This is a genomic window from Sulfurihydrogenibium subterraneum DSM 15120, assembly GCF_000619805.1.
In the GTDB taxonomy this organism is placed as follows: Bacteria; Aquificota; Aquificia; order Aquificales; family Hydrogenothermaceae; genus Sulfurihydrogenibium; species Sulfurihydrogenibium subterraneum.
Window position 1 is genome coordinate 172,048 of record NZ_JHUV01000009.1, and the last position, 57,671, is coordinate 229,718.

Consider the following 57,671-nt stretch of genomic DNA (forward strand, 5'->3'; position numbering starts at 1 on the left):
ATGACCTTGAAGACTTTGATTTAGACTTTAACCAAGAAAAACTCTATCAAATAGAACAGCGGTTAAACTTAATCAACAATCTTGAAAGAAAGTATGCTACAGACGAAAAAGGGTTAATTAATCTTCTTAAAACATTACAACAAGAATTAGATACACTTTTACACCTTGAAGATAAAGCTCCTCAGCTGGAAAATCAGTTAAAAAAGCTACAAAACCTTGTATTTGAAAAAGCCAAGGAGTTGTCTGAAATAAGAAAAAGTAAGGTCAAAGATTTTGAAGAGGAAGTGTTAAGCCATTTAAAAGATCTTGCCTTTAAATCAGCTGACTTTAAAGTAGCTATACAGGAAAAAGAGTTAGACAGATACGGAATAGATAAAATCCAGTTTTTATTCTCTGCTAATAAAGGATTTGAGCCAAAACCTTTAGATGAGATAGCTTCAGGAGGAGAAATATCAAGACTATCTTTAGTTTTAAAACTTGTGTCTAAAAAATCTGTAAATACTATGATATTTGATGAGATAGACACAGGAATAGGCGGTATAACAGCTGTATCTATGGCAAAAAGGCTAAAACAGCTCTCTAAAGATTTTCAAGTTATTTTAATAACCCACCTTCCACAGATAGCAGTTATAGGAGATAAACATTTTTACGTGGATAAACAAGAAGAAAACGGCAAGACAAAAGCAGTTATAAAACAGCTAACCCAAGATGAAAGAATTAAAGAAATTGCAAGAATGTTAAGTGGAATAGTAAATGATGAATCTATAAACCTTGCAAAAGAACTTTTAAGACAAGGAGAAGTATGGACAAGATAGTTATTCACGGAGCAAGACAACACAACCTTAAAAACATAGATTTAGAATTACCAAAAAATAAGCTTATTGTAATAACAGGACCTTCAGGTTCAGGAAAGTCTTCCCTTGCTTTTGACACAATTTACGCAGAAGGACAAAGAAGATACGTAGAAAGTCTGTCAGCATACGCAAGGCAGTTTTTAGGGATAATGGAAAAACCTGATGTAGACAGTATAGAAGGTTTATCTCCTGCCATTGCAATAGACCAAAAAACAACATCTAAAAATCCAAGGTCTACAGTCGGAACGATAACAGAGATTTATGATTATTTAAGACTACTGTTTGCCAGAGTTGGAAAGGCTCACTGCCCAGAGTGTGGAACAGAGATATCTTCCCAATCTCCTCAGGAAATATCAGAAAGTATACTTAATCTCCCAGAAGGAACAAAAATCCAAATTCTTGCACCTATCGTAAGAGGACAGAAAGGAGAGCATAAAGAAGTCTTAGAAAGGATAAAAAGACTTGGCTATCCAAGAGTGAGAATAGATGGAGAAATCTACCTTACAGAAGAGATACCAAAACTTGAAAAGAATAAAAAACACACAATAGAAGTAGTTGTAGACAGAATAACTATAAAAGAAGGTATAAGAACAAGAGTAAATGACTCTGTAGAACAAGCTTTAAAACTTTCTGATGGACTTGTGGTAATAAACATAGTAGACCGTCAAGAAGATATAATCTACAGTGAAAAGTTTGCCTGTCCAGTACATAACTTTTCTATTCCAGAAATCTCCCCAAGACTTTTTTCATTTAACAGCCCTTACGGAGCTTGTCCTGTTTGTAAAGGTCTTGGTGTTATACACAAAATAGACGAAACTGCTTTAATAGATGAAAACAGGTCAGCAATAGAGGCTTTTAGAATTTCAGACAGTATTTCTTTTAAATACATCAAAGCGATGATGGGAGAGATTTTAGATTTTCACAGAATAAACAGATATAAAAAATTTAAGGATATTCCTCCCCACGTAAAACAGGAGATACTTTATGGAGATGAGTACTTTGAAGGTATCATACCCCACCTTGAAAAAAAATTTTTAGAAACAGATGTAGAAAAGTACAGAGAAGAAATCGGAAAGTACATTAAAGAAATAAAATGTCCAGAGTGTAAAGGTTCAAGGTTAAGAAAAGAAGCTCTTACAGTTTTAGTAGGAGGAAAGAACATATACCAAGTTGTCCAGATGGATATAAGTCAAGCTTACAGATTTTTTGAAGAGTTTGAAAAATCTCCTATGTCAGAAAAAGACAGAATTGTAGCAGAAAAAGTTATAAAAGAGATTAAAGAAAGGCTAAAGTTTTTAATAGACGTTGGGCTTGATTATCTAACTTTAGAAAGGTCTGCTACTACTTTAAGCGGTGGAGAAGCACAGAGGATAAGACTTGCAACTCAGATAGGCTCTAAGTTATCAGGGGTTTTATACGTTTTAGATGAGCCTTCGATAGGACTTCATCCAAGAGATACAGAAAAACTTATAAATACATTAAAACAGCTTAGAGACCTTGGAAATACTGTTATAGTGGTAGAACACGACCCTGAAACGATAGAAGAAGCAGATTACATAGTGGATATAGGTCCTGGTAGTGGCGTTTATGGAGGGCAGATTACAGCTGTAGGAACTGTTGAGGAAATAAAACAAAATCCTAACTCATTAACAGGAAAGTACCTAAGTGGAAAACTTAAAATACCTCTGCCAAAAGAAAGAAGAAGAATAAAAGATAAATATTTAACAATATACGGATCAAAACATCACAACCTTAAAAATATAGACGTTAAAATCCCTTTAGGGGTTTTTGTTGCAATAACAGGCGTATCAGGAAGTGGAAAATCAACACTTATATACGATATTCTGTGGCAGGCAGCAAAAAATAGATTCTATGAAACAAACGAAGAGGTAGGGCTTCACGATAAAATAGAAGGATGGGAATATATAGATAAAGTTATAAACGTTGACCAATCTCCAATAGGAAGAACGCCAAGGTCAAACCCAGCTACCTACACGAAGGTATTTGACTATATAAGGGAGCTGTTTGCATCAACGATAGAAGCAAAAGCAAGAGGATACACTGCAGGCAGGTTTTCCTTTAACGTTAAAGGGGGTAGGTGTGAAGCGTGTCAGGGAGAAGGTGTAGTAAAAATTGAGATGCACTTTTTACCAGATATATACGTAACTTGTGAAGTATGTGGAGGAAAAAGATATAACAAAGAAACATTATCTATACTGTACAAAGGGAAGAACATAGCTGATGTTTTAGATATGACAGTAGCAGAAGCTCTGGAATTTTTTGAAAACGTACCTACCATAAGAAATAAGTTGAAAGTCCTTCACGATGTAGGATTAGATTACATAAAGTTAGGTCAACCTGCTACCACTTTAAGTGGTGGAGAAGCTCAAAGAATAAAACTCTCAAGAGAGTTATCAAAAAGGGATACAGGAAGGACTTTATATCTTTTAGACGAGCCTACTACTGGACTTCATTCTCATGATGTTGCAAAACTAATTCAGGTGTTAAATAAATTAGTCGAAAAAGGAAACACTGTAGTTGTTATAGAGCATAACTTAGATGTTATAAAGTGTGCAGACTGGATAATAGACCTTGGTCCAGAAGGTGGAGAAAAAGGAGGACAGATAGTAGCTCAAGGAACACCTGAAATGGTAGTAAACAACGAAAACTCTTACACAGGAAGATTCTTGAAAAAGTATTTGTCTATTTAAACCTTCCTCTGTCCTCTTCCTGTTTTCTATATAGATAAAATCTTTTACAGCTTCACTACCATACAGGTTGTGGCTTTTTTAACTCCCGGAATAGAGTTAATGTCCCTTATTACAACCTTACCTATCTCGTTTTGGTCTTGTCCCACCAAGTATACGATAATGTCGTATATTCCTGTTACCACATCTGCAGATTTTACGTTAGGAATACTTGCTAAAGCTTTTAAGATAGAAGGAATCTCAGAAGGGTTTGCTTCTATCAGTACATAAGCGGAAGCTGCTATGGTTTTTTCAACATCTTTTAACAACTCTTCAAAAGTGATAGGAAGCTCCTCTAATTTTTCCATCTCTTCTCCTTTATTTATAAGATATATCTACTTAAATCTTCGTTTGATATTATGTCTCCAAGTTTTTCTCTTACAATGTTTACATCTATAACTACTTTCTGACCTTTTAAATCAGGGGCGTTAAATGAGTAATCTTCCATTATTTTTTCTAAAATTGTATGTAGTCTTCTTGCACCTATATTTTCTGTCTTTTCGTTTACTTCCTGAGCAAGTCTTGCTATCTCTTCTATAGCATCTTCAGTAAACTCAAGCTCAACTCCTTCTGTTGACATAAGGGCTTTATACTGTTTTATAAGCGCGTTTTTAGGCTCTGTAAGTATTCTTATAAAGTCTTCCTTAGTTAAAGGCTTTAGCTCAACTCTTATTGGAAATCTACCTTGGAGCTCTGGAATTAGGTCTGAAGGTTTTGCCAAATGAAAAGCTCCTGCTGCTATAAAAAGTATGTGGTCTGTTTTTACAGGTCCATACTTTGTAGATACAACAGTTCCTTCAACGATAGGTAGTAGGTCTCTTTGGACGCCTTCCCTTGAAACATCGGGTCCTGATTTACCACTTGATTTTGAGGCTACTTTGTCTATCTCGTCTATAAAAACTATTCCAAAGTTCTCTACTCTCTTTATAGCTAAAGACTGGACTTCATCCATATCTATCAGTTTTTCAGCTTCTTCGTTTTCTATTACTTTTAACGCTTCTTTTACTGTTAACTTTCTTTTTTTACTCCTTGATGGACCTAAAGATGAGAATATCTCTTTTAACTGACTTTCTATATCTTCCAATCCGGGAATGACAACCCCGCCGATTACAGCTTGGGCTTTTTCTGCAACATCTATTTCAACAACTTTATCATCTAAAAGACCTTCTTTTAACATCTGTCTAAACTTTTCCCTTGCAGGAGACTCTTCCTCTTCTTCCATTAAACTGCCGTATCTTTTGGGTCTTTTAGGTACTAAGTAGTCTAATATCTTTTCTTCCGCTATCTTTCTTGCTTTTTCTCTAACTTCTTCCATCTTTTCGGCTTTAACCATTTTAAAAGCAACATCTGTTAACTCTCTTATTATAGACTCTACGTCTCTTCCTACATATCCAACTTCTGTAAACTTGGTTGCTTCAACTTTTATAAAAGGTGCTTTTACTAAGGCTGCAAGTCTTCTGGCTATCTCTGTTTTACCTACACCTGTTGGACCTATCATCAATATGTTTTTTGGTATTACTTCGTCTCTTAGGTCTTCTGGAAGGTTCTGTCTTCTCCATCTATTTCTAAGGGCTATAGCTACAGCTTTTTTAGCTTCATACTGACCAACTATGTATTTATCTAACTCTTCTACTATTTGTTTAGGTGTTAACTCTTCCCTAACTTCCACTTACTCCTCCTTTAATCTTCTAAAGTAGAGATATCTCCAAGGTCTTGTCCTAACTCTCTAGCTCTCAAAACTCTTCTCATTATTTTACCGCTTCTTGTTTTTGGTAGTTTATCCACAAACTCTACTTCGTCAGGAACAGCTATAGCTCCTAAGATTTCTTTTACAGTTTCTTTTATCTCTTCTATAAGCTCAATAGAAGGTGAATATCCTTCTTTTAAAACAACAAACGCTTTTATAGATTCTCCTTTTATCTCGTTTGGTTTACCTATTACTGCAGCTTCTGCTACTGCAGGATGTTCTATTATTGCAGATTCAACTTCTGCATTACCTATTCTGTGTCCTGCAACACTTAAAACGTCGTCAGCTCTTCCAAGTATCATTATATAACCATCTTCGTCTATTGTGGCAAGGTCTCCTGCAGAATAAACGTTTCCGGGAATTTCTTTCCAGTATTTTTCGTACCTCTCTGGTTCTCCCCAGCAAGTTCTAAGCATAGAAGGCCAAGGTTGTTTTATAACAAGGTGTCCTATAGTGTTAGGCGGTAATGAGTTTCCTTCTTTATCTACAACGTCTGGAATTACGCCAAATAAAGGTTTTCCTGCTTTACCCGGTTTTGCAGGATAGCAAGGTAAAGTAGTTATCATGTGAGCCCCTGTTTCCGTTTGCCACCAAGTATCTACAACTACAGCTCTTCCTCTTCCTATGTTTTTGTAGTACCAAAGCCAAGCTTCAGGGTTTATTGGCTCTCCTACAGACCCTAAAACTTTCAGTGAAGATAAGTCGTATTTAGCTGGTATTTCATCTCCAAATCTCATAAGCATTCTTATTGCTGTAGGGGCTGTGTAAAATACGTTTACTCTGTACTTATCTACATACTCCCACCATATTCCTGGATGAGGATATACAGGCACTCCTTCCATCATTACGATAGTTGTCCCGTTTAAAAGTGGTCCATAAACGATGTAACTGTGTCCTGTTATCCAACCTATATCAGCTGTACACCAATAAACTGTGTCCTCTTTTATGTTAAACACTACTTTTGTAGTTAGATAAGTGTTTACCATATATCCGCCAACTGTGTGTAATACACCTTTTGGTTTTCCTGTTGTCCCTGAGGTGTAGAGGATAAATAGCGGGTCTTCTGCGTCCATCACTTCTGGATTGCAATTTGGAGAAGATGATTTTATCAATTCCTCAAGACTTACAAACTTTTTACTAAACTCAGACTCTTCTAACTCTTTATCTCTATCCCAAACTATAACATGTTTAACAAAATCTAAATCTTTTATGGCTTCTTTTACAATTGGAAGTAGAGGTATCTTTTTACCTCTTCTTTTTGTGTAAGTAGCAGTTATAACTACCTTTGCCTTTGCATCGTTTATTCTTAATTTTAAAGCTCCTTCACTAAATCCGGCAAAAACTACACTGTGAATAGCTCCAATCCTTGCACAGGCAAGCATTGCAATTACAGCTTCTACAGTGTTTGGCATATATATGGAAACTCTGTCTCCTTTTGATACTCCAAGGGATTTTAATCCGTTGGCAAATCTATTTACCTGCTCAAGAAGTTCTCCATAGGTTATTTTTTTCTCATTTCCTTCTTCGTCAACTGATATGTAAGCTACTTTATTTCTTCTACCTTTTTCAATGTTAGCATCTAAACAGTTATAAGTTATGTTTGTTTTCCCATTTACAAACCACTTTGCATAGGGGAAGTTCCACTCTAAAACTTTGTCCCACTTTTGAAACCAGTGAAGCTGTGAGGCTATCTCTGACCAAAACTCCTCTGGATTTTCTATAGACTTTTTATACATACTTTCGTAGTCTTGAACTATACACTCTTTTTTTATTTCTTCTGGTGGATAAAAAATCTCTTTTACTTGAAGGTGAACTTGCTCTAAATTTTCCATCTTTTACCCCTCTGTAAGATTTATATAAAACTATGTTTGATTTTTAATTTTATCAAGCCTGTTTTTGTAAGAAGCCTCTACAAAACTTACAAATAAGGGATGGGGGTCAAACGGTTTACTTTTAAACTCTGGATGAAACTGACAAGCTATAAACCATATATGATTAGGAAGCTCTATTATCTCTGGTAGATTTCTTGTTTTGTAAACTCCAGAGACTACTAAGCCTTTTTCTTCTAAAATCGGAACGTATTTAGGGTTAAATTCGTATCTATGTCTGTGTCTTTCTGATATTTCGGGCTGTCCGTATATCTGATATGCTTTTGTTCCTGGTTTTAAAGTGCATTTATAAGCCCCAAGTCTCATAGTCCCGCCTTTTTTGTCTACATTTTTCTGGTCTGGCATTATATCTATAACTGGGTGAGGGGTAAATGGATTAAACTCTGTTGAGTTTGCCCCTTCAAGTCCTGCTACAGACCTTGCAAACTCTATAACAGCTATCTGCATACCAAGACATATTCCAAAATATGGAATGTTGTTTTCCCTTGCATACTTTGCAGTTAGTATTTTTCCTTCTACTCCTCTGTCTCCAAAACCTCCCGGGACAAGAATTCCGTCAAGACCTTTTAGCACTTCTTGATAGTTTTCCTGATTTATCTTTTCTGAGTTTATCCAATGGATATTAACTTTTACTTTGTTTGGAATTTGGGCGTGTATTAACGCTTCATTTATACTTTTATAAGCATCTTTTAATTCTACATATTTCCCAACAATACCTATGTCAACTTCTTTTTCTAACTTTGACAGTGCAGAAACTATTTTTTTCCACTTTGATAATTCAGGTTCTTTATACTCAAGGTTTAGGTGTTTTGCTATTGCTTTATCAAGACCTTCTTTTTTAAAATAAAGCGGTATTTCATAGATTATGTCTAAATCTGGAGCTGAGAATACAGAGTCTTCGTCAACGTTGGTAAACAAAGATAATTTTTTCTTGATATCTTTGGGAAGTGGAAACTCTGACCTTCCTATTAAAATATCAGGTTGAATACCTATAGCCCTTAACTCTTTTACAGAATGCTGACTTGGTTTTGTTTTTAGCTCTCCTGCAACCTTAATATAAGGAACGTAGGTAAGGTGTATATACATTACATCTTCTTTTTTATTTTCTATACCCATCTGCCTTATGGCTTCTAAAAATGGCAGACTCTCTATGTCTCCTACCGTTCCACCTATCTCAACTAATGTTATATCGTGGTTTTCTGCAACTTTTTCTATGGATTTTTTAATCTCGTTTGTAAAGTGAGGTATAACCTGAACTGTAGCTCCTAAAAATGCTCCTCTCCTTTCTTTTTCAAGAAGGTTAAAGTAAAGTTTTCCAGAAGTAGTGTTATTGTGCTTTGTCATAACTGCATTTGTAAATCTCTCGTAATGACCAAGGTCAAGGTCAGTTTCAGCTCCATCTTCCGTAACGAAAACTTCTCCGTGTTGATAAGGGTTCATAGTACCAGGGTCTATATTTAAGTAAGGGTCAAGTTTCATAAGAGTTATTTTGTATCCCATACTCTCTAAAATAGACCCAATTGCAGCTGATGTAACACCTTTTCCTAAAGAAGATAAAACACCACCCGTTATGAATATATACTTTTTCAATCCTACACCTCAGGTTATAATTTTAGTTTTCCTTTAAACTGTTTTTCAATTTCTCTTCTTGTTTCTTTTTCTTTTATATCTTCTCTTTTTTCGTATTTAACTTTACCTTTTGCAAGGGCTATCTCTACTTTTGCCTTTCCGTTTTTAAAGTAAACTTGTAAAGGGACAATTGTAAGACCTTTTTCTTTTACTTTTCCCATTAATCTAAGAATTTCTCTTTTGTGAAGTAAAAGTTTTCTTTTTCTGTAAGGGTCGTGTCCTAATTTGTGAGCAGGTTTGTATGGTGCAATGTAGCAGTTATAAAGCCATGCTTCCCCATCTTCAATCATAACAAAACTATCCTTTAAATTACAAGACCCTTCTCTTAAAGACTTTACCTCTGAACCTGTCAGTACGATTCCTGCCTCGTACTTTTCAAGTATATTGTAATCGTGAAAGGCTTTTTTGTTTGTCGCAACAACTTTAACAGACATTAAAATCAACTCCGGTTTTAAGTATTCCTTATCTTAAAAGATAACTCTTTTACTGTATCAACCAAGTACTTTACATTTTCAACACTCATATCAGGATTGAGTCCGTGTCCAAGGTTAAATATATGTCCTGAATCTTTTCCCCAGCTTTCTAATACGTACTCAGCCTCTTTTTTAATAGCATTTTTTTCTGCGTATAAAACTGTAGGGTCTAAATTTCCTTGGACAGATGCTTTTGGATAGATTTTTTTCTTTACATCTTTTATGTCTATCATCCAGTCCATACTGTAAACGTCAGCTCCAGACTCAGTTATAAAGTCTATAACTCCTGCCACTCCTTTTGAAAAGTGAATAACAGGTTGATAGTCTCTTTTAAGATTCTTGATTATTTTCTTTACTGGTAGTAAGGCAAACTCTTTGTAATCTTTCGGTGAGAGATGTCCTGCCCAGCTGTCAAATATCTGAACAGCATCAGCTCCAGACTCTATTTGGAAGTTTAAGTAATCAATAATAACGTTAGCTATTATGTCTAAAAGTTTTTTAAAACCTTCTGGATTGTCGTACATAAACTTTTTTGCCTTTTTAAAATCTCTGCTACCTCTTCCTTCTATCATATATGCGGCTAAAGTAAAAGGAGCTCCTGCAAAGCCTATAACGGGTAGTTCTCTGTTTAAGATTTGATTTACTCCCTTTATGATCTCTCCTACGTACTTTACATCTTCTGTGTTAAAAGGTTTTAGATTTTCTATATCTTGCAAGGATTTAATAGGATTTTCAAATACAGGTCCTTCTCCTTCTTTAAAGTCAAACCTCATACCTATTGATTCTAAAGGCGTAAGTATGTCTGAAAAAATTATTATTGCGTCAACGTCAAGTAATTTTTTAGGTAGGATTGAAGCTTCTACTGCAAGGTCTACGCTTTTATAAAAGTTTTTAAAGCTTCCAGCTTTTTCTCTTAACTCTCTGTACTCTTTCATATACCTACCTGCCTGTCTCATAAGCCAGATAGGCGTTCTTTCTATCTTTTTGTTTTTACAAGCTCTTAAAAATAAGTCATTTTTTAAGTTCATTATTTAAGCTCCGTATTTTTGTAAGCTCTTTTAAGTATTTTTCCCGGTTTAAAGTGGACTGTTTTAGAGTAGCTTACTCTTTTTTTGCCTTTTAAAGGTTTTTTCCTTTTTAGCACTTTAAATGTTCCAAGTTTTCTTATCTCTATCTTTTCTCCTGATGCAAGTCCTTCTATCATCTTATCAAATATAGCGTCAACTACTTTTTTTATATCTTTACCATCTATATGGTTGTACTTTTCTTTTAATATCTTTACAATGTCAGACTTTTTCATACAAGCTCCTCCATATTAATATTCATTTTTATCAGTTGTTCTTTACATCTATCACAAACTTTTTGTCCGTTTCTTCCAACAGACTCATCGTATATCCAGCATCTTGGACATTTTTCTCCTTTTGCCTTACTAACTGCAACGGCAGAACCTTTTACAGATTCTCCTTCTATTACTACGTCCGCCTGTGGATTTTCTGATAACTCTACCTGACTTACAGTAAAGAAAAACTTAATCCAGTCTAACCTTTCTTCAATAAGTTGTCTGTATTCTTGTGGGAGCTTTAAGATAACCCTTGCTTCATAAGGGTGTCTGACTAAATCTTTTTTTCGTGCCTCTTCAACTGCCTTTAACACATCATCTCTAACTTGCAAGAGTTTTTCGTAAACATTCTCTAAATCTTTGTCTATATACTCTAACTTTACAGAAGGTAGTAGTTCAAGGTGTACACTTTCTTTTAAAGAAGAGTCTATCTTCCTTGTATACTTCCATACTTCTTCAGCTGTAAATGATATTATAGGTGCAAGTAGTTTGTTTAGTGCTAAAAGAAGCTCCCATAAAGCAGTCTGTGCAGACCTTCTTTCTAAGGATTTTGGTGCGTATATGTAAAGTCTATCTTTTAATATGTCTAAGTAAATGGCAGACAAGTCTACGATAAAGAAGTTTTTAACACTGTGGTATATCTTGTGGAACTTTCCTTCTTCGTAGGCTTTGTCAGAAAGTTGAATTAATCCTTGTAATTTAGATAATATCCATCTATCAAGTTCAAGCATATCTTTGTATTCTACTTTATCTTGTGAAGGGTTAAAGTCGTAAAGGTTTCCTAAGAAAAACCTAAAAGTGTTTCTTATTTTTCTGTAGTCTTCTGCTATCCTTTTTATAAGGTTAAATCCTATTTTTATATCTTCTGTGTAATCTTCCGTAACAACCCACAGTCTTAAAATGTCAGCTCCGTACTCGTTTATAACCTTCTCTGGAGCTACAACGTTTCCAGCTGATTTAGACATCTTTCTACCCTTTTCATCAAGGGTAAATCCGTGGGTTAAAACACTGTCGTAAGGAGCTCTGTTATAAGAAGCTACAGACTCTAAAAGGGAAGATTGGAACCATCCTCTGTGCTGGTCTGACCCTTCTAAGTACATATCAGCAGGCCATCTTAACTCTTCCCATTCTCCGTACTTTAAAACCGCAGCGTGAGACACGCCAGAATCAAACCAAACGTCAAGTATATCTTCTTCCTTTTTAAAGTTTTGACTGCTACATTTTTTACATCTATATCCTTCTGGTAATAACTCTTTTACATCTTTTTCAAACCAGATGTCAGCTCCGTACTCGTTGTTTCTGACTAAGTTTGCAACGTGCTGGAAAACCTCCATATCTTTAACTATCTCACCACAGTCTTGACAGTAAAATACAGTGATAGGGACGCCCCAGCTTCTTTGTCTTGAGATACACCAGTCAGGTCTGTTTTCTACCATACTTTTTATTCTGTTTTGACCGTAAGAAGGTATCCATTTAACTCTTTCAATCTCTTTTAATGCTTCTCCTCTAAGGGTGTTTCCTCCTTCTAATATGGCATCCATTGATATAAACCACTGGGGAGTAGCTCTGAATATAACAGGATTTTTACATCTCCAGCAGTGTGGATACGAGTGGCTTATAACTTCTTTATGCATTAAAGATCCTACTTCTTCAAGTTTGTTTATTATAATCTCGTTTGCATCAAACACCCTTATCCCTTCAAGCCAAGAAGGAGCTTCCTTTGTAAATCTTCCTTCATCATCAACAGGAGCAAAAGGTTCTACTTTATATCTTTGACCTATTATGTAGTCTTCTTGACCATGTCCTGGAGCCATATGAACAAGTCCGGTACCAGCTGATAACTCTACAAACTCTGAAAGGTATATTTTTGAAACTCTGTCAATAAATGGATGGTAGTACTCTTTAAACTCAAGGTCTTTTCCTTTAACTTCTTTTATAACTTCACCTTCTAACTTAGTCTTTTCCTTAAAACTTTCTAATAACTCTTTTGCAACGATTAAAGTACCTTTTTCAGTTTTGTAATAAACATAATCATACTCAGGATGAACCATTATTCCAAGGTTTGCTGGAAGTGTCCAAGGAGTAGTAGTCCAGATAACAGGGTAAACCTCCTCATCTACAAGTTTAAACTTTACATAAACAGAAGGGTCTTTCTTTTCTTGATATTCTACTTCTGCCTCAGCTTCTGCAGTTTTATCGTATATACACCAGTAAACAGGTTTTTTTCCTCTGTATGCTACACCTTTTTCAAATATTCTTCCAAGCTCTAAAATCTCTTGAGCCTGATAAGAAGGTTTCATAGTAAGGTAAGGATTTTCCCAGTTTCCTATAATACCAAGTCTTTTAAACTCTTGCTTTTGTATTTCTACAAATGTTTTTGCGTATTCTCTACAAAGTTTTCTAAACTCTGACTTTGGAATGTCTTCCTTTTTTATCTTCTTCTCTTTAAGCTGTTTTTCTACCTGCTGTTCTATAGGTAGTCCGTGACAGTCCCAACCCGGAACAAATGGAGCATCTTTACCTTTCATAGATTGATATTTAACTAAAATGTCTTTCAAAATCTTATTTAAGGCATGTCCTATGTGGATATGACCGTTTGCGTAAGGCGGACCATCGTGGAGGATATACTTTTCTTCTCCTTTTCGTTCTTCTCTTAATTTTCCGTATAAGTTTATTCTATCCCAGAAAGAAAGTATTTCTGGCTCTTTACTTGGTAAGTTTGCTTTCATAGGAAAGTCTGTTTGAGGCAAGTTTAAAGTATCTTTAATTTCCAACTATTTAAACCTCCTTAAAGTTTGGAAAGTATTATTATACCACTTTTAAAAATAAAAAACCTCTTGACAAATCAATAAATTAGGAGTTAAACTTAGATATCACTTTATTTAGGAGGGTTTTTCATGACAAAGTCAGAGTTAATCGCAAAGGTAGCTGAAAAGGCAGGTCTTAAAAAGGCTGAAGCGGAAAGAGCTGTAAACGCAGCTATTGAAGCTGTTGTAGAAGCTCTTTCTAAGGGGGAAAGAACAGCTATTCCTGGTCTTGGCGTTTTCAACGTTAGAGAAAGAAAAGCAAGAAAAGGTAGAAACCCAAGAACAGGAAAAGAAATTAAAATCCCTGCAAGAAAAGTTGTAGCATTCACAGCTGCTAAATCTTTAAAAGAATCTTTAAACGCTAAGAAAAAGTAATTTCTTAGATATTACGGGGCTTTTAAGCCCCGTTTTTATATTATTTGTAAACTTCTGTTCCAATACCTTCTTCAGTAAAAATCTCTAATAGTATACAGTGTGGTATTCTACCATCTAATATATGTGCTTTATTTACACCGTTTTCAACAGCGTAAGTGCAAGCTTTTACTTTTGGAATCATTCCACCTTTTATTACTCCAGACTTTATCATCTCTTCTATTTCTTGAGTTGACACAGAAGATAAAGTTTTTCCTTCTGCATCTTTTAAACCTTCTATATCTGTTAAAAAAATAACTTTTTCAGCTTTTAAAGATACCGCTATCGCAGATGCTACTAAATCTGCGTTTATATTATACGCGTTGCCTTCATCATCATAACCGATAGGAGCTATAACTGGAATGTAATTATCTTCATCAAGATTTATCAGAAGTGAAGGATCAACCTCTTCAACCTCTCCTACATGTCCTAAGTCAAGTAATTCTGTAGGTCTAAAATCTCCCATTGATTTAAAATACTCCTCTGCATCTAACTTTCTTGCTTTTATAAGACCTCCATCTTTTCCTGTAATACCAACAGCCTTTACGTGTCCTCCTGAGTAGCTGTTTATAAGTTGAACAATACTTTTATTTACAAGCCCACCTAAAACCATCTCAACTATATCCATAGTCTCTTTATCTGTTACTCTTAAACCACCTACAAACTTAGACTCTAATCCCATCTTTTTTAAATATTGACCTATTTGAGGTCCCCCCCCGTGAACAATTACAGGATTAATACCGATATACTTAAGCATGATAACATCTTTAGCAAAAGCAGACCTAAGGTCAGCTTTATCCATTGCATTTCCACCGTACTTAATAACAAATGTTTTACCTCTAAAGTTTTTAATATAAGGTAGTGCTTCAAGTAAAATATTTGCTTTTTCGACAGCTTTTTCCAATATGAAACCTCCGTAATTTTTTTAAAAAAATTATAATACAATGGTTTTAAAGAGAAGAGTTTTTTTAGTGAGACTTTATTTTAAAATGAATAAAGATTTGAAAAAAAGAATGACCCCAACGGGATTCGAACCCGTGTCGCCGGCGTGAAAGGCCGGTGTCCTAGGCCAGGCTAGACGATGGGGCCATATTTGTTTTGAAGTGAGTCGCCTGGGAATCGAACCCAGGACCACCGGTTTAAAAGACCGGTGCTCTACCGACTGAGCTAGCGACTCACAACTACAGGCTAATAATATATCACATTTGATTTTAAAAAGCAATACCTGTTATAATAAAGTCAAAAAACTGGAGGTAAAGATGCCGAAACTTGTTTTAGTAAGACACGGACAATCTTTTTGGAATCTTCAAAATAGATTTACCGGATGGGTTGATGTTCCTCTTACAGAAAAAGGTAAAGAAGAGGCATTTAAAGCTGGAGAGCTTTTAAAAGACATAAGATTCAATGTAGCTTACACGTCAGCTTTAACAAGGGCTCAAGAAACACTTAGGATAATCCTTGAAGTGATAGGACTTCAAATTCCTGTAATCAAAGACCAAGCTTTAAACGAAAGACATTACGGTGCTTTACAAGGTTTAAATAAAGACAGAGCAAGACAAAAGTATGGAGCTGATATAGTCCACCTTTGGAGAAGAAGTTATGATATAGCTCCACCTGAAGGAGAGTCTTTAAAAGATACTGCTGCAAGGACTATACCATTTTTAGAAAGGGCTATTTTAGGAGATATTTACGAAGGAAATGATGTTTTAGTAGTAGCTCACGGAAACTCTTTAAGGTCTATTATTATGTATTTAGAAAAATTAACTCCTGAAGAAATAATAAAGGTTGAGCTTGATACAGGAGTACCAATAGTGTACGAAATGGATAAAGAAGGTAATGTTTTAAATAAAGAGATAAGAAAACATTAAAAGAGGGTCATTTATGAGATATTTAGTAGCAGCAAACTGGAAGATGAACAAAACTGTAGCAGAATCTATTGAGTATATAGAAGTTTTTAAAGAACTTGTCAAGTATGTAGAAGGAGTAGACATTATGATAGCTCCTTCTTTTACATCTTTATCTTCTGTATCGGTTTTAATTGAAAAAACAAACATTAGTTTGGGTGCTCAAAATATGTTTTACGCAGAAAGAGGTGCTTACACTGGTGAAATATCACCTATTATGCTTGATGAACTTAACGTTAAGTATGTAATACTTGGACACTCTGAGAGAAGACATATCTTTGGCGAAAAAGATGAGATGATTAATAAAAAAGTTTTAACTGCAGTAGAATTTGGTTTGAGACCTATCTTATGTGTAGGAGAAACTTTAGAAGAAAGAGAACTTGGAAAGACTATGAACGTAGTTGAAAGACAGATAAGAGCCGGTGTTGCAGGTTTAGAAAGAGAAATAAGCCTTATAGATATTGCTTACGAACCAGTATGGGCAATAGGAACAGGGGTAAATGCAACTGTAGAACAGGCTCAAGAGGTACATCATTTTATTAGAAATCTTATAAATGATATAAGTAAAGGAAATGATAAAGATACGAGAATACTTTACGGTGGAAGTGTAAATGAAAAAAATGCTTCTGAATTAATTAAAGCTCCTGATGTTGAAGGATTTTTAGTTGGAACTGCAAGTCTTGATCCACAAAAGTTTTATAAAATAATTTTATCTTCTTTGGAGGTTTAAAGGTTGGAATTTTTATTTGGTTTGTTATCCGTTGTACTTGTTATAGTATCTGTACTACTTATTATTTTAGTGCTTATGCAGAAAACAAAAGGAGCAGAGATAGGTGCTGTTTTTGGGTCAGGAGCTGCAAAGGCTGTATTAGGAGCATCTGCTGCAACAATACTTACCAAAATAACTTACTGGCTTGCGGGAATATTTTTGTTTTTAGTGCTTACTCTATCATACCTGAGTATAAAAATTGCAAAGTCTAACACGGTAATAGAGAACATTCCTTCTCAGCAACAGACAGAAAATAAAAAATAATGCAAGAGTACGAAACTCTATATGAGATACTTCTTTCTTTAGGTTTAGGTTTCTTTGTAGGATTAGAAAGGGAGTACAAGGCAAAAGGTGAAGTTTTTGCCGGAGTAAGAACCTATCCTTTAATATCTCTTTTAGGATACTTTTCTGCTTTGGTTTCTGACAAACATTTTGATTATTTTATTTATATATCTTTTCTGGCTATTCTTGGTTTTACACTTTTTAATTTTTTTCTAGAGTATCAAAAAGATAAAGGAATAACAACAGAAGTATCTGTTTTACTCATTTTTTTAATCGGTGTTTTAGTTTATTTTGACTATTACTATCTATCCGTTTTTCTTGGGTTTTTAACGACATTAATTTTAGCTATAAAGCAACCTTTAGAAAATTTTGCAAAAAGTTTGTACTTTGAAGATGTTATATCTTTGGTTAAATTTTTATTACTTACAGCGATAGTCTATCCTATTTTACCGGATAAAAGTTTTGGACCTTACGAAGCTATAAATTTAAAAGAGATATGGAAAGTCGTTATTATTGTAGCTGTGATAGATTTTATAGGTTATATACTTGTAAGATGGAAAGGAGGAAAGTCTCTTTTATGGGTGGCTTTATTTGGAGGACTTATTTCAAGTACGGCAATTACTTATAACTTTTCTATACTTTCAAAGAAAAATCCTGATTTAAAAAACATCCTTTTTAGCGGAATTACACTATCTTGGATTGTTATGAATTTAAGGGTACTGGTTATATCCGGATTTTTAAACTTAGAACTTTTAAAAGTTCTTACATTTCCTTTGTTAGTATCTTCAGCAGTTTTGATTTTAATCGTGTATAGGTATATTAAATTAGATAGCATAACCGATTTTAAAGATAGTGAATTTAAAAATCCTTTTAGAATATTAGAGATTCTCCAATTTGCTATCTTTTATACTTTTATTTTATTGCTTATTAAGTATATACAAAATAAAATAGGCATTACCGGCGTTTACTTGGTTAGTTTTGTATCCGGAGTTATAGATGTTGATGCTATAACCTTTTCTGCTGCATCTTTATCAAAAAGTGGTGTTATATTTATAATTGATGCAAGTATTGTTGTTATTCTTGCAGTAATATCCAACTCTATTTTTAAATATATTTATGTTTTAATGTTTGCCCATCAAAGTTTAAAAAGAGAGATGTTGAAAGTATTAATCTTTAACCTTGTTATTTTCCTACTTTTTATCTTTTTTCAAGCAGTTCTTTAAATTCTAAAGCGTTTTTTGGAGCGAATCCTTCAAAATCATTGTTAAAGTAAACATAACATTCTTTAGCATCTGTCTTAGAAATTTTATCTATCCATAAATAAAGTTCTTCTTTTGAATAATTATATCTATACCAAACTTTCCCATGAAACCTTATATAAACAAAATTTGCGGTTTTAATTAATTCCTCAGGTAGTTTAGGAGCTGAAATGCTACAAAATCCTATTTTATATTTTGAGAGGATTTCATAAGTTTTATCATTCCACCAACTTTTATCTCTAAATTCTAATGCATTCTTATATTTTGTATCTATTTGAGCAACAATATCCTCTAATAGATTTAAGGAAAACTTTAAAGATGGTGGCAATTGAAACAGATAAACACCAATCTTTTCTTTTAATACATCTTCAAAATTGTTGTAAAAATCCTTTATCAATTTTTCTGTGTCTTTAAATTTTTTCAGGTGAGTTATAACTTTGTTTACTTTTATTGAGACTTTATAATTTTCAGGAGTTTTTGTAAAATATCGTTTTATAGAAGTTTTCTTTGGAATTCTATAAAAAGATGAGTTTAACTCTAAAGAGTTAAAAAATTTTATGTAATAATCAAACCATTCGTTCGGTTTTAAATCTGGAGGATAAAAAATACCTTTCCAGTGATAGTAAAAGTAGCCGGAACAACCTACAAAATGTTTCATAACAATCTTCCTAAAAGTTTACTATAACACTCTTCTACTGGCTGCTTAGACTTTTTACATTTTGCCAAAACTTTAATGCCTGTCATCTCTTGAATTATCTGTGGATTGGTTTCTTCCAATATATCTTCTCCAGAAAAGCCGTTCATAACAATACCGATTATTTGTTTTCCTTCTAACGCTTTAACAGTTAAAGCTGTGTGATTTATTGTTCCCAAAGATGCCCTTGATACAATTAAAACAGGGATGTTTAAATCTTCGATAAGATTTAAGTAAGTGTAATTTTTTTTTATCGGAACTAAAAGCCCTCCTGCCCCTTCTACCACTACAAAATCGTATTTTGACTTTAAATAGTTGTAGTGGTTTATTATTTTTTGCAAGTCTATCTCTTTACTTTCAAGTAGTGTAGCTGTGTATGGAGCTACTGGGTTTTCAAATGTGTACAGGACAACCTCTTCTAAAGGCTGCCCTGTTATTTTAGATAGAGTGTAGGCATCTTGAGGGATAGGTTCACATCCTGTTTCTACTGGTTTGAAGTAGGCTACTTTTACTCCTTTTTCTTTCAGTAGTTTACAAATGGCGGCTGATACGGTTGTTTTACCTACTCCTGTATCTGTTGCAGTTATAAATAGGCTATTAAGCATTTTCTATATCTTGCAGACTTTCAATGTTTTTAAGGTTTAAATCTTTGTTAATTCTCTTTATAAGTCCTGTTAGGACTTTTTTAGGTCCTATTTCGTAAATCTCTTTTACTCCTGCATCTGTCATATACTCTACTGTTTGAACCCATCTTACAGGGCTGTAAAAGTGTACTTTTAGCTCCTGCTTTATATCCTCAGATTTTGTTATAGGTTTTGCTGATACGTTTGATATAACAGGAATGTTTGCGTCTTTTATCTGTATTTTTTCTAAATACTCTCCAAATTCCTGTGCTTTTTCTTTTAGCATTGATGAGTGTGCAGGAACAGAAACTGCCAACGGAACGACTTTTTTAGCCCCCTGAGATTTGAGTATTTCCATTGCTTTTTCTACAGCTTGCTTTTCTCCAGATATAACTGTCTGCTCGTAAGAGTTATAGTTTGCTATTTCAACTATACCGTCTATCTGTTTTAAAACTTCTTCAATTTTTGGAGCTTCTAAACCTATAATAGCAGCCATTAGCCCAACACCTTCTGGAACTGCGGATTGCATAAGCTTCCCTCTTATGTGTGTGATGTAAACTGCATCTTCTAAGGATAAACTATCTGCCACTGCCAGAGCTGTAAACTCTCCAAGTGAGTGTCCAGCTACAAAATCAGGATTGATATTCTTTTTTTCTTTAAAGATTTTATAAGTTATGTAGGAAGTCAAAACCAAGGCTGGCTGTGTAAATTCTGTAAGGTTTAGTTTTTCTTCGTCGTTAAAAATAATATCTGTAAGGTTAAAACTAAGTCTTTCGTTGACTTTTTCGTGGAGCTGTCTTACTTCTTCAAAATTTTCATAAAAATCTTTACCCATTCCTAAATACTGAGAACCTTGACCTGGAAAAACAAAAGCTTTCATCGAAACCTCCTTAAAGTTTTAGGTAATGTATGAAAAATGTAGCTACTATAAGATATATAGATATACCGATTATATCTGTTAATGTTAAGGATAAAGGTCCTGTTGCTAATGTTGGGTCTTTTTCAAGCTTATACATTATAAAGGGAACTAAACTACCTATCAATCCAGCAAAAACGATGCTAAAAAACAGGGCTATGGCTACTATTATTCCAAGTATATGATTACTTATCCATAAAGATGCAACAACTCCAACTAAAATACCAATTATCATTCCTATAAAAACTGCAACCTTTAACTCTCTAAAGACTGTAAAAATGTAATCTACAGTGTTTTCTGTTAATCTTCCTTCTTTTAATCCTCTTGCTGCTATTATTGCCGCTTGGGAGCTTATATTTCCACTTAGAGCTGCTACCATAGGAAGAAAAAATACTACTTGTATAAACTCTGTTATTGTGTAATCAAATAAACTAATAATAACCGCTGTAATAAACTCTCCTGCGGTTGCTATTAAAAGCCAAGGAAGTCTTAACTTTGCTATTTTAAAGGTTTTATCCGCATAAAACAGCTCTTCTTCTTTTGCTCCTGCCATTTTAAAGAAATCTTCCGTTGTTTTTTCTGACATAACATCTAAAATGTCTTCTATGTAAACAACACCAAGCAAAGTCCCTTCATCATCAACAACAGGAAGAACGTATAAATCGTATCTTTTAAAAGTTTCTATGGCTTCTTCTTTAGTATCGTCTATGTTTAAAGTTATCAAATCTCTTTTCATTATGTCTTTAACCATCAGATTAGATGGATAGGTTAATAGGTCTTTTAATGAAATTACACCCACTAATTTGTTTTTTTCATCAACTACATATATGTAAACCAATTCGATGTCTTGGTTATACTCTTTTACTTTTTGTATAGCATCTTCTACTGTAGAAGTATCTAAAACAGCAAGATAAGACTCACTTACTATTGACGCAACTTTATCTTCACCTTCTGAAAGAAGATGTTTTAACTCTTCTTTCTCTTCTCCTTCTAAGTTATCAATAACAGCTCTTTTAATATCTTCTGGGATATTTTCTATAATAGATGCTATTTCTGGCGTAGGGAGCTTTAAGATAAAATCTACTGCATCTTTAATGTGGAGAGACCTTATAATTTCTACTTTTACTATGTCGTCAAGGTCTGTAAAAACGTCAAAAGCTTTATCTGGATTTGTTTTGTAAAGTACTGTGAATATCTTTACTCTTTCTTCTTTCGTAAGATACTTAAAAACCTCGGCTATATCTCCTTTATGACTTTTAGACAGAATTCTTTCTAAGGTTTTAAAGTCGTGTTTTTGAAGAGACCTTTTTAGCGTTTCTTTTAAAACTTCAATAATAGGACTCATTTAACAACCTAAGATATTTGGTTATAGCCTAAAGACCTTAAAAGCGGTAGGTCTTCCTTCCATTTTTCTTTTACTTTAACAAAAAGATTTAGATGAACTTTTTTACCAATTAAAAACTCTAACTCTTCTCTTGCCTGAGTTCCTATCTTTTTTAGCATCTGACCTTTTTTACCTATTATTATTCCTTTGTGATTTTCTCTTTCTACGTATATTACTGCATCTATTATAAGAAGATTCTTATCCTTTTCTCCTTCCTTTATAGATTCAACTTCTACAGCTACAGAATATGGTACCTCTTGCTTTGTGTTGAAAAATACCTTTTCTCTTATTATCTCTGCTATCCAAAGTTTTAATGGTAAGTCTGTTATCATATCTTCAGGATAAAGGGGTGGAGACTCTGGAAGGTATTTTTTTATAGTATTTAAAAGTTCATCTATGTTTATGTTTTTTATAGCAGAAATTGGTATGTACTCTTTAAAATCGTATATTTTTGCAGATTCTTCTATTAGTGGTAAAACTAAATCTCTCTGAATTTTATCTATTTTGTTTATTGCAAGTATTGTGGGTTTGTTATACTTTTTTATGTAATTTTCTACTATTTCTTTATCTTCTTTTGTCCATCCTTTGTCTGCTTCTATTATCATCACTATAACGTCAGCATCTTCCATACTTCCAACCGCAGACTCTAAAACTGATTTTGAAAGCAAATCTCCCCCTTTTTGAACTCCGGGAGTGTCTAAAAATATTATCTGCGCGTCTGGGAGATGTTTTACTCCTAAAATTCTCATTCTTGTAGTTTGTGGTTTTGGACTTACAATACTTAACTTTGTTCCAAGTATGTTATTTAGTAGTGTTGATTTTCCAACGTTTGGTCTTCCTATTAATGCGACGAATCCAGCTTTAAAACTCATCTTTATATACCTCTTAGTAATAAATTTCTTTTAAATACAATCCTTCTGCAGGTGCTAAAAATTTGCCTTTTGAAGGGTTTTTAGCTTTAATTATATCTTCAAACTCCCTTAGAGACAAACTCCCTCTTCCTATAGCAACTAAATGTCCTACTATTCTACGAACCAAATTTCTCAAAAAATGAGATGCTGTTATTTCTATATCTATTATTTTACCATCATAATACAGCTTTATCTCTCTTAAATCAATTTCTTTTCTTAAGTAATCTCCTTCTTTTGCTAACGACGTTAAATCTTTGTATTTTTTTAGAATCTCAATTCCCTCAATCATTTTTAATATATCTAAATTTTTGTCAAAAAACCATCCTCTACCGTATAAAAATGGGTCTGGTTTTGTGTATATTCTATACAAGTATGTTTTTCCTTTTGCAGAAAATCGGGCGTTAAAGTTTAAATCAACCTCTTCTACTTTTTTTATTGATATATCTCTTGGAAGTTTAGCGTTTAGGTACGAATAAATGCTGGAAGGAGTTCTATACGAAAAGGTTTTAAAGTTTGCAACTTGATTTAAAGCATGAACTCCTGCGTCTGTCCTTCCGGAACCAATCAAGGTTATTTTTTCTTTAAAAAGTTCTTCAAGAAGGTCTTCTATAATCTGCTGTATGCCAGTTGCATTTTTTTGCCTTTGCCAACCACTGTACCTTGTACCTATATAAGCTATTGTAAGTTTATAGTTATACCTTTTTTCCATAAAAAATATTATAATTGATAAAAATTCTCTGGAGTAGGTTATGGATGCTTTATATCTTATATTGAAATACATTATCTCCATATTTGCTATAGTTGATCCTTTTGGAGCTATTCCTTTAATTGTTTCAGTATTAAAGAATTTTTCTGAGAAAGAAAGAGAAATTATTATCAAAAAGGCTTCTATTTATGGATGTTTTATACTAATATTCTTTTTATTTTTAGGAAACTTTTTTGTTAGAATATTAGGTGTTAGCATTGCTGATTTTCAGATAGCTGGTGGAATTATACTCCTTTTAATATCTATAAACATTATATTTGGACAACCTTTAAAAGAAAAGATACCTCCCGAAGAAATTTCTTTAATAAAAAAGTTAGAAAATGTAGCACTTATTCCAGTTGCTACTCCTATTCTGGCTGGACCAGGTGCCATGGTTACATCTATGACAATAGCATCATCTCAGGAAAGTTTTTTAAACCTTTTAATAGTAGCAATTTCAATAGTAATAACTTTTTTAATATCTTATTTCATCTTAAAAGCATCTAAATACATTCAAAAATTTTTAGGAGAAATATTTTTAGATATTGTTTCAAGGATGATGGGAATAATTATAATGGCATTAGCAGTTCAATTTATCGTGAAGGGCATAAAACAAAACTTTTTTAATATCTTACATTAACGAATTTAAGTATTCTTTATCTTTGAATTTTTCTTGGAATAGATTTATAAATTCTGCAGCTTCTTTGCCGTTTAATATTCTATGATCAAACGTAAAAGTCAGCTTAGCAATGTTATCTACTACTTTACCTACTGCAACAATTCCTGCACAGTCTGGAGGTATTATAGCATCGAATGATAAGATGTTATACATTCCCAAATTAGATATGGAAAAAGTAGATCCTTCTAAGTCTTCTTTTAAAAATCTACCTTCTCTTGCTTTTTGTTTTATTAATTCTAAATCTTTCGCTATATCTTTTAAGGTTTTTGCTTCAACATTTTTTATAACCGGTGCAAATAATTCTCCTGATACGTCAACAGCTATGGATATATTTACTGTAGGATATACGTAGTAGTATTCTTCGTCTGTTTTTGTTCTTAATTTTTCATATTTATATATACAGTCTCCTAAGATTTTTACAAACCAAGTAGTTATAGTGTATCCTGAATTCTTAGGAATATTTGAAAAATCTGCTTCTGTAAATATATGAAATACAGGAATTTCTATAGATTTTTTAAGGTTTTTAATTAGGCTTTTTCTTAAAGAGTTTATACTTCTTTTTATAGGTATGTTTTTCTCTATTATAAACTTTAAGACTTCATCGGTTGTTATTTTTTCTTTTTCAGGGTAGAGTTTTATAATATCTTCAGGATTTATTTGATAATCTTTAAGTAAGTTTATTACATCTTTGTCTAACTTTTGGTTTACTATGTACTCTTTTATATCTTTTTCATGTGCCGGGATAGGCAGTTTACCTTCTTCTTGTAGGGATTTTATATCTATTCCCACTTCTTTGGCTAAAACTTTTGCCATAGGAGATGCTGTAGAAGGAGGAAGTTTTTTTGTTTCAACTTCAATCTGTTCTGGTATCTTAATTTCTTCAATCTCTTGTTTGGCAGGTTCCACTTTTTTCTCTTCTTCTGGTTTTTGTTGTATTTGGGGCATTTCCTCCTTGCTCTCGGAAATTATCGCTATAACTGTTCCTACAGGGACTTGAGAACCTTCATCAAATAGTGTTTTTGTTAGATAACCACTTTTCATAGAATGGACTTCCATTATAGCTTTGTCTGACTCTACTTCTAAAATAGGTTCGTTGACTTCTACATAGTCTCCTTCTTTTTTTAGCCACCTGACTATTTTTCCTGTTTCCATTGTATCGGTTAGTTGTGGCATAACTATTTCATAAGCCATTTTGTTTTCCCCACTCTACTATTTTTGAATATATTTTTTCAGGTGTTGGAATTGCTAAAAGCTCTAACTTTCTGTTGTAAGGTATTGGCACATCTTCTCCTGCTATCCTTAAAGGAGGAGCGTCTAAGTTATAAAAACACTCTTCTAAAACACTGCTGACTATATGGGCTCCAAATCCACCATGTTTTGGATTTTCTTCTACCACTACAAATCTTTTTGTTTTTTTAACAGAATTTGTTAAAGTCTCTAAATCTAAGGGATTTAAAGAACCTACATCTATAACCTCAGCTGATACATTTAACGTTTTTTCTATCTTATCTACGACCTTCAAAACATCATGCACCATTTTTAAGTAAGAAAAAATTGTTATATCTTTACCCTCCTTTAAAACTCTTGCTTTAAAAGGGTTGTAATAACTATCTTTAGGAAGGTCAAACTTTTCAAAGTATAAAAGGGTATGCTCCAAGAATATAACTGGGTCATCTAATTTAATTGCTGTTTTTAGACCGTGGTAAGCTGTTATACAGTCAGAAGCTGTAAAAACTCTAAGCCCCGGAATACTTGCAAATAGGGATTCTAAACTTTGAGAGTGTTGAGATGCAAGTTGTTTTACAACGCCCTGTGGCATTCTGACAACCATAGGTAAAACAATTTTTCCACCACTCATATACCTGAGCTTTGCCATATTGTTTACTATCTGATCCATTGCAAGCATTGCAAAATTTGCCGTCATTATCTCTGCAATAGGTCTTAAACCTCCTAGAGCCATACCAATTGCAACACCTACAATAGAGTTTTCTGCTATAGGTGTATCTATTACTCTTTTCTCTCCATACTTTGCATACAATCCTTCTGTAACCCTGTAATTACCTCCATAAAATCCTACATCTTCTCCAAGGATAACAACAGAACTATCTTCTTCCATTATTTCATCCATAGCTAAGTTTAAAGCTTCACGGTAAAACATTTTTACATACCTCACAGAGTACGTCTGTATAAAGCTCTATATTTTCAGGTTCAGGAGAGTTTTTAGCAAACTCAACAACTTCTTCTATCTCTTTTTCTACAAGGTTATCTATGTATTTAATATAACTTTCTGATAACAATCCAGAATTTTTTAATTTTTCAATAGGGTCTTTACTTTTTGCTATTTCCAGTTCTCTTGCAGACCTGTAGTTTCCGGCATCACTCATAGAGTGAGGTTCGTATCTGTAAGTAATTGCTTCTATAAAGTATGGTTTAGATTCTTCTTGAATGTACTCTTTTGCTTCTCTAACTGCTTTGTATACTTCAAACACATCCATTCCGTCAATTTGTTTTGAAAGCATATAAGGTTTTGCTTTTAGATAAAGGTCTGTTATTGCTGAAGCTTTATCTATCCGTGTTCCAATGGCATAGTAATTGTTTTCACATAAAAATAAAATCGGTAATTTCCACAGTGAAGCTAAGTTTAAAGATTCATAAAAATTTCCTGCATTTGTTGCACCATCTCCAAAAGCTACTAAAACACCCGTGTTTTCTCCTTTATACTTTCTTGCGTACGCCATACCTACGCTGTGGGGAATGTGTGCTCCTACTATTGCATTTCCTCCATAAAAGTTTAGTGAAGGTTCGTAAAAATGCATAGATCCACCTTTTCCTTTAGATATCCCAGTCTTCTTTCCAAATAATTCTGCCATTAAGTACTTTGGGTTTATCCCTTTTGCCAGTGCATAAACGTGGTCTCTGTAATGGACAAAAATATCTCCTTTGTCAAATGCTATAGTAGCTCCTACATGAACCGCCTCTTCTCCAATAGCTAAATGTAAAAAACCCCCAATGTTTCCTTTCATATACTCTTCTTTTGCTCTTAGTTCGAAAACTCTTCCAAGTTTCATAAAATAATAAAATTTTTCTGCTAATGATTGTTCCATTTTATTCTCCTAATTTAAGTTTTTGAGCTATTTTTGTAACTCTCCTTCCAAGGTATCTACAAATTTCTTTTTCGTCTTCATCCAATTCTCTAAAAATATCTCCAAATGTAACATGGGATGCACCGTATGGAGTTCCCCCAGATTTCGTTGTATTTAAGTTTTTTAATTCGTAAGGAATCCCAACTATTGAATAATAAAGAACCAAAATATTAATTTCCATAACTATACACCCCTTTAATTTTCAATCCTTATTCTTTAAATTTATTGTGTACTATTTAAAAAAACAATATTTAAAATATAACAGCGTTTGATTTTTTGACCCTATTTGGATATAATATATCTTCCAAAAACATTTGTGAGGTGATAAAGATGGGTTTTTTAGCAGAGTATAGAAAACATGTAGAAGAAAGGGCTAAGCTTGGTATACCGCCCTTACCTTTAAATGCAAAGCAAGTAGCGGCTGTAGTAGAGCTTCTTAAAGAGGTACCTATCATTGAAGAAGAGTTTTTAATGGATTTACTCGTCAACAGAGTTAGTCCGGGCGTTGATGAAGGAGCTTATGTAAAAGCTGCATTTTTAAACGATATAGTCCAAGGGAAAGCTCACTCTCCGGCCATATCTCCTAAAAAAGCAGTTCAAATATTAGGCACTATGCTTGGAGGTTATAACGTAAAACCGTTAATAGATGCACTTTCTCATAAAGACCCAGAAGTTGCTCAAGAGGCTGCAAACGCTCTTAAAAATACTCTTTTAGTTTACGATGCATTTAACGATATAGTTGAACTATCTAAAACAAACAAATACGCTAAGGAAGTTTTAGAGTCTTGGGCTAACGCAGAATGGTTCTTAAACAAAGAACCATTACCTGAAAAAATCACAGCTATTGTTTTTAAAGTTCCCGGGGAAACAAACACTGACGATTTTTCTCCAGCAACTGAAGCATCAACAAGAAGTGATATTCCTCTTCATGCACTCAGTATGCTAAAAGCAAAGATGCCAGATGCTATTGAAAAAATAAACGAGCTTAAAAAGTCTGGATATCCTGTTGCTTTTGTAGGAGACGTTGTAGGAACTGGTTCAAGTAGAAAATCTGCTGCAAACTCTTTAATATGGCACATAGGAAGGGATATACCTCATGTTCCAAACAAAAGAACAGGTGGAATTGTAATAGGTGGTATTATAGCTCCAATATTCTTCAACACTCTTGAAGATTCTGGGGCACTACCAATAGAAGCAGATGTTACAAAACTTGAGACAGGAGACGTTATAGAAATATATCCCTATGAAGGAAAAATAGTTAAAAACGGTCAGGTAGAATCAGAGTTTAAATTAAAACCAAACACTCTTTCAGATGAAGTAAGAGCCGGTGGTAGAATCCCTCTAATCATAGGAAGAGGATTAACAAGAAAAGCAAGAGAAGTTTTAGGACTTGGTGAAGATAACATATTCATAAGACCACAGCAACCACCAGAAAAAGAAGGAGTAGGATATACTTTAGCACAGAAAATGGTTGGTAAAGCCTGTGGAATGCCGGGAGTTAGACCTGGAATGTATGTTGAGCCTCAAGTATTAACAGTAGGTAGCCAGGATACAACTGGTCCAATGACAAGAGATGAGATAATAGAACTTGCAGCACTTGGATTCAGCTGTGATTTTGTTCTACAAAGTTTCTGTCATACTGCAGCATATCCAAAACCTGCAGACGTAAAACTCCATCACACCCTCCCTCCATTTATAATCAGTAGGGGTGGAGTATCTTTAAGACCTGGAGATGGAATTATACACTCTTGGTTAAACAGAATGGTTCTACCAGATACAGTAGGAACAGGTGGAGATAGCCATACAAGATTCCCAATAGGAATATCTTTCCCAGCTGGTTCTGGATTGGTAGCATTTGCAGCAGTTACGGGAACAATGCCTCTTGTTATGCCAGAATCTGTTTTAGTAAGATTTAAAGGAGAAATACAACCTGGAATTACTATAAGAGACCTTGTAAATGCAATTCCTTACTATGCTATAAAACAAGGTTTATTAACAGTTGAGAAGAAAGGTAAGAAAAATGTATTTGCAGGAAGAATTTTAGAGATTGAAGGATTGCCGTATTTAAAAGTAGAGCAAGCTTTTGAGTTTGCAGATGCATCAGCAGAAAGAAGTGCTGCAGCTTGTACAGTAAGATTAGATAAAGAACCTGTAATAGAGTATATACAATCAAACATAAAACTCATTGAAGCAATGATAGAAGCAGGATATCAGGATGCAAGAACATTAAGAAGAAGAGCAGATAAGATGAAAGCATGGCTTGACAATCCTACACTTCTTGAACCAGATGAAAATGCAGAGTACGCAGCAGTTATAGAAATAGATTTAAACGAGATTAAAGAGCCTATAGTAGCTTGTCCAAACGACCCAGATGACGTTGCTACACTATTAGAAGTTCTTGCTGACGAAAGAAGACCTAAGAGGATAGACGAGGTGTTTGTAGGAAGCTGTATGACAAACATAGGACACTACAGAGCCTTAGGAGAAGTTCTTAGAGGAGAAGGACAAGTACCTGTTAGACTCTGGATAGTCCCACCTACTAAGATGGACGAAAGACAACTAAAAGAAGAAGGTTACTACGCTATATATGGTCAAGCAGGAGCAAGATTAGAAGTCCCCGGATGTAGCTTATGTATGGGTAATCAAGCTAGAGTTAGAGATGGGGCTGTAGTATTCTCAACAAGTACTAGAAACTTTGATAACAGAATGGGTAAAGATGCTAAAGTTTATCTTGGAAGTGCAGAGCTTGCAGCTGTATGTGCAATCTTAGGAAGACTTCCAACTGTAGAAGAGTATATGAGTATAGTTCCTAAGAAGTTGGCTGGAAAAGAAGACGAGATTTACAAGTACCTAAACTTCCACCAAGTAGGAAAAGACGAGTTAATATATCTTACGGTATAAAATTTCTTGTTCCCCTGCTTTTGCGGGGGATCTTCTTTAACGATTATATTCATAAAGATATAAAAAATGATAATAAATTAAAAGAGGTTTGAAGGTTAATTTATAGATATTTACCTATTTCTTCTAACAATTCAAGTAAAACTATTTTTACGTTTTCTTTATCTGTTGCAATCAGAGGTAAAACCTTTATCTCTTCTCCCAAATCTAATGCAGTTCTTATATCTTCTGTACTCCAAGCACCTTTTAGATCCTGTTTATTACAACCAACCACAAAAGGAGCTGGATACCTTGATTCAAAATAGTTAATTATCCTTCTTGCCTCGTGGAATGTTGCTGGGTCTGTACTATCAACTAAAACAACTAATCCTACCATACCTTTACCTAAAATATCCCACATAAAATCAAATCTTGATTGTCCAGGTGTTCCGAAAAGATAAAGTGTGTGTTCATCATCTATTTTTATTCTACCGAAGTCCATTGCTACTGTAGTATGGTCTTTTTTCTCTTTTTCTCCTGCTTTCGTAGTCTTTGCCTCAGTTTTTACTGTTTCTATTTCGCTGATAGTATTTATAAACTGGGTTTTACCTGCTGCGTAAGGACCCGATATTACTATTTTTATCTTTTTCTCTGCCATTTTACAACCCTTTTATCTTAGATATAATTTTGTTAAGGAGTGTTCTTGTTAGGTCAAAACCTAACTTCCTTTCTTTCTTCTTCTCTCTCTGAATTATTCCGCAGGCTAAAAATCCATAAAGGGTTCTTTTTACAATTAGATCATTCACTTTAGAAATATAAATAATATCGGAAACTTTATTTTTCCCGTCAATCAGATGTAAGATTTTTTTCTCGTGATCTAATAAGAAAGCTTTTTTTGCTATCTCGTCCCAATTTTCTGTTTTTTCAAAGATTAAACCAAAATCAGATATTTTCCTTTCAACTTCTTCCTCTGTCAACTGTCTTGCAAGATACATGATTAATTTTTCAATAGGAATCTTGGACTTTATATCTGGAGGATACTTTATAAATCCAGATGTAAATGAAAATTTACCTTCTTTTAGGTTAAACAAATTAGGTAATTTGGCAACTAAAACGTTATAGATATCTTCTTTTGAAATTCCTTCTTTTTTTAAAACTGTTTCAAAATCTACATCAAGGTAAACGTAAAAAACTTTTTTAACTTCCCTTATGTAGATAATATCTCCTTCTTTAAAGTATACAGCGTAGTTTGAATCATCTTTTTCTATTACAAGAATACCATCTTTTTTATCTTTCTTTAAAACTTGAAATATGTCAACAAAGTTAAATATCCTTAAATCACCAGCTATAGCCATGGATTATTATCCTAACTCTGTTTCTAACTTTTTGATTGTTCTTTGTATTTCCATAAGTAAAAGTCCTAACTTTGCATTTGCTGGTGCTAATACTCCTAAAACTGCAACATCTTTAATACCTGTAAATATAACATATCCAGAAGAACCTTTTATGTAAAGCTGCTCTAATGTACCTTTATTCAATTCTGCCGTTACTCTTTCTCCAAGAGACAGTATCGCAGCGCCCATTGCTGCTACTCTATCTTCATCTGCTCCCGGTGGTAATACAGATGCGATAGCTAAACCGTCAACACTGACAAGTACTGCCCCTTCTGCTCCAGCATCTCTTACTAAACTTTCCAATATCTCATAATACTTTACAGCCATGATACCCTCCAGATTAAATGTTTAACAATTTTTCCTTACATTCTTTTACAAACATCTCTCTTTTTTTATTATCTGGTATTTCTTCGGCAAGATTGTGGAAAAATTTTACCACAGAAAATTTATTCACCGTGTTTGTTTTAAAAAACTCCTGCCTTTTTTTATTAAACAAAAATTTACCAAATGGTCCTATATACTTTATAAAGATAGTACCGATTTCATTAAGAACCTTCTCAATGTCTATATTTTCTGATTCTTGGTTATTTAGACTTCCTTCTGTTAATATTTCACTTAAATTAGGGGGTGTATTTACTATATCTATATTTTCTTGAGATTTAATGGAATCTTCCTTTGTATCTTCCTTTAAAATATCAAGTAAGTCTGGGGTTTTTATTTGTTTAACTTCTTCATCTAATACGTTTGAGGTTAAAACTTTTTCCAGCTCAGTTATATTTGAATCTATATAAACTTCTTCTTTGACCATTTCATTCTTTTTAAAAGACACAGGTGTTTCTTTTTTGTCTAAGTTAAATTCTTTTTCGTTTAAATCACTTTCTTTATCTTTCAACTGTTTTTCGTATATCTCTATGAGTTGTTTTTCAAAGGGTTTAATTTCTTTTGCTAAATCTGATGCTGCCACCTTTAAAAGTGAAAAGTTTGGTTTTCCAATATGGATCATACCTATTGCTATATCTTTACTAATGTAATATACAAACATTGAAAAATCTTTATTTTTATTTTCAGAAAATAAAAATTCTGCATTAAAGTTTTTTATAGCTTCTTCAATTTCCAAAGACCTTTCTATCATTCTTGCAAAGTTTGATTCTATATTTTGAAAGCTCCCTGTATATTTAGAAACAAAAACTTTACCTTTAACAAATACACCAACGTAATAAAGTTTAGTATCGTTATATACCTTATTTAAAAGATTGAAAATCTCGTCTTTTACTTCCATAAGCTGTTAAAGCTCACCTTTTTCTAACTTTTCCATTATTGCTTTAATGCTCATTCTCATTCTGTCAAAAGATTCAGCTAACTCTTCTAACTCGTCTCCTGTTTTTTCTATATGTATTTGATAATCTAAGTTTCCCATACTTACTTCATGCATACCATTAGCGACTGTTTTTAATTTACTAACTATTTTATCGTCTATAATCTTTTTAATTCCAAACACTGGAATAAGAAACATTATTTGAGAGATAATTACCGCTAAAATTGATTTTGATAAAGCACCCTGAACATTTGATGAAGCCAGCATAAAATAAACTAACCCCCCTACAAATAAAGATCCAACAAATGATCCACTAAGTACTATTATAAAAATTTTTTGAGATATGGACGCTTTTTCCATTTTAAACCCCCTTTTACACGACTTATAATTCTTTTCGGTTAATTTTTAAAAAACTTAAAAAATTATATAACAAAAATATCTCCAAAATCATTGTTGTTACATTTATAACTGATGAGACAGTGTGTACGTTAGAAAATTGGGAGTGTAGTGTTTCAGCTTTTTCTTTTTGTTTTTCTTCTAATGCTTGAACGTACTCTCTTTGTATAGATTTTGCCATAGGAAGCAGGCTTCTATCTTGAGCCATATTTAATATAACTATGGCACCAACACTTACTAAAAACCATTTTAAGGTTTTTACAATTTCTTTATCTTTAAAAGATAATACTCCTATGATTGTATATATAACTACTCCTAAAATCCAATTGATTTTAAAATAGTATGGAAATATAAGTTGCATAATACTTCCAGCGGTAATTTTGTCAAAGTTTGAGAAAAGAACGGGAGCAACTACAAAGGATAGAAATACATTGCTCCCTATTAAGATACTTATTAATAAGACAATCGCAAAAGTAATATATTTATTCAACAATTTCTAATCCACTAAAGAAAAATGGTATCTCGTAAGCTGCTGATTCAGGCGAGTCTGAACCATGAACTGCATTCTCTCCTACGTTTGTTCCGTAGAGTTTTCTTAGTGTGCCTTCTTCTGCTTTTGATGGGTCTGTAGCTCCCATAATCTGTCTTACTCTTGCTATTACGTTTTCTCCTTCCCATACCATAGCAACTATTGGTCCAGAAGACATAAACTCACAAAGCTCATCATAAAAAGGTCTATCTTTGTGTACTATGTAAAATTTTCCCGCTTGCTCTTTCGTAAGTTTTAACTTTTTTAAAGCAACTAACTTAAATCCTTCTTCTTCAAACCTTGAGATAATTTTTCCTACTACATTTTTTCTTACTGCATCTGGTTTTGCCAACACTAAAGTCCTTTCCATAAACTGTCCTCCTGATGTGATTTTTATCAAATTATAACACAAAAATGTTATAATAGTTTTAAAATCTTATTTGGAGGGATATTATGGCAACTATATTTGAAAACATTCAGCAACTCAATGAAAGATTAAAAGATGTTGTTTCTGTTGAAAATGGGAAAGTATCTATTTTAGATGAAAAAAAACTTAGAGAAGAAGTTATTGATGACCTTATATATACCGCTGTATTTTCTAAAGATTATGACCTTAAAGAAGAAGTTAAGTACCTAATAAGAGAGATAGCTAACGAGTTTGGTGCTATTGCAGCTTCTATACATGATTTGTATATGGCTGTTGGTAGAGGAGAGACTAAAAACTTTACTACTCCAGCTGTTAACATTAGAGGAATGACCTACGACGTTGCAAGAAGAATGTTTAAAGTTGCTTTAAAAAATGATATAGGAGCTATGATTTTTGAAATAGCCAAGTCAGAGATAGAGTACACTTATCAAAGACCTTCTGAGTATGCAACTTGTGTTTTAGCAGCTGCTATAAAAGAAGGATATAAAGGTCCTGTTTTTATACAGGGAGACCACTTCCAATTTTCCGCGAAGAAGTACTTTGAAAATCCAGAAAAAGAATTACAAGCTATTAAAGACCTTACAAAAGAAGCTATATCAGCAGGTTTCTACAACATAGATATAGACCCTTCTACTTTGGTAGATTACTCAAAAGAGTCTTTGAAAGACCAGCAGTATCATAACTATCTAAACACTGCAAAAATGACAGACTACATAAGAGAGATACAACCAGAAGGCATAAACGTATCTATTGGAGCTGAGATAGGACACATAGGCGGTAAAAACTCAACTGTAGAAGAATTTGAGGCATTTATGGAAGGATATCTTCAAACTATCACAGAACAAATAGGAATATCAAAAATATCCGTTCAAACAGGAACAGAGCATGGTGGTATACCACTTCCTGACGGAACTGTTGCAAAGGTAAAACTTGATTTTGACGTTTTAAAGAATATTGGAGAAGTGGCAAGGAAAAAGTATGGTTTAGGTGGAACAGTTCAACACGGAGCTTCTACATTACCAGAAGAGCTTTTTGACAAGTTTCCACAAAATAACTGCTGTGAGATACACCTTGCAACAGGCTTTCAAAACATAATGTTTGACCTTGCACCAGAAAAGTTTAAAGAAGAAGTTTACAAGTTTATAGAAGAAAACTTTAAAGATGAATGGAAAGAAGGAATGACAAGAGAGCAGTTTTTATACAAATCAAGAAAAAGAGGAATGGGACCATTTAAATATCAGTGGTGGACTTTAGAAAACAAAGAAGAAATCTTAGATGCTATTGAGAAAAAGTTTGAGTTTTTATTTGAAAAATTAAACGTTTTTGGAACAAAAGAGTATACAGATAAGTATATAAACCTCATTAAAATGCCTTACGTAAAAGGTTCAACAAAAGACGTTCAACAAAAAGCACAAGATATAAAGTTAGAGGCAGGAGCTGACTAATTTGTTAGATAAACAGATAAAAGCAATAAAAGAGATATACAGAGAGTTTGATAAGGTAAGGGTAAAACACAAACCAATAATTGTAGGAAAGTTTGCCCTTACCGTTTATACACAAGGTATGTATCCTGCCAACATTATATCTTTAATTTATCCTGATATTCCACTTTTAGAGAAAATACTTTCAGACCTTGGATATCAAAGGTTTGGAGATTTGTGGTTAAAAGATGATTTAAACGTAGAAGTAAGCAAAGATTTTTATCTTTTAACAGGTATGTTAAATCAAATAGAAGTAGATAAAGAGGAAATCTTAAACGTTATATCCTTAGAAGACCTTATACTTGATATGATGAAGTATTGTGTAGAAGGAGATGACTTAGTTTGCGACCTTGTAAAAATGATTATAAAGTCTTACTACAAGGCTTTAGATTTTCATTATATGTACCAGAGAATAACAGACAGAAGGTTTATACCAAAGATAAAAGAGTATAAAAAGTTGGCGGAGGCTTAAATATGGATTTAAATAACTTTATATTAGAAGAAGAAAGAAAGTATCCAAATGCAACAGGGTCTTTATCAAGGGCTTTAGTAGCGTTGGAATCTGCCACAAAAGTTATAGCATCTCACGTCAGAATGGCAGGACTTGTAGATATTTTAGGTAAAGCAGGTAAAACAAACGTACAAGGTGAAGAAGTACAAAAATTAGACGAACTTGCAAATAACATACTTATTGAGTATCTATCGAAATCAGGAGAGTTTTTTGCTCTTGCGTCAGAAGAGTTAGACAAGCCTATCTTCCCAGAAGAAGGAAAAGATGCTAAGTATATCATAGCTTTTGACCCTTTAGATGGTTCTTCCAACATAGATGTAAACATAAGTATAGGAACTATATTCTCTATTCACAAAAGAGTTAACTCTGACGTGTCTGACTTTTTACAGGAAGGATATAAACAGGTAGCTGCAGGGTATGTTATATACGGGTCTTCTACTATGTTTGTTTTATCAACAGGCAACGGTGTAAATGGATTTACGTTAGACCCTTCTGTAGGAATGTACCTACTTTCCCATCCTAATATGAAAATACCAGAAAAAGGTAAGATATACTCAATTAATGAATCTAACGATAAAAAATGGATAGACAAAGGATTAAAAGAATACATCGAATCTTTAAAAGACGAAGGCTACACTTCAAGATATATAGGCTCTATGGTTGCAGACGTTCACAGGACATTAATAAAAGGTGGTATCTTTGCTTACCCTGCAGACGTAAAAAGTAAAAACGGAAAACTAAGACTCCTTTATGAAGCTTCTCCAATGGCGTTTTTAATTACTCAAGCAGGGGGATATGCCACAACAGGAAAAGAAGATATTTTAAACATAAAACCAACTGATATCCATCAAAGAGTGCCTGTCTTCTTAGGTGGAAAGTACGAAATAGAAAAATTAAAAGAATATCTAAAAGATGGATAAGTACATAGTTTTAGCTATTGGCGGGTCTATTGGAACTATTTTGAGATATCTTACAGGTGTATATTCTGCAAAGATATTAGGAGCTGACTTTCCCTATGGAACGTTAATAGTAAACACAGTTGGGTCTTTTATACTGAGTTTTTTCATGATTTTATTTTTGGAAAAATTATCTTTAGACCCTTTGTGGAGACTTTTTATAGCAGTTGGATTTTGTGGTAGTTATACTACCATGTCTTCTTTTACTTATGAAACATTTGGACTTTTAATGGATGGAGATTATATAAAAGCTGGATTAAATATATTTTTAAACGTGTTTCTATCTTTTGCATCAGCATTTTTAGGAATAGTTTTTGCGAGGATGCTGTTATGAAAATAGAAGGTGAAGCTTTACTTTTAAGAATACATATAGGAGAAGCTGATAGGTACGAAGGAAAACCACTTTATAAAAAGATTGTACAAATTTTAAGAGAAAATCACATTGCAGGTGCAACTGTTCTTAGGGGTATATTAGGGTATGGAAAATCTACCGTTGTACACTCTGCATCTATTTTAGATTTATCTGAGGATTTGCCAATAATAGTTGAAGTTATAGACAGTCAAGAGAAAATTGAAAATATAATTCCAATCATAGAAAAGTATGTTAAAAATGGTTTAATTACAATGGAAAAAGTAAAGGTAATTAAATATACTGCTGAAGGAGAATAGTTTGTTTGCAGGAATAGAGGTTAAAGATAAAATATTTATTGTTTCCTTTATGGATAACAACAGAAATGTGAAAGGTATATTTAAATTTTATAAAGAAGGGCTTTTGTGGTTTTTAGACCATTATACTCCAGAGGTTATTGCTGTAAACTACGATTTTGGAGTTAGTTCAAAACTATCCCTTACAAACAAAGCTTACTCAAATCTTTACAGAGATATAATTGAAACTTTTGAATATAGACAAGTAGATAAAAAAAGTTTTAGAGAGAAAGAAAAGAGAATTTTTAAATCTAACGTAGAGGAGTTTTGGAAAAAGATAATACATAAAGATATTTTGCCAGCAGATACACCTGAAGGTTTAGAGCAAAGACTTTACAATCTACCAAAAAGTGGAATAAGATTAAATAGAAAGCTTTTATCTCAAGATAAAAAATTTATCGGTAAAGAGTTAGATGCTGTAGTTTTATCCTTTGCAGCTTACAGCTTCTATAACAACAGATTTGAAACGATAGACCACGAAGGAGGAATATGGATTATACCCCGCTATACATATGTTCCTAAAAAAGAAAGAGAACAAGAATCATCTCAAGAGCCAGCTTAACTGATAAGCCAGTAGTCCTACATATTCTCTTATTGCTTTAGTAGAGTCCTGTAAAACGTTCATCTTAGGAAAGTAGCTGTAAATTGTGTATTTTTTATCCATTTTAAAATCTGTTGGATAAGGAATAACATCAAGTCCTACCCTTTGAAAAACCATTACAGACCTTGGCATGTGGTATGCAGAAGTGACTAAAATAATTTTTTTAAACCCATTTTTTTCACATATCTTTTTAACAAAAAAAGCGTTTCCCAGCGTATCTCTGCTGTTTACGTCTGTGTAAATCATAGATTTTTCTACTCCAAGCTCATTTAAAACGTTTTTCATAACCTCAGCTTCAGGAAGGTTAGTTATAGCGGATCCTCCCGATAAGATTATAGGAAGATTTAACTTTTTATGTAAAACAAAACCTGTTAAAACTCTTTTTAAGGAGTCTTCTGTTAAAATGCCTGTGTTATAACTTCCTCCCCCTAAAACAACTATAACATCTCCATTTAACTCTTTGACTACAGGATACTTACTTTCTAAAGGTTTAAGTAAAGTATCTTTTACAGGCTCTATTGAAAGTAGATAGATAAAAAATCCAGATAAAAATGAAATAGTAAAAATTTTTCTATCTTTCCTTCCAAGATAAGCTATAACACCAAAAATAACAACAAAAAGCCCTGGAGGTAATATAAAGAAAGTTATTAATTTTTTTAAGAAAAACATCTCACACCTTTAAATTGTGTTAGAATTATAATACCATATTTACAACTAATTAGGAGGACTACGGTTGCCTTTAATCGTTCAAAAGTACGGCGGAACTTCTGTAGGTAATATAGAAAGAATAAAAAATGTAGCAAAAAAAATAAAAAAAGCTGTAGATGAAGGAAATCAAGTAGTGGTTGTTTCCTCTGCAATGACGGGAGAGACTGATAGATTAATAGGTCTTACAAGAGAGCTGTCAAGCAGACCAAACCCAAGAGAACAGGATATGGTTGTAGCAACTGGAGAGCAAGTTGCTATAGGTTTAGTTGCAATAGCACTTCAAGAGTTAGGTGTACCTGCTATTAGTTTAACAGGTTGGCAAGTACCTATCATAACAGACAACGTCCATACAAAAGCAAGGATAAAAAAGATAGATACCCATAGAATAAGAAAACATCTCGATGAAGGAAAAGTTGTTATAGTAGCTGGATTTCAAGGTGTAAGTGAAGATGGAGATATTACAACCTTAGGTAGAGGAGGGTCTGATACTTCAGCGGTAGCTTTGGCTGCAGCGTTAAAGGCTGACGTATGTGAGATTTACACAGATGTTACTGGAGTTTTTACAGCAGACCCAAGAATAGTGGAAAATGCAAGGAAAATACCTGTAATATCTTACGAAGAAATGATGGAAATGGCATCTTTAGGCTCAAAAGTAATGCAGATAAGGTCTGTAGAGTTTGGAGCCAAGTATGGCGTTAAAATACATGTAAGGTCATCTTTTAATGATGAAGAAGGAACTTGGATAATGGAGGAGAATGAAGAGATGGAAAAAGTAGTAGTAAGAGGAATTTCTCACGAATTAAAAGAATCAAGAATAACAGTTGTTAGAGTGCCTGACAAACCAGGTGTTGCTGCAAAACTTTTTAAAGCATTAGGAGAAAAAAATATAGTTGTTGACATGATAGTTCAAAACGTTTCCCACAAAGGGTTTACTGACATATCATTTACAGTTAACAAAACAGATGCAGATTATGCTGAAGAGATAGCAAGGGAAGTGGCAAAAGAAGTTGGAGCTGAAGATGTTGAAAGAAACGATAAAATTGCAAAAATCTCTGTTGTAGGTCTTGGTATGAAAACCCACTCAGGTGTTGCAGGAAAAATGTTTGAAGTCCTTTACAAAGAAGGAATTAACATATACGCAATTTCTACTTCTGAGATAAAGATATCTTGCCTTATAGATGAAAAGTATGCAGAGCTTGCAGTAAGAGCTCTTCACGAAGCATTTATAGAAAATATGGAAGGTGATATTCAGTATGAGTAAAGTAAAAACCTTTACCTTTACAAAGGATATTAAAAAAGTTTTAGTTGCAAATAGAGGGGAGATAGCTACCAGGATAATTAGAGCCTGTAAAGAGCTTGGAATTAAAACTGTAGCTATTTACTCTGAAGCAGATGCAAAAAGTATATACGTTAAAAAAGCTGATGAAGCTTACCTAATTCCAGGAGACCCTATCCAAGCTTATTTAAACTATTTTAGAATAGTTGACCTTGCAAAACAAACAAAGTGTGATGCTATACATCCGGGATACGGATTTTTATCAGAGAACCCAGAGTTTGCAGAGTACTGCTGGAAACAAGGAATTATATCTATTGGACCTCATCCAGATCATATAGCTCTTTTTGGCGATAAAATGGCTGCTAAGAAAAAGATGAGAGAGCTTGGAGTACCTGTTTTACCAGGAAGTGATGAGCCTATTTCGGATATTAAAAAGGCAAAAAAGATAGCAGATGAAATAGGTTATCCAGTGATATTAAAAGCTGCCTTTGGTGGTGGCGGAAGAGGAATGAGAATAGTAAGAGAAGAGTCAGAATTTGAAGATTTATTTAAATCTGCTTTCAACGAAGCTAAAAAGTTCTTTGGAAGAGGCGATGTATTTATAGAGAAGTATGTTGAAAATCCAAGACATATAGAAATACAAATAATGGCAGATAAGTACGGAAACGTAGTCCATTTAGGAGAAAGAGACTGTTCAATCCAAAGAAGACACCAAAAAGTAGTTGAGATAGCAAGGTCTCCAACTTTAAACGAAGATGTAAAAAAAGAGTTATACAGAACTTCTGTGAAAGCAATGTTTAAAGTTGGATATGAAAATGTTGGAACAATAGAGTACCTTGTTGATGAAAAAGATAATTTTTACTTTATTGAGATGAATACAAGACTTCAAGTTGAACACACTGTTACAGAAATGGTTACAGGTGTAGATATAGTCCAGCAGATGATAAAAATAGCTCAAGGAGAAAAGTTAGGTTTTCTACAAGAAGACATATCAATGCGTGGATACGCAATAGAGTTTAGAGTTAATGCAGAAGACCCTAAAAGAAACTTTGCTCCATCGGTAGGTGCAATAACTTCTTACCACTCTCCAGGAGGACCTGGTGTTAGAGTAGACGCGGCTGTTTATAAAGATTACGTAATACCCCCTTACTATGATTCTATGATAGCAAAACTATCAGTTTGGGCTTTAACATGGGATCAAGTTGTAAACAGGGCAAGAAGAGCTTTAGATGAGTTTATAGTTAGAGGAGTCCCTACAAACCTACCATTACTTAGAGCCATAGTTAGAGATGAAGATTTTATAAAAGGTAAGTTTACTACAAGATACATTGAAGAAAAACTCCCAACCTTTAACTTAGAGGATAAAACAGCTAATTTAGAAGATTTAGTAGCTGCAATAGCAGGAGCAATCGCTGCATACCATAAAATTTAAGGAGGTTTTAAGATGTCTATAATTGTTGACGTTTTTGGAAGAGAAGTTTTAGATTCTAGAGGAAATCCAACAGTTGAAGCTACAGTTGTTTTAGAAAGTGGAGCTACTGGGTCTGCAATAGTGCCAAGCGGAGCATCAACTGGAGTAAACGAGGCTTTAGAACTAAGAGATGGAGATAAAAAAAGATTCTTAGGAAAAGGTGTTTTAAAAGCTGTAGAAAACATAAATACAAAAATAGCTGACCTTTTAATCGGAGAAGAGTCTGAAGACCAAGTTAGAATAGACAGAATAATGATAGAAGCTGACGGAACAGAAAATAAATCAAAATTTGGCGCAAATGCTATACTTGCTGTCTCTTTAGCAGTAGCAAGGGCAACTGCAGCAGAAAAAGAAATCTCATTATTCAGATACTTAGGTGGATGTAATGCAAAGGTTTTACCTGTACCTCTTATGAACGTAATCAACGGTGGAGCCCATGCAGATAACGACCTTGACTTTCAAGAATTTATGATAGTACCTGTATGTGGTGGTTCTTTTAAAGAAGCTTTAAGAGCAGGAGTAGAAACGTTCCACGTGTTAAAATCAGTTTTAAAAGAAAAAGGCTACTCAACTAACGTGGGAGATGAAGGAGGTTTTGCACCTGCGTTAAAGTCAACAAAAGAAGCTCTTGATTTACTTCTGCTGGCAATTGAGAAAGCTGGATATACTCCAGGGGAAGATATATTTTTAGCTTTAGACGCTGCTTCATCAGAGTTTTACGAAAACGGAAAGTACAGATTTGAAGGTAGAGAATTAACCAGTGAAGATATGATTGTCCTTTATGAAGAGATAGTAGGAATATATCCAATTGCATCTATTGAAGATGGTCTTGCAGAAAATGACTGGGAAGGATGGAAAAACCTAACTGCAACATTAGGAAACAAAGTACAACTTGTTGGAGATGATCTTTTCACAACAAATCCAAAGATAATATTAGAAGGTATAAAAAATAACGTTGCAAACTCTGTTTTAATTAAATTAAACCAAATAGGTACTTTAACCGAAACGTTAGATGCTATAGAACTTGCAAAAAGTAATAACTATACTGCTGTAATATCCCACAGGTCTGGAGAAAGTGAAGATACATTTATAGCTGATTTATCAGTTGCAACAAACGCAGGACAGATAAAAACAGGTTCAGCTTCAAGAACCGATAGGATAGCAAAGTACAACCAACTACTAAGAATAGAGGAAGAACTTGGTAAAGATGCAATATTTAAAGGAAAAGAAGCTTTCAAGAAGTTTAGATTTTAATCAAAAACTTATAGACCGCAGCTTAAAGGCTGCGGCTGTTATTTTGCTCATAACAGCCATTTACACTATTGGCTTTGGAGACAATAACATTTTTGAGTACTTTAAAAAAGTAGAAATCAGAAACAACCTACAGGCTCAAATAGATTCTATAAAGAAAGAAAATGAAGACTTAAACAAAAAAATATACTATTTACAAAACGACCCATTTTATGTAGAAAAAATAGCAAGGGAAAACCTTGGACTTATGAAAGATAATGAAGAAGTTTACGTAGTTGTAGGTATGAAAAAAGAGCCGAAAGAAGAAAGCCAAGAGAATAAAAATCAAGAAAGATGGATAGATAAAATAAAAGCAAAATACCAGCAATTTAAACTACAATGAAGCAGATTCAGCTATTTATGTTTGATTTAGACGGGACTTTACTTGACTCATCAGAAGATATAGCCATTGCGGTAAATTACGCATTTGAAAAGTTAAGTATTCCACAAAAAACCACTCAAGAGATAGTGTCAAAAGTAGGATACGGGGCTAAAAAACTTATAGAAGACTTAATACCAGATTACCCACAGGACATTAAAGAGAAAGCTTTAGAACTTTTTAGAGAATTTTACTACAAAAACCCCGTTATTTACTCAAAACTTTACGAAGGTGCTCAAGAAACGGTTATAAAATTAAAAGAGAGTGGAAAATCAGTAGCGGTAATTACAAACAAGTACGAAGAATTATCAAAAAAAATATTAGATAAACTGGAAATTTTAAACTACATAGATTTAGTTGTTGGAGCTGATACAACACCTGAAAAAAAACCAAGTCCTTTACCAGTTTTTTACGCTTTAGAAAAGCTAAAACCTGAAAAACAAAACTCAATTCTTATTGGAGATAGTGAAACAGATATCTTAACAGCAAAAAATTCACAGATAAAAAGCTGTCTTGTTTTACACGGTTATGGAAATAAACAGCTTGCTTTATCTTTAAATCCAGATTACGTAATAAATAGCCTAAAAGAAATAGAGGTGTGATTATGGCTCAAAATTGGAGAACAAAAATATCTTTTAACACCAAAGAAGAGACTTACATAAGAGGATATCCTTTAACCCAGATGATAGGAAAACTTTCATTTTCTGAAGGCATCTATCTACTTTTAAAAGGAGAGCTCCCAACAGAAAAAGAAAAAAAGATGTTTGATGCAATATTCGTATCTGTTATAGACCACGGAGTAGCTCCACCTTCAGTAGTTGCACTTAGAAACGTTATATCAGGAGGAAATAGTCTTCATGTAGGAGTGGCAACTGGAGTCCTTACATTTGGAGATTACCACGGTGGAGCTTTAGAAGATGCTATGAGATTTTTGCAAGAGTATGCAAAAGATGAGGAAGATGTAGAAGCTGTCGCTACAAGACTTGCAGAGAAAGTAGTAAAAGAAAAGTGGAAAATATCAGGATTTGGACATAAATATTACAAAGACTTTGACCCAAGGACAAAAAAACTTATGGATTTAGCAAAGGAGCTTGGACTTTTTGGAATACATTGCAGACTTGCTCTATCTTTAGAAGAAGAAATATACAAGCTAAAAGGTAAAAAACTTGTGTTAAATGTAGACGGTGCAATTGCTGCTATCACTTCTGATATGGGGTTTGATTACAGACTTGGAAAAGGATTTTTTATAATAGGAAGAATTCCAGGACTTGTTGCCCACGCCTTTGAAGAACTAACCCAAGAGCCACCTTTCAGAAGGTTAGATGAAGAAGAGATTGAATACCAAGGGCATCCACCGAGAAACCTTGAATAGTAATGAACTTAGAAAAGGATAAAACAAAGAGAAACCTTCTTATATTCTTCATTTCGTTTATACTGTTTTTAGGTGGAAACTACTACATTTTTAGCAAACTTGAAAAAGTTAAAGATGTACTTAATCCTTATCTGTTTTTGTTTATTTTAAACATTGACGTAATTTTTTTCATAATCATCTTTGCATCTTTACTTAGATACATTATAAAAATATTTTTCCAAGAAGGTATCAAAGGAAAACTACGGCTTAAACTTACAGTAATACTGGTATTAATGATTATTATCCCTTCAATGATACTTTTTACAGTGTCTGTATCTATAATATCCAGCGCTACAAACCTCTGGTTTTCTGGAAAAGTAGGAAATGCACTTGGTAAATTAGACACGATAATAACTCAAAATATTACATCTAATCAAGAATGGGTTCTTAAAGTATATAAATCTATTAAAGAAGGTGTGATACACCCAAAAGACACAGTAGATTTTTTAGGACTTAGAACAGTTGCTATAAACGATAACGAAGGAAGACTCTTAGAATTTTACGGAAAACCTTACGATAGAGAGATACTAAATGCTCTTGGAAAAGAAGGTTTTACAATATATCAAAATAAGGTTGTTTATCAAGACAAATTAGATAATGATAGAAAAATACTTTTAGTTTACGAGCTTCCAAAAGATATAATCCTTTCAAAAGAAGATACGGCTTTAATCCTTGAAATTTACAACCAACTGAGATTTTACAAAACACCTATCCGTATAGGCTACATTCTTATATTACTTACAATTACCATATCTGTTATATTTGCTGCCTTTTGGCTCAGTAGATTTATAATAACAAATATAACAAAACCAGTAGAAGCTCTTGTAGATGCTTCTAAAAGACTTTCTGAAGGGGACTTGTCTATAAAGATAAACTTGAAAGCTCAAGATGAGTTTGGAATCTTAATAGAAGAGTTTAATAAAATGGTAGATAGATTAAACATTCTTTATAAAAAGTTAGAGGAAAGAAACAACATACTTAGAAAAAATAAAGAGTATTTAGAGGCAATTTTAAACAACATAAGAGCAGGTGTAGTTTACTCTTCTGAAGACAGTAAAATAGAAAACATAAATCTTTCTGCTAAATCTATCTTAGGAGAAAGCATTGAAAAGTTCAAAAGAAAGCACATAAAAGACTTTGCTAATGAGTACAAACTGGATTTATCTAACGAAAAAGAACAGATATTAGATATAAACGGCAAAACTTTAATAATTAAAATAACACATATATCAAAAGATGGATATGTTATAGTTTTTGATGACATTACAGATATAATATCAGCGCAAAAACTGAAAATGTGGAAAGAAGTAGCCCAGAGAATAGCCCATGAAATCAAAAACCCACTCACACCAATAAAACTCTCTGCAGAGAGGATAATAAACCAGTGGAAAAAGAAAAATCCAAATATAGACCAAATTATAGAAAAATCAACTTCAATTATAATCTCTGAAACAGAACATCTATCTCAGCTTGTTAGGGAGTTTAACCAGTTTGGTCTTTCCTTCTCAGATTTTGAAAAAGAAAGTTTAGACTTATGTCAGCTTCTGAATGAAACAGCTGAAAGCTACATAGATGAACGTTTTAAGGTTGAGATAGAGTGTTTGTATAAACCTGTAATTAAAGGAAATAAAAAACTTTTAAAACAAGCATTTTCAAACATAATTCAAAACTCCTACGAAGAAGCTGATTACTTAAAAATAACTGTCAAATCTGAAGAAAACAGTGTATTAATTTTATTTGAAGACAATGGAAAAGGAATACCAAAAGAAGATTTAGATAAAATATTTATACCATATTACTCTAAAAAACCTAAAGGTAGTGGGCTTGGAATGGCTATTACAAAAGAGATAATAGAAAATCACGGTGGTAAAATACAAGCTTTAGAAAGCAATAAAGGTGCAAAGATTTTAATAATACTCAAAGAGGAATAATATGAATATTAAAAAAGTTTTTTACGAAGATTTATTATTAGACATAAAACTTGATAAATCTACAAAAGATGTAGAACCTAAACCAGTATTTTTCGGCCAAGAACGTGTTGAAAATGCTTTTAGAATTGGATTAAGTGTAAAAAAGGAAGGCTATAACTTATATGTAGCAGGTCCCGATGGAATAGGAAGAACTATTTACACTAAAAATAGACTTGAAGAAGAGGCATTAAAGTATCCAACACCTGAGGATATTATTTACTATTATGATTTTGAAAATCCTTTTCGTCCAAAATTTTTAAAGGTAAAAGCTGGATTAGGAAAAATACTTGTATCTCTTGTAGATGAAGTTTTGAATATTTTGAAAAGAGAAGTTTACAAAATATTTGAGAGTAAAGAATACGAAGATGAAGAAGCTAATATATTAAGGTCTGTAGAGGAAAAAAGAGAAGAACTATTTGAAAGCTTAAGAGATGAAGCACAAAAATATAACCTTGGAGTGATCATAACTCCAAGAGGAATAGAACTTTTTCCGATAATTAATGGTAGAGTTATAACAAACTTAAAAAACCTATCAGAAAAACAGTTTGAAGAGTATCAAGAGAATCTTGATAAATTTGATTCTAAATTCAGGGATTATATAAGGCAACTTAGAGAATTAGATCATCAAGTTGAGGATCTTTTAAAAAGTTTAAAAGTTAAAGTCTCAAAATTTAAAATAGACAGTATATACTATAAATTAGAGAAAACTTTTGAAAATAACCCACAAATTCTCAATTTTATTGAATATCATAAAAAGAATGTTATTGAAAATATAGATGTATTTATAGAACTAAGATATGCAGAAAAAAATCCATTTGTATTAAAGAGTTTAGAAAAAGAATTAGAAAGTTTTCAACTTAATCTTATAGTAGATAACTCTAATACAAAAGGAGCTCCTATAATAATAGAGACAAATCCAAGTTTTAAAAATCTCTTTGGAGGTATAACATACCAAGCAGAATTGGGAGTTCTTTATGCAAATCATAAAAATATATTTGCAGGCAGTTTTCATAAAGCAAACGGTGGTTTTCTTGTTTTGTACATAAAAGACCTTTTAAAAAATATCTTCTTATGGGAAGCTTTTAAAAAGGCTATAGTAAATAAAGAAGTTTACATAAATCAAGATTACACCTTAGGATTGTACTCCTTACAAGTTGGATTGGATCCAGAGCCAATTCCTTTAGATATTAAAGTAATTTTAATTGGTGATAGTTTTACTTATGACCTTTTATCTGAATATGACCCAGAATTTAAAAAAATTTTTAAGATAAAAGCAGAATTCAATCCGATAGTAAAAATTAACGATGATATCCTAAATAAATTTCCAACTTTAGTTAAAAATATAGTATCTTCTGAAGATTTAAAAGATGTTTCAAAAGAAGGTTTACAAGAGCTTTTAAAATTCTCTATCTATAAATCAGGTAGTAGAGAAAAAGTAAACTTGAATTTTAGCTTAATAACAGACATTTTGAGAGAGGCAAGTGCTATTTCAGATTCTCAATTAATACAACCAGAAGATATAAAGTCTGTAATAAAAGACAAATTGTTTAGAGAAAATTTGATAGAAGAGAAAATTTTTGAACTTATAAACGAAGGAAAGATAATAATAGATATAGATAATAAAAAAGTTGGTCAGGTATATGGTCTTTCTGTTTATGAAGTTGGTAATTTATCCTTTGGAAAACCTACAAGAATTACTGCATCAGCATATATAGGAGAAAAAGGAATAATAAACATAGAAAGAGAAGTTGAATTAAGTGGTCCTATACACGATAAAGGAGTATTAATACTATCTGGTTATTTAGGTAAAAAGTATGGTACAGATTTTCCTTTAGCATTAAACTGTAGTATCACTTTTGAACAGTCCTATGGCGAAGTAGAAGGAGACAGTGCATCTTTAGCAGAATTAATTGCTATTTTATCAGAGATTGGTGAGGTACCTGTTAGACAAAATATTGCTGTTACAGGGTCAGTAGATCAACATGGAAACGTTCAACCTGTTGGTGGAATAAAAGAAAAGATAGAAGGATTCTTTAAAGTATGTAAAATAAAAGGATTGACAGGTAAAGAGGGAGTTATTATACCTTTAAAAAACAAAGATAATCTGTTATTAGACGAAGAAGTAATACAAGCTGTTAAAGATGATAAATTTAACATATTCTTTGTGGAAAATGTAGATGAAGCTATTTTTATTCTATCAGAGCTTGACCCATTAGACTTCCACAGAAAAGTGAAATTACGCTTAGAAGAATTTTATAAGAATTCTACAAAATTTTTTAAAGGTAAATAATTATCTAATCTTTAATGTTGATAAAGCGATAATCGATAAAAGAAGAGATATTATCCATACTCTTACGACTATTTTTGGTTCAGGAATACCGTGAAGCTCAAAATGGTGGTGTATAGGAGCCATTTTAAATAGTCTTTTACCACCTGTTAACCTGTAGTAGCCTACTTGAGCTATAACAGATAACGTTTCTAATACAAATATACCACCTACTATTGCTAAAACAATTTCTTGTTTTGTTATTATAGATGTAAGACCTAAAACAGCTCCTATAGATAGAGCTCCTGCATCTCCCATAAACATTTCAGCCGGAAAAGAGTTAAACCATAAAAACCCAAGTCCTGCACCAAGTAAAGCCATAAGAAAGACTGTTATCTCTCCACTACCTTCTACATAAGGAACTATAAGGTATTTAGATAAGACGATATTTCCACTTATGTAAGCAAATATAGCAAAAGTAGAAACTGATATTAAAGAAGGTCCTATTGCCAATCCATCAAGTCCATCTGTTAAGTTAACAGCGTTTGACGCACCTACTATTATGAATATCATTAAAGGTATGTAAAAAATACCTAAATCTATACTTAAATTTTTAAAAAACGGAAAATATAAAATAGTATTAAACTTCGGATATATGTATAAAGCTACAGATATTAAAGTTGATGATACAAGTTGCATCAAAAATTTTGCTTTAGAAGACAAACCTTTTTTATCTTTGACTTTTTTGTAATCATCTAAAAACCCAATAAAACCAAAGGATAAAAATGTAAACATTAAAAGCCAGATATAAATGTTGTCAAGACGACACCATAGAACAGATGTAAATAATACAGATAACAGTATTAAAACTCCTCCCATTGTAGGTGTGTGTTTTTTTATCTGATGCCAATCAGGAGTATCTTGTCTTACATATCCACCTTGTTTATTTTGGAAAACTTTTAATCTTTCTATAACATAAGGACCTAAGACTAACGATATAAAAAATGCCGTCAGTAAAGCGTAAAAACCCCTAAAAGTTATATACTTAAATATATTAATGTCTAAATACTCATAAAATAAATGGTAAAACATTAAATCTCCTTTTTAACATCTATTGATAGAAAAAAGCCTGTCTAAAATAATAGCAGCTGCATTTCTTACAGATAAATGATTGTAATCTCCCGGACCTAATATAGGTTCTAAAACATAATCACAGCTTTCAACTAATTCAGAAGGCATACCCCAACCTGTTCCAAGTAAAATAAGGTACACATCATCTTTTTTGCTTAAAATTTCTCTCATTTGTGAATAACTTACAGTTTGTGGATACCTCTTTGCTGATGTTGCTATCAATTTTGGATACTTCCCTTTCTCTTTTTTTATTTTCTCTAACATCTCTGTAATAGAAGAAACGACTCTTACCAAACTACCTGCCATAGACCTTCTTGGGTTAAAAGAGGCTCCAAAACCTTCTGTCCAATATTTTATTTGCTCTTTTATAACAAACTGCTGGGCTTCTAATGGTTGTACTATATAATAACCAGCAAGTTCATAGGTTCTTGCTGGTCTTGCCACATCATGAAAGTCTAAAGTTGTAAAAGATGTACATACCCATTTTTTTTCTTTATTTAAAGCAGGATAATGAACTACAGATACGTAAACATGGTCGTTATGCATCATCTTTCTCTCCAGCTGGTTTAATTCCATCTTTTACAAGCTTATACACAATACTGTCAACCACTGCTTGCCAAGACGCTTCTATAATGTTATCAGAAACTCCCACAGTTCCCCATTTTTTACTTTTATCTCTACTTTCTATAAGTACTCTTATTTTTGCAGCTGTTCCGCCACTTTCGTTAACTATTCTCACTTTGTAATCTATTAACTCAACTTCTGCCAATGAAGGATAGACAGCTGTCAAAGCCTTTTTTAATGCTTTGTCTAATGCATTAACAGGACCATAACCTAAAGATGCTGTATGCTCATAGTGGTTTTCTATTTTTATTCTTACGGTTGCTTCTGATATAGGGCTTTTGTCTGTGTATCTTCTTGCTATTAAAACTCTGTAGGCATCCAAATCAAAGTATTTTGGTAATGTTCCGAGATGTTTTCTTATAAGAAGTTCTAAAGACGCTTCTGCAGCTTCAAAGTGATAACCTTGGTTTTCTAACTCCTTTATTTCTTGGACAAGTTTTGTGAGTCTTTCGTCTTTTTCATCTATTTCTATTCCTATCTCTTTTGCTTTGTATATGATATTACTTTTTCCTGCTAAATCAGAGACTAATACTTTTCTTCTGTTGCCTACTTCTTCTGGCAAGATGTGTTCATAACTTCTTGGATTTCTTAAAACTGCTGATGCGTGTACTCCACCTTTATGGGCAAATGCACTATCTCCAACGTAAGGCATATTTTTAGGAACAGGCATGTTAATTATGTCTGAAACAAAGTTAGATATTTCTTTTAACCTTTTTATGTTTTCTCTTGGGACAGTTTCGTATCCAAGCTTTAAAGATAGATTAGGAATTATAGAACAAAGGTTAGCGTTTCCACATCTTTCTCCTATACCGTTTATAGTTCCGTGTACTTGGACTGCTCCATTTAAAACGGCTACAATAGAGTTCCATACAGCTGTATCTGAGTCGTTATGAGCGTGTATGCCAAGTTTTGCAGTAATACCAGCTTCTTTTACAGATTTAAACGCTCTTTCAATATCTGTAGGAAGACTTCCTCCGTTAGTATCACACAGAATTAAAAAATCAGCTCCTGCCTGCTGAGCAACTTTTAAAACTTCTAAAGCGTAGTTAGGATTCTCTTTAAATCCGTCAAAAAAGTGTTCTGCGTCAAATATTACTTCATCTACGTACTTTTTCAAGTAAGAGATAGAATCGTATATCATCTCAAGATTTTTTTCTAAGGTTGTTTTTAAAGCTTCAGTTACGTGTAAATCCCAAGATTTACCAAATATTGTTATTACTGGTGTTTCTGCTTTTATTAAGTCTTGAATTTGTGGGTCTTCTTCAACTTTTAAGGAAGATCTTCTTGTAGAACCAAAGGCTGTTATTTTTGTGTTTTTTAAATTTAACTTTTTTACCTCTTTAAAAAAAGTCATATCTTTTGGGTTTGAGCCTGGCCAACCACCTTCTATGTAATGAACGCCAAAGTCTGCTAATTTCTCTGCAATTCTAAGTTTGTCTTCTACAGAAACACTTACACCTTCCGCTTGAGTCCCGTCTCTTAGCGTTGTATCGTATATTAATACTTGTTTTTCCATATTAAATCCTCACGTTTACGTTTTTTTCTTTTAAAAACTGTTTTAACTCTTTTATACCTACTTCTTTAAAATGAAACAAAGAAGCTGCTAAAGCTGCATCTGCTTTTCCTTCTTCAAACACTTCATAAAAATGTTCTTTTTTCCCTGCTCCTCCTGATGCTATAACAGGAATTTTAACAGCTTCAGATACTGCTTTTGTAAGTTCTACATCGTATCCAGATTTTGTACCATCTTTATCCATAGATGTAAGAAGTATCTCTCCTGCTCCTAAGTCTTCTACAGCTTTTGCCCACTGGACTGCATCTATTCCTGTTGGCGTTCTACCACCGTTTATGTAAACTTCCCATTTATTTTCATCTATCTTTTTTGCATCTATAGCTACAACTATTGTAGATGAACCAAATCTAACTGCTGCACTTTCTACCAAAGATGGATTTTTTACAGCTGCTGTATTTATAGATACTTTATCTGCTCCGTTTTCAAGAAGTTTTCTTATATCTTCTAAAGACCTTACACCACCACCTACAGTCAGTGGCATAAAAACAGTTTCTGCCGTCTTTTTAACAACATCTAATATAATATCTCTATCTTCTGCAGAAGCCGTAATATCAAGAAAAACTATCTCATCAGCACCTTCTTTATCGTATGCAGCTGCTATCTCAACAGGGTCTCCCGCATCTATCAGATTTACAAAGTTAACACCTTTTACAACTCTACCTTTATTAACATCTAAACAAGGTATAATGCGTTTTGCTAACAATCTGACTCCTTAAAAATTTTTTAAGATTAATATTTTAAGGCAGATTTTCAATCTCTTCAACGTTTAGTGATTTTAAATAATCTCTGTAAGAAGAATTTACTTGAATTCCCTCAGCTTTTAACATCTGGGAAAATTTTTGAAACATTTTATCTCCATGTTTATCGACATCAAAGAGGATGATACACTTATCGAAATTATTTAGAATATTTTCTACAACATCGTAATACTTTTTGCCTTGAAGGACAATTATGTTATTAATTCCATAGCTTGACAACTTTGTTAAGTCTCTTTTTCCTTCTACGAGTACACAGGTGTGTTTGTTTTGAGATTCTTCTTTTAATTTTAACTTCCAATCTTCAAATGAAGAAAAATTACTACTCACCTTTAATTCCAAATAACCTTTTTATAAGCTTAAGGATTTTCATAAATAAAGATTTATCTTTCTTAGCTTCGTGGAGTATCTGTTTTACAACTTCTTCACCTTTTGCGTCCTTCAAGGATGCGGTTAAAATAAGAAAAACTTCAAGTGGATTAAAAGGTATTTCAAACACTTCTGTGGCTCCCATTCCTTTGTAATACTCAACATCTTCTTTTGTAATATTTTCTCCAAGTATTATAAAAGGAATATCTTTTAAACTTTCATCTCTTTTAAGTATAGATAACAGTTGAAGTGAAGGCAGGTTATCTACTTTGGGAGATGCTATTATTCCGTGGATATCTTTGTTTGTAGTTATGTAATTTTTTGCATCTTCTAAACTTTCAACCATTATAACTTCTGATTGACTTAAAGATGCTACTTCATTTAAAATTTCGTATGAATTTTTATCTTTCCCTATGTAGAGGATTTTCATCTTATCTCCCCTTTAAACAAAAGTTATCTCAGGCATATTGGGTATAAAACCTTTTTCGTAAGCTTCTTTTAAAAATAGCTCTATCGCTTTTTTTCCTTTTTCTCCGTAATCTACGGTTAAATTATTTACGTACATTCCTATAAATTTATCTGCTTTGTTTTTATCCATTCCTCTTGCATACTTCAATGCATACTCTACCGCTTCATCTCTGTGGGTAAGAGAGTATTTAATACTCTCTTTTAATATTTCGGAAATTTTTTTCATAGTATTAATACCTAAATCTTTTCTAATGACGTTTCCGCCTAAAGGTAATGGTAAACCTCCTGTTTTTTCATACCACCACTTACCAAGGTCTACAATACAAACTAAACCTTCATCTTTGTATGTTAACTGTCCTTCGTGTATTATAAGCCCTGCATCTACGTTTCCAGACTTTACTTCTTCTATTATTTTATCAAAAGGGATTACAATGTAATCTATATTTGGCTCAAAGAGTTTTAAGGCTAAAAATGCAGAGGTTAAAGTTCCAGGCACTGCTATTTTCTTGTTTTTTAACTCTTTTGGGTCAAAAGATTCTCTTGCAACAACCATAGGTCCGTAATTATCTCCCATACTGGCTCCACTTGATAAAAGGGCGTACTTATCAGCTACGTAGGGAAATGCATGAATAGATATAGCGCTTACTTCGTATGTTCCTTTAAGGGCTTCTTTGTTAAGAGTTTCTATATCAGAGAGTATATCTACAAATTCATATCCTTTTGTATCTATCTTTTTTTGGTTAATAGCGTAAAACATAAATGCATCGTCTGAGTCTGGACTATGGGCAACTCTAATAATCACTTTAATTTTCCTCCTATTTTTAATCTCCGCATACTTCTATTATACTTTCTTTTAGTGAATTTAAAAAGTAATTTAACTCATCTTCTTTTATTGAAAGAGGTGGCATTATAACCATAACGTCTCCAAGTGGTCTAACCCATATGCCTCTTTTAAGCATTGCTTTTGCAACTTTAAATCCAGTTCTATCTCCATATGGGTAAGGTTGTTTTGTTTTTTTATCTTTAATTAGCTCAACTCCTGCCATTAAGCCGTAGTTTCTAACGTCTATAACGTGGTTTAGTTGTAAAAATTCAGGTAATCTTTTTTCTAAAATATCAATGTTTTTTCTAACATTTTCAAGGGTTTTTTCTTCTTCAAAAAGGTCTATGTTTGCAAGGGCAACATTACACGCTACAGGATTTCCTGTGTAAGTGTGTCCGTGGTAAAAGTGTTTTGCTTCTCCAAAATCCCCTAAAAACGCTTCAAATATCTCATCTGTTGTTAAGGTTGCTGCTAAAGGTAAATAACCTCCTGTTATTCCTTTACCTAAAGCCATTATGTCTGGATTTACATTCTCTTTTATACAGGCAAACATCTCTCCAGTCCTTCCAAAGCCAGTAGCAACTTCGTCCACTATCATTAATACGTTATATTCTCTACATATTCTTTCTACTTCTTTCAAGTATCCTTTTGGAAATGGAAGTATTCCAGCAGCTCCTTGCACACTTGCTTCTAAAACAAAACCAGCTATCGTTTGATGGTGCTCAAAAACAAACTCTTCTACTTCTTCAATGAGTTTTTTTGTTGTTTCATACTCAAGAGCTTTTTCTCTTCCCGCTATCTCTACAGCTTTTAAGTAAGGTGATGGAAGTTTATAAACGTCAAATAAAAGAGGTTTATACTTTTCATGAAATATATTTATTCCTCCTACACTTACACTTCCTATAGTGTCTCCGTGGTAGGCTTGACTTAAAGTTATAAACTTAGTTTTTTCTTTATAGCCTTTGTTATGCCAGTAGTGGTAAGCTATCTTTATAGCAATTTCCATGGCCTCTGACCCATCTTCGCTATAAAAGACTTTATTTAAACTTTTTGGAGTTATCTCTACAAGTTTTTTTGCAAGTATTATAGCTGGAACGTTAGAAGCTCCTAAGGTCGTAAAGTGGGATATCTTACTGACTTGGTCGCAGATTGCTTTGTTTAACTTTGGATGGTTATGACCGTGAACATTGCACCACAAAGATGCTACTCCGTCTAAGTACTTATTACCAAATATATCGTATATATAATTCCCTTCTCCTCTTTCAACTATAACATTTTCTTCTTCTCTGTAAACTTTCATCTGGGTAAAAGGATGCCAGAAATGCTCTTTATCCCATTTGATTAAATCATTGTTTTCCATATACTTTTACCTCACCAAGCCCTTACGGCAAAGCTTTTTCCTATTATGTCTGTTTTATAAAACTCTATAAACTTTTTACTAACGAGGTTGGCTTTTTCTAAGGCTGATACTCCTTCATCATCAAAAGCTTCTATAAACTTTTCTGAGTTGAAAAATACTTTATATGGAATATCTCTACTTACAACAGGAGTTCCTACTTCTACAAGTTCAAACAATCTTTCTACGTCTTCGTTGTACATTCTTATACAACCGTGACTAACTTTCATTCCTATTCCGTACTCCTTATTTGTTCCATGCATTAAAAATGAAGTACTCCCAAGTCTCATTGCCCTTGTTCCAAGTGGGTTGTCAGGTCCTGGAGGAAAAACGGGTGGTAAATCAGGTTGTTCTTTTCTTATACTTTCTGGCGGATACCAAGCAGGATTTTCTCTTTTTTGTGATATTTTAAAATCTCCTACTGGAGATTGTGCCTCATCCGCACCTATCCCTATTGGAAATGTTATTACATAACTTTTCCCTTCTATCATAATTGGATAGTAAAGTCTTTTTTCATTAATATTAATATATATTGTTTCGTAAGAGAAGTTTTTAATTGGTAGTATTCTTCTAAATGGTACGATTATTATTTGATTTTTTCTTATGTCAAATGGGTCTAAAAATGGGTTTGCATTTTTAAGTTCATAGTACCCAAGGTCTAACTTTTTTGAGATTTCAAGTAAGGTTTGGTCTTTTTCTGAGACGTATATAGACAGTTTTCTTATTATGGGAATTTGAGGGTCAAGCTCAAATATGTTTTGACCTAATATAAAACTTACATTTTTATAGTTTATAACTTTTGAATCTTCTCCAAAAAGTACAAATCTGTTGCTTTTTACAAGTCTTTTAATTTTCTCTTTTTTTGACTCTTTTCCTGTTATTATAGCCTCTATTACTTTTGCTGGGTCTTCTACAGATTCTAACTTTGGATTTTCTTTTGTGTTTAAACCTAATTTATTCAGTATATACTCTTGACCTTCTTGATGTTTTCTTTCAATAAATATTGTCATAGCTATCTGATATATTCTATAAAGAGAGTAATCATCTAATCTATTGTCTTGAAGCTGCTGTATAAACTTGTACATTAAATCTTCTTCTCGGGCTTTGTATATAGAAGATGCTAAGATTAAGTTTAGAATAGTATAATTTTGGTCGTTTACCTCGTTTTTAATTAAGGTGTCTTGAACGAGATTTATTGCATTTGTGTAAAGTCCATCGTTGTAAAGTTTTAAAGACTTTAATATTACATCTTCTACACTTTTTGTCTGTACTTTTTGTTTTGCTACCTTAAATAAATCTTCTGTTGCGTACAAAGGTAAATTAATTAAAAAAAATAAAAGTACAAATCTTACCATCATTTTTCC

At 33.1% G+C, this 57,671-nt stretch carries 59 protein-coding genes and 2 tRNA genes (1 of these 61 running past the window's edge); 23 read left to right on the top strand and 38 right to left on the bottom strand.

Annotated features, from left to right (window positions below; translation table 11 throughout):
- Both recN and uvrA read left to right on the top strand, forming a co-directional pair.
- Nucleotides 1–815, top strand: the 3' portion of a protein-coding gene (gene recN / locus Q385_RS0103955) for a DNA repair protein RecN (RefSeq protein WP_028950419.1). The gene continues 784 nt to the left of window position 1, outside the view; 815 of the gene's 1,599 nt are visible here — the last part of the coding sequence; its start codon lies beyond the left edge, outside the window; its stop codon occupies nucleotides 813–815.
- Nucleotides 803–3,565, top strand: a complete 2,763-nt coding sequence (gene uvrA / locus Q385_RS0103960) for an excinuclease ABC subunit UvrA (RefSeq protein ID WP_028950420.1) — start codon at nucleotides 803–805, stop codon at nucleotides 3,563–3,565. Before recN ends, uvrA begins: the two co-directional genes overlap by 13 nt.
- Before the next feature lie 44 nt (nucleotides 3,566–3,609).
- Here the strand turns inward: uvrA and Q385_RS0103965 are convergent, their stop codons facing one another.
- Genes Q385_RS0103965 through ileS form a run of 8 tightly spaced genes read right to left on the bottom strand, consistent with a single transcriptional unit; the run spans nucleotide 3,610 to nucleotide 13,452 of the window.
- On the bottom strand, nucleotides 3,610–3,909 hold the full coding sequence (locus Q385_RS0103965; protein WP_028950421.1) for an Lrp/AsnC family transcriptional regulator: 300 nt from the start codon (nucleotides 3,907–3,909) through the stop codon (nucleotides 3,610–3,612).
- A 14-nt stretch (nucleotides 3,910–3,923) separates the two neighbouring features.
- Nucleotides 3,924–5,270 carry an ATP-dependent protease ATPase subunit HslU gene (gene hslU, locus Q385_RS0103970; RefSeq protein WP_028950422.1) on the bottom strand — a complete coding sequence of 449 codons (1,347 nt, stop codon included), beginning with the start codon at nucleotides 5,268–5,270 and terminating at the stop codon, nucleotides 3,924–3,926.
- Nucleotides 5,271–5,281: 11 nt separating this feature from the next.
- Complete coding sequence (gene acs, locus Q385_RS0103975; RefSeq protein ID WP_028950423.1) at nucleotides 5,282–7,180, bottom strand: acetate--CoA ligase; 1,899 nt, start codon at nucleotides 7,178–7,180, stop codon at nucleotides 5,282–5,284.
- Nucleotides 7,181–7,210: 30 nt separating this feature from the next.
- Nucleotides 7,211–8,827, bottom strand: coding sequence for a CTP synthase (locus Q385_RS0103980; RefSeq protein WP_028950424.1), 1,617 nt, complete (start codon nucleotides 8,825–8,827; stop codon nucleotides 7,211–7,213).
- A gap of 14 nt (nucleotides 8,828–8,841) precedes the next feature.
- Complete coding sequence (smpB, locus tag Q385_RS0103985; RefSeq protein WP_028950425.1) at nucleotides 8,842–9,300, bottom strand: SsrA-binding protein SmpB; 459 nt, start codon at nucleotides 9,298–9,300, stop codon at nucleotides 8,842–8,844.
- 17 nt (nucleotides 9,301–9,317) lie between these two features.
- On the bottom strand, nucleotides 9,318–10,370 hold the full coding sequence (gene hemE / locus Q385_RS0103990) for a uroporphyrinogen decarboxylase (RefSeq protein WP_028950426.1): 1,053 nt from the start codon (nucleotides 10,368–10,370) through the stop codon (nucleotides 9,318–9,320).
- Entirely contained in the window at nucleotides 10,367–10,639 is a 273-nt protein-coding gene (locus Q385_RS0103995; RefSeq protein ID WP_028950427.1) for an HU family DNA-binding protein, read from the bottom strand. The genes hemE and Q385_RS0103995 overlap by 4 nt, the downstream gene beginning before the upstream one ends.
- The gene (ileS, locus tag Q385_RS0104000) at nucleotides 10,636–13,452 is read right to left on the bottom strand and encodes an isoleucine--tRNA ligase (protein WP_028950428.1); all 2,817 of its coding nucleotides are present in this window, start codon (nucleotides 13,450–13,452) and stop codon (nucleotides 10,636–10,638) included. Before ileS ends, Q385_RS0103995 begins: the two co-directional genes overlap by 4 nt.
- A gap of 123 nt (nucleotides 13,453–13,575) precedes the next feature.
- Between ileS and Q385_RS0104005 the strand changes: the two genes are divergently transcribed.
- Nucleotides 13,576–13,860, top strand: a complete 285-nt coding sequence (locus tag Q385_RS0104005) for an HU family DNA-binding protein (RefSeq protein ID WP_028950429.1) — start codon at nucleotides 13,576–13,578, stop codon at nucleotides 13,858–13,860.
- 40 nt (nucleotides 13,861–13,900) lie between these two features.
- Here Q385_RS0104005 and argB read toward each other — a convergent pair whose 3' ends face one another.
- The 3 genes from argB to Q385_RS0104020 form a co-directional block, all read right to left on the bottom strand.
- The gene (gene argB, locus Q385_RS0104010) at nucleotides 13,901–14,800 is read right to left on the bottom strand and encodes an acetylglutamate kinase (RefSeq protein ID WP_028950430.1); all 900 of its coding nucleotides are present in this window, start codon (nucleotides 14,798–14,800) and stop codon (nucleotides 13,901–13,903) included.
- A 110-nt stretch (nucleotides 14,801–14,910) separates the two neighbouring features.
- Nucleotides 14,911–14,985 (bottom strand) — tRNA-Glu (locus Q385_RS0104015).
- Between the two features lie 15 nt (nucleotides 14,986–15,000).
- Nucleotides 15,001–15,073 (bottom strand) — tRNA-Lys (locus tag Q385_RS0104020).
- 82 nt (nucleotides 15,074–15,155) lie between these two features.
- Between Q385_RS0104020 and Q385_RS0104025 the strand changes: the two genes are divergently transcribed.
- From Q385_RS0104025 to Q385_RS0104040, 4 genes are read left to right on the top strand one after another with little or no spacing between them, the layout of a single operon-like run.
- Nucleotides 15,156–15,764, top strand: coding sequence for a 2,3-bisphosphoglycerate-dependent phosphoglycerate mutase (locus Q385_RS0104025; RefSeq protein WP_028950431.1), 609 nt, complete (start codon nucleotides 15,156–15,158; stop codon nucleotides 15,762–15,764).
- Between the two features lie 13 nt (nucleotides 15,765–15,777).
- Nucleotides 15,778–16,530, top strand: coding sequence for a triose-phosphate isomerase (tpiA, locus tag Q385_RS0104030; RefSeq protein WP_028950432.1), 753 nt, complete (start codon nucleotides 15,778–15,780; stop codon nucleotides 16,528–16,530).
- A gap of 3 nt (nucleotides 16,531–16,533) precedes the next feature.
- Nucleotides 16,534–16,833, top strand: a complete 300-nt coding sequence (gene secG, locus Q385_RS0104035; RefSeq protein ID WP_028950433.1) for a preprotein translocase subunit SecG — start codon at nucleotides 16,534–16,536, stop codon at nucleotides 16,831–16,833.
- Nucleotides 16,833–18,074 (top strand): MgtC/SapB family protein, encoded by a 1,242-nt coding sequence (locus Q385_RS0104040; protein ID WP_028950434.1) that lies wholly within the window; start codon nucleotides 16,833–16,835, stop codon nucleotides 18,072–18,074. Before secG ends, Q385_RS0104040 begins: the two co-directional genes overlap by 1 nt.
- Here Q385_RS0104040 and Q385_RS0104045 read toward each other — a convergent pair.
- Genes Q385_RS0104045 through truA form a run of 6 tightly spaced genes read right to left on the bottom strand, consistent with a single transcriptional unit; the run spans nucleotide 18,049 to nucleotide 23,347 of the window.
- A complete protein-coding gene (locus Q385_RS0104045) occupies nucleotides 18,049–18,768 on the bottom strand; it encodes a DUF72 domain-containing protein (protein ID WP_028950435.1) in 720 nt (239 codons plus the stop codon). The two genes, Q385_RS0104040 and Q385_RS0104045, sit on opposite strands and share 26 nt — an antisense overlap.
- Nucleotides 18,765–19,409, bottom strand: a complete 645-nt coding sequence (gene bioD, locus Q385_RS0104050) for a dethiobiotin synthase (RefSeq protein ID WP_028950436.1) — start codon at nucleotides 19,407–19,409, stop codon at nucleotides 18,765–18,767. The genes Q385_RS0104045 and bioD overlap by 4 nt, the downstream gene beginning before the upstream one ends.
- Entirely contained in the window at nucleotides 19,402–20,307 is a 906-nt protein-coding gene (gene fabD / locus Q385_RS0104055) for an ACP S-malonyltransferase (RefSeq protein ID WP_028950437.1), read from the bottom strand. Before fabD ends, bioD begins: the two co-directional genes overlap by 8 nt.
- A gap of 10 nt (nucleotides 20,308–20,317) precedes the next feature.
- On the bottom strand, nucleotides 20,318–21,688 hold the full coding sequence (gene mgtE, locus Q385_RS0104060; RefSeq protein ID WP_028950438.1) for a magnesium transporter: 1,371 nt from the start codon (nucleotides 21,686–21,688) through the stop codon (nucleotides 20,318–20,320).
- 8 nt (nucleotides 21,689–21,696) lie between these two features.
- Complete coding sequence (gene era, locus Q385_RS0104065) at nucleotides 21,697–22,599, bottom strand: GTPase Era (RefSeq protein ID WP_028950439.1); 903 nt, start codon at nucleotides 22,597–22,599, stop codon at nucleotides 21,697–21,699.
- Between the two features lie 13 nt (nucleotides 22,600–22,612).
- Entirely contained in the window at nucleotides 22,613–23,347 is a 735-nt protein-coding gene (truA, locus tag Q385_RS0104070) for a tRNA pseudouridine(38-40) synthase TruA (RefSeq protein ID WP_028950440.1), read from the bottom strand.
- A gap of 40 nt (nucleotides 23,348–23,387) precedes the next feature.
- Here truA and Q385_RS0104075 point away from each other — a divergent pair, with 40 nt between their 5' ends.
- Nucleotides 23,388–24,023: a MarC family protein gene (locus Q385_RS0104075; protein WP_028950441.1), complete on the top strand. Its 636-nt coding sequence runs from the start codon at nucleotides 23,388–23,390 to the stop codon at nucleotides 24,021–24,023.
- On the opposite strand, the gene Q385_RS0104080 is transcribed toward Q385_RS0104075, so the two are convergent.
- The 4 genes from Q385_RS0104080 to Q385_RS0104095 are packed head-to-tail and all read right to left on the bottom strand — an operon-like array spanning nucleotide 24,015 to nucleotide 27,386.
- Nucleotides 24,015–25,253: a dihydrolipoamide acetyltransferase family protein gene (locus Q385_RS0104080; protein ID WP_028950442.1), complete on the bottom strand. Its 1,239-nt coding sequence runs from the start codon at nucleotides 25,251–25,253 to the stop codon at nucleotides 24,015–24,017. The genes Q385_RS0104075 and Q385_RS0104080 overlap by 9 nt on opposite strands.
- Nucleotides 25,243–26,220, bottom strand: coding sequence for an alpha-ketoacid dehydrogenase subunit beta (locus Q385_RS0104085; protein ID WP_028950443.1), 978 nt, complete (start codon nucleotides 26,218–26,220; stop codon nucleotides 25,243–25,245). The genes Q385_RS0104080 and Q385_RS0104085 overlap by 11 nt, the downstream gene beginning before the upstream one ends.
- Nucleotides 26,207–27,166 carry a thiamine pyrophosphate-dependent enzyme gene (locus tag Q385_RS0104090; protein WP_028950444.1) on the bottom strand — a complete coding sequence of 320 codons (960 nt, stop codon included), beginning with the start codon at nucleotides 27,164–27,166 and terminating at the stop codon, nucleotides 26,207–26,209. Before Q385_RS0104090 ends, Q385_RS0104085 begins: the two co-directional genes overlap by 14 nt.
- 1 nt (nucleotide 27,167) lies before the next feature.
- Nucleotides 27,168–27,386 (bottom strand): NADPH-dependent FMN reductase family protein, encoded by a 219-nt coding sequence (locus tag Q385_RS0104095; protein WP_028950445.1) that lies wholly within the window; start codon nucleotides 27,384–27,386, stop codon nucleotides 27,168–27,170.
- 149 nt (nucleotides 27,387–27,535) lie between these two features.
- On the opposite strand from Q385_RS0104095, the gene acnB reads away from it, so the two are divergent.
- Nucleotides 27,536–30,106 (top strand): bifunctional aconitate hydratase 2/2-methylisocitrate dehydratase, encoded by a 2,571-nt coding sequence (gene acnB / locus Q385_RS0104100; protein WP_028950446.1) that lies wholly within the window; start codon nucleotides 27,536–27,538, stop codon nucleotides 30,104–30,106.
- 100 nt (nucleotides 30,107–30,206) lie between these two features.
- Here acnB and Q385_RS0104105 read toward each other — a convergent pair whose 3' ends face one another.
- The 7 genes from Q385_RS0104105 to ndk are packed head-to-tail and all read right to left on the bottom strand — an operon-like array spanning nucleotide 30,207 to nucleotide 34,086.
- On the bottom strand, nucleotides 30,207–30,740 hold the full coding sequence (locus Q385_RS0104105) for a GTP-binding protein (RefSeq protein WP_028950447.1): 534 nt from the start codon (nucleotides 30,738–30,740) through the stop codon (nucleotides 30,207–30,209).
- 1 nt (nucleotide 30,741) lies between these two features.
- Nucleotides 30,742–31,437, bottom strand: coding sequence for a DUF4388 domain-containing protein (locus tag Q385_RS0104110; protein ID WP_028950448.1), 696 nt, complete (start codon nucleotides 31,435–31,437; stop codon nucleotides 30,742–30,744).
- 6 nt (nucleotides 31,438–31,443) lie between these two features.
- Nucleotides 31,444–31,803, bottom strand: coding sequence for a roadblock/LC7 domain-containing protein (locus tag Q385_RS0104115; RefSeq protein WP_028950449.1), 360 nt, complete (start codon nucleotides 31,801–31,803; stop codon nucleotides 31,444–31,446).
- 13 nt (nucleotides 31,804–31,816) lie between these two features.
- The gene (locus tag Q385_RS0104120) at nucleotides 31,817–32,755 is read right to left on the bottom strand and encodes a DUF8082 domain-containing protein (protein ID WP_028950450.1); all 939 of its coding nucleotides are present in this window, start codon (nucleotides 32,753–32,755) and stop codon (nucleotides 31,817–31,819) included.
- A gap of 6 nt (nucleotides 32,756–32,761) precedes the next feature.
- Nucleotides 32,762–33,151, bottom strand: a complete 390-nt coding sequence (locus tag Q385_RS0104125; protein ID WP_028950451.1) for a HAMP domain-containing protein — start codon at nucleotides 33,149–33,151, stop codon at nucleotides 32,762–32,764.
- 22 nt (nucleotides 33,152–33,173) lie between these two features.
- Nucleotides 33,174–33,677: a DUF4149 domain-containing protein gene (locus Q385_RS0104130; RefSeq protein WP_028950452.1), complete on the bottom strand. Its 504-nt coding sequence runs from the start codon at nucleotides 33,675–33,677 to the stop codon at nucleotides 33,174–33,176.
- Nucleotides 33,670–34,086 (bottom strand): nucleoside-diphosphate kinase, encoded by a 417-nt coding sequence (gene ndk, locus Q385_RS0104135; RefSeq protein ID WP_028950453.1) that lies wholly within the window; start codon nucleotides 34,084–34,086, stop codon nucleotides 33,670–33,672. Before ndk ends, Q385_RS0104130 begins: the two co-directional genes overlap by 8 nt.
- Nucleotides 34,087–34,169: 83 nt before the next feature.
- Here ndk and Q385_RS0104140 point away from each other — a divergent pair, with 83 nt between their 5' ends.
- From Q385_RS0104140 to Q385_RS0104165, 6 genes are read left to right on the top strand one after another with little or no spacing between them, the layout of a single operon-like run.
- Complete coding sequence (locus tag Q385_RS0104140) at nucleotides 34,170–35,588, top strand: class II fructose-bisphosphate aldolase (RefSeq protein WP_028950454.1); 1,419 nt, start codon at nucleotides 34,170–34,172, stop codon at nucleotides 35,586–35,588.
- Between the two features lies 1 nt (nucleotide 35,589).
- Complete coding sequence (locus tag Q385_RS0104145) at nucleotides 35,590–36,096, top strand: hypothetical protein (protein ID WP_028950455.1); 507 nt, start codon at nucleotides 35,590–35,592, stop codon at nucleotides 36,094–36,096.
- A gap of 2 nt (nucleotides 36,097–36,098) precedes the next feature.
- Complete coding sequence (gene fbp, locus Q385_RS0104150; RefSeq protein ID WP_028950456.1) at nucleotides 36,099–37,055, top strand: class 1 fructose-bisphosphatase; 957 nt, start codon at nucleotides 36,099–36,101, stop codon at nucleotides 37,053–37,055.
- Nucleotides 37,048–37,425 carry a fluoride efflux transporter CrcB gene (crcB, locus tag Q385_RS0104155; RefSeq protein ID WP_028950457.1) on the top strand — a complete coding sequence of 126 codons (378 nt, stop codon included), beginning with the start codon at nucleotides 37,048–37,050 and terminating at the stop codon, nucleotides 37,423–37,425. The genes fbp and crcB overlap by 8 nt, the downstream gene beginning before the upstream one ends.
- Nucleotides 37,422–37,760 (top strand): DUF190 domain-containing protein, encoded by a 339-nt coding sequence (locus Q385_RS0104160; protein ID WP_028950458.1) that lies wholly within the window; start codon nucleotides 37,422–37,424, stop codon nucleotides 37,758–37,760. The genes crcB and Q385_RS0104160 overlap by 4 nt, the downstream gene beginning before the upstream one ends.
- 1 nt (nucleotide 37,761) lies before the next feature.
- Nucleotides 37,762–38,358, top strand: coding sequence for a hypothetical protein (locus Q385_RS0104165; protein WP_028950459.1), 597 nt, complete (start codon nucleotides 37,762–37,764; stop codon nucleotides 38,356–38,358).
- Here Q385_RS0104165 and Q385_RS0104170 read toward each other — a convergent pair.
- Entirely contained in the window at nucleotides 38,338–39,066 is a 729-nt protein-coding gene (locus Q385_RS0104170; RefSeq protein ID WP_028950460.1) for a YdcF family protein, read from the bottom strand. The two genes, Q385_RS0104165 and Q385_RS0104170, sit on opposite strands and share 21 nt — an antisense overlap.
- A 64-nt stretch (nucleotides 39,067–39,130) precedes the next feature.
- On the opposite strand from Q385_RS0104170, the gene Q385_RS0104175 reads away from it, so the two are divergent.
- The 8 genes from Q385_RS0104175 to Q385_RS0104210 are packed head-to-tail and all read left to right on the top strand — an operon-like array spanning nucleotide 39,131 to nucleotide 49,192.
- Complete coding sequence (locus Q385_RS0104175) at nucleotides 39,131–40,366, top strand: aspartate kinase (RefSeq protein ID WP_028950461.1); 1,236 nt, start codon at nucleotides 39,131–39,133, stop codon at nucleotides 40,364–40,366.
- Complete coding sequence (gene accC, locus Q385_RS0104180; protein ID WP_037919564.1) at nucleotides 40,359–41,813, top strand: acetyl-CoA carboxylase biotin carboxylase subunit; 1,455 nt, start codon at nucleotides 40,359–40,361, stop codon at nucleotides 41,811–41,813. Before Q385_RS0104175 ends, accC begins: the two co-directional genes overlap by 8 nt.
- A 12-nt stretch (nucleotides 41,814–41,825) precedes the next feature.
- Nucleotides 41,826–43,106 carry a phosphopyruvate hydratase gene (gene eno, locus Q385_RS0104185; RefSeq protein ID WP_028950463.1) on the top strand — a complete coding sequence of 427 codons (1,281 nt, stop codon included), beginning with the start codon at nucleotides 41,826–41,828 and terminating at the stop codon, nucleotides 43,104–43,106.
- Entirely contained in the window at nucleotides 43,060–43,485 is a 426-nt protein-coding gene (locus Q385_RS0104190; protein ID WP_028950464.1) for an FtsB family cell division protein, read from the top strand. The genes eno and Q385_RS0104190 overlap by 47 nt, the downstream gene beginning before the upstream one ends.
- Before the next feature lie 17 nt (nucleotides 43,486–43,502).
- A complete protein-coding gene (locus Q385_RS0104195; protein WP_245596361.1) occupies nucleotides 43,503–44,123 on the top strand; it encodes an HAD family hydrolase in 621 nt (206 codons plus the stop codon).
- A gap of 2 nt (nucleotides 44,124–44,125) precedes the next feature.
- A complete protein-coding gene (locus Q385_RS0104200; RefSeq protein WP_028950466.1) occupies nucleotides 44,126–44,893 on the top strand; it encodes a citryl-CoA lyase in 768 nt (255 codons plus the stop codon).
- A 2-nt stretch (nucleotides 44,894–44,895) separates the two neighbouring features.
- Nucleotides 44,896–46,863 (top strand): sensor histidine kinase, encoded by a 1,968-nt coding sequence (locus Q385_RS0104205; protein ID WP_028950467.1) that lies wholly within the window; start codon nucleotides 44,896–44,898, stop codon nucleotides 46,861–46,863.
- A gap of 1 nt (nucleotide 46,864) precedes the next feature.
- Nucleotides 46,865–49,192 carry an ATP-binding protein gene (locus Q385_RS0104210; RefSeq protein ID WP_028950468.1) on the top strand — a complete coding sequence of 776 codons (2,328 nt, stop codon included), beginning with the start codon at nucleotides 46,865–46,867 and terminating at the stop codon, nucleotides 49,190–49,192.
- On the opposite strand, the gene mraY is transcribed toward Q385_RS0104210, so the two are convergent.
- The 9 genes from mraY to Q385_RS0104255 are packed head-to-tail and all read right to left on the bottom strand — an operon-like array spanning nucleotide 49,193 to nucleotide 57,665.
- Nucleotides 49,193–50,260 (bottom strand): phospho-N-acetylmuramoyl-pentapeptide-transferase, encoded by a 1,068-nt coding sequence (gene mraY, locus Q385_RS0104215; RefSeq protein WP_028950469.1) that lies wholly within the window; start codon nucleotides 50,258–50,260, stop codon nucleotides 49,193–49,195. It abuts the gene before it with no gap.
- A gap of 12 nt (nucleotides 50,261–50,272) precedes the next feature.
- Complete coding sequence (locus Q385_RS0104220) at nucleotides 50,273–50,845, bottom strand: RNA methyltransferase (protein WP_028950470.1); 573 nt, start codon at nucleotides 50,843–50,845, stop codon at nucleotides 50,273–50,275.
- Complete coding sequence (gene cimA / locus Q385_RS0104225; protein WP_028950471.1) at nucleotides 50,838–52,439, bottom strand: citramalate synthase; 1,602 nt, start codon at nucleotides 52,437–52,439, stop codon at nucleotides 50,838–50,840. Before cimA ends, Q385_RS0104220 begins: the two co-directional genes overlap by 8 nt.
- Nucleotide 52,440: 1 nt before the next feature.
- Nucleotides 52,441–53,199 carry an imidazole glycerol phosphate synthase subunit HisF gene (hisF, locus tag Q385_RS0104230; protein ID WP_028950472.1) on the bottom strand — a complete coding sequence of 253 codons (759 nt, stop codon included), beginning with the start codon at nucleotides 53,197–53,199 and terminating at the stop codon, nucleotides 52,441–52,443.
- A gap of 34 nt (nucleotides 53,200–53,233) precedes the next feature.
- Entirely contained in the window at nucleotides 53,234–53,581 is a 348-nt protein-coding gene (locus Q385_RS0104235) for a toprim domain-containing protein (protein WP_037919611.1), read from the bottom strand.
- A complete protein-coding gene (locus Q385_RS0104240; RefSeq protein WP_028950474.1) occupies nucleotides 53,574–54,050 on the bottom strand; it encodes a PleD family two-component system response regulator in 477 nt (158 codons plus the stop codon). Before Q385_RS0104240 ends, Q385_RS0104235 begins: the two co-directional genes overlap by 8 nt.
- A 12-nt stretch (nucleotides 54,051–54,062) precedes the next feature.
- On the bottom strand, nucleotides 54,063–54,890 hold the full coding sequence (locus tag Q385_RS0104245) for an MqnA/MqnD/SBP family protein (RefSeq protein WP_028950475.1): 828 nt from the start codon (nucleotides 54,888–54,890) through the stop codon (nucleotides 54,063–54,065).
- A gap of 19 nt (nucleotides 54,891–54,909) precedes the next feature.
- On the bottom strand, nucleotides 54,910–56,271 hold the full coding sequence (gene bioA, locus Q385_RS0104250; RefSeq protein ID WP_028950476.1) for an adenosylmethionine--8-amino-7-oxononanoate transaminase: 1,362 nt from the start codon (nucleotides 56,269–56,271) through the stop codon (nucleotides 54,910–54,912).
- An 11-nt stretch (nucleotides 56,272–56,282) separates the two neighbouring features.
- On the bottom strand, nucleotides 56,283–57,665 hold the full coding sequence (locus Q385_RS0104255; RefSeq protein WP_028950477.1) for a L,D-transpeptidase: 1,383 nt from the start codon (nucleotides 57,663–57,665) through the stop codon (nucleotides 56,283–56,285).
- Nucleotides 57,666–57,671 lie beyond the last annotated feature (6 nt).

Excerpts from the sequence above, each read along its gene's own strand:
- Q385_RS0104255 (WP_028950477.1), bottom strand. The coding sequence starts at position 57,665 with ATGATGGTAAGATTTGTACTTTTATTTTTTTTAATTAATTTACCTTTG.
- Q385_RS0104080 (WP_028950442.1), bottom strand. The coding sequence starts at position 25,253 with ATGGCTTATGAAATAGTTATGCCACAACTAACCGATACAATGGAAACA.
- cimA (WP_028950471.1), bottom strand. The coding sequence starts at position 52,439 with ATGGAAAAACAAGTATTAATATACGATACAACGCTAAGAGACGGGACT.
- bioA (WP_028950476.1), bottom strand. The coding sequence starts at position 56,271 with ATGGAAAACAATGATTTAATCAAATGGGATAAAGAGCATTTCTGGCAT.
- acs (WP_028950423.1), bottom strand. The coding sequence starts at position 7,180 with ATGGAAAATTTAGAGCAAGTTCACCTTCAAGTAAAAGAGATTTTTTAT.
- Q385_RS0104140 (WP_028950454.1), top strand. The coding sequence starts at position 34,170 with ATGGCAACTATATTTGAAAACATTCAGCAACTCAATGAAAGATTAAAA.
- Q385_RS0104125 (WP_028950451.1), bottom strand. The coding sequence starts at position 33,151 with ATGGAAAAAGCGTCCATATCTCAAAAAATTTTTATAATAGTACTTAGT.
- Q385_RS0104190 (WP_028950464.1), top strand. The coding sequence starts at position 43,060 with ATGCAATATTTAAAGGAAAAGAAGCTTTCAAGAAGTTTAGATTTTAAT.
- accC (WP_037919564.1), top strand. The coding sequence starts at position 40,359 with ATGAGTAAAGTAAAAACCTTTACCTTTACAAAGGATATTAAAAAAGTT.
- crcB (WP_028950457.1), top strand. The coding sequence starts at position 37,048 with ATGGATAAGTACATAGTTTTAGCTATTGGCGGGTCTATTGGAACTATT.
- truA (WP_028950440.1), bottom strand. The coding sequence starts at position 23,347 with ATGGAAAAAAGGTATAACTATAAACTTACAATAGCTTATATAGGTACA.
- ndk (WP_028950453.1), bottom strand. The coding sequence starts at position 34,086 with ATGGAAAGGACTTTAGTGTTGGCAAAACCAGATGCAGTAAGAAAAAAT.
- Q385_RS0104105 (WP_028950447.1), bottom strand. The coding sequence starts at position 30,740 with ATGGCAGAGAAAAAGATAAAAATAGTAATATCGGGTCCTTACGCAGCA.
- smpB (WP_028950425.1), bottom strand. The coding sequence starts at position 9,300 with ATGTCTGTTAAAGTTGTTGCGACAAACAAAAAAGCCTTTCACGATTAC.
- eno (WP_028950463.1), top strand. The coding sequence starts at position 41,826 with ATGTCTATAATTGTTGACGTTTTTGGAAGAGAAGTTTTAGATTCTAGA.
- acnB (WP_028950446.1), top strand. The coding sequence starts at position 27,536 with ATGGGTTTTTTAGCAGAGTATAGAAAACATGTAGAAGAAAGGGCTAAG.
- fabD (WP_028950437.1), bottom strand. The coding sequence starts at position 20,307 with ATGAAAGCTTTTGTTTTTCCAGGTCAAGGTTCTCAGTATTTAGGAATG.
- Q385_RS0104040 (WP_028950434.1), top strand. The coding sequence starts at position 16,833 with ATGCAAGAGTACGAAACTCTATATGAGATACTTCTTTCTTTAGGTTTA.
- mraY (WP_028950469.1), bottom strand. The coding sequence starts at position 50,260 with ATGTTTTACCATTTATTTTATGAGTATTTAGACATTAATATATTTAAG.
- tpiA (WP_028950432.1), top strand. The coding sequence starts at position 15,778 with ATGAGATATTTAGTAGCAGCAAACTGGAAGATGAACAAAACTGTAGCA.
- Q385_RS0104240 (WP_028950474.1), bottom strand. The coding sequence starts at position 54,050 with ATGAAAATCCTCTACATAGGGAAAGATAAAAATTCATACGAAATTTTA.
- Q385_RS0104200 (WP_028950466.1), top strand. The coding sequence starts at position 44,126 with ATGGCTCAAAATTGGAGAACAAAAATATCTTTTAACACCAAAGAAGAG.
- uvrA (WP_028950420.1), top strand. The coding sequence starts at position 803 with ATGGACAAGATAGTTATTCACGGAGCAAGACAACACAACCTTAAAAAC.
- bioD (WP_028950436.1), bottom strand. The coding sequence starts at position 19,409 with ATGCTTAATAGCCTATTTATAACTGCAACAGATACAGGAGTAGGTAAA.
- Q385_RS0104025 (WP_028950431.1), top strand. The coding sequence starts at position 15,156 with ATGCCGAAACTTGTTTTAGTAAGACACGGACAATCTTTTTGGAATCTT.
- Q385_RS0104095 (WP_028950445.1), bottom strand. The coding sequence starts at position 27,386 with ATGGAAATTAATATTTTGGTTCTTTATTATTCAATAGTTGGGATTCCT.
- Q385_RS0104005 (WP_028950429.1), top strand. The coding sequence starts at position 13,576 with ATGACAAAGTCAGAGTTAATCGCAAAGGTAGCTGAAAAGGCAGGTCTT.
- Q385_RS0104090 (WP_028950444.1), bottom strand. The coding sequence starts at position 27,166 with ATGGAACAATCATTAGCAGAAAAATTTTATTATTTTATGAAACTTGGA.
- Q385_RS0103965 (WP_028950421.1), bottom strand. The coding sequence starts at position 3,909 with ATGGAAAAATTAGAGGAGCTTCCTATCACTTTTGAAGAGTTGTTAAAA.
- Q385_RS0104045 (WP_028950435.1), bottom strand. The coding sequence starts at position 18,768 with ATGAAACATTTTGTAGGTTGTTCCGGCTACTTTTACTATCACTGGAAA.
- Q385_RS0104115 (WP_028950449.1), bottom strand. The coding sequence starts at position 31,803 with ATGGCTGTAAAGTATTATGAGATATTGGAAAGTTTAGTAAGAGATGCT.
- Q385_RS0104120 (WP_028950450.1), bottom strand. The coding sequence starts at position 32,755 with ATGGAAGTAAAAGACGAGATTTTCAATCTTTTAAATAAGGTATATAAC.
- mgtE (WP_028950438.1), bottom strand. The coding sequence starts at position 21,688 with ATGAGTCCTATTATTGAAGTTTTAAAAGAAACGCTAAAAAGGTCTCTT.
- Q385_RS0104210 (WP_028950468.1), top strand. The coding sequence starts at position 46,865 with ATGAATATTAAAAAAGTTTTTTACGAAGATTTATTATTAGACATAAAA.
- fbp (WP_028950456.1), top strand. The coding sequence starts at position 36,099 with ATGGATTTAAATAACTTTATATTAGAAGAAGAAAGAAAGTATCCAAAT.
- Q385_RS0104205 (WP_028950467.1), top strand. The coding sequence starts at position 44,896 with ATGAACTTAGAAAAGGATAAAACAAAGAGAAACCTTCTTATATTCTTC.
- Q385_RS0104220 (WP_028950470.1), bottom strand. The coding sequence starts at position 50,845 with ATGCATAACGACCATGTTTACGTATCTGTAGTTCATTATCCTGCTTTA.
- era (WP_028950439.1), bottom strand. The coding sequence starts at position 22,599 with ATGAGTTTTAAAGCTGGATTCGTCGCATTAATAGGAAGACCAAACGTT.
- Q385_RS0104170 (WP_028950460.1), bottom strand. The coding sequence starts at position 39,066 with ATGTTTTTCTTAAAAAAATTAATAACTTTCTTTATATTACCTCCAGGG.
- Q385_RS0103995 (WP_028950427.1), bottom strand. The coding sequence starts at position 10,639 with ATGAAAAAGTCTGACATTGTAAAGATATTAAAAGAAAAGTACAACCAT.
- Q385_RS0104160 (WP_028950458.1), top strand. The coding sequence starts at position 37,422 with ATGAAAATAGAAGGTGAAGCTTTACTTTTAAGAATACATATAGGAGAA.
- Q385_RS0104110 (WP_028950448.1), bottom strand. The coding sequence starts at position 31,437 with ATGGCTATAGCTGGTGATTTAAGGATATTTAACTTTGTTGACATATTT.
- Q385_RS0104075 (WP_028950441.1), top strand. The coding sequence starts at position 23,388 with ATGGATGCTTTATATCTTATATTGAAATACATTATCTCCATATTTGCT.
- Q385_RS0104085 (WP_028950443.1), bottom strand. The coding sequence starts at position 26,220 with ATGTTTTACCGTGAAGCTTTAAACTTAGCTATGGATGAAATAATGGAA.
- Q385_RS0104195 (WP_245596361.1), top strand. The coding sequence starts at position 43,503 with ATGTTTGATTTAGACGGGACTTTACTTGACTCATCAGAAGATATAGCC.